Source organism: Blautia sp. HCN-20427, from assembly GCF_037890365.1.
In the GTDB taxonomy this organism is placed as follows: Bacteria; Bacillota; Clostridia; order Lachnospirales; family Lachnospiraceae; genus Blautia.
In genome coordinates, this window is sequence record NZ_JBBKBX010000010.1 from 57,672 (window position 1) to 115,342 (window position 57,671).

Sequence of the window (57,671 nt, forward strand, 5' to 3'; positions counted from 1 at the left end):
AGAACTCAACCTGAAACGACTAATAAGTTGGAATTAACAGGTAAAAAAGATGCAATATATACCGAAACTGAGCGGGAAGTGGCAAATATACTACAAGTACTTATAGGAGTCGATAAAATTGATGTCTCTCAAAATTTCGGAGAGCTAGGGACGGATTCAATACTTCTAACTAAGTTTGTAAGTGAAATAAATAAAAAATTAAACCTAAATTTGAAAGTTTCGGATCTCTTTGCAAATCCTACAATCAAAAGTTTATCAAAATTTATTGATAGTAAAACTCTGTTAATTAGTGTGAACGATGAAACTGAAGAAAAGGCTTCTCAATCGGATGATATTGCAATAGTAGGGGTTTCAGCCAGATTGCCAAGGGCAAATAATATTTTTGAATTTTGGGATAATCTAATACATGGAAGAGATTGCAAAGGATTACTTGAACGAAAAAGAAAGTATGAATGTGAAAAATATCTTAAATTTATTGGGGATTTACACGAAGATGATTTTTTCTCGGAAGGAGGATACATAGACGATTATAATTGCTTTGATTATAAATTCTTTAATATAACACCTAAAGAAGCGGAATTAATGGATCCACATCAAAGAGTAGTTCTGGAAGAAGCATGGAAAGCGATTATTGATGCAGGATACACAGAAGAAAGTATTTATGGAACTAATACTGGTGTTTATATAGGTTACACAAATGATTTTAGATTTAATTATTGGAAAATGGTAAATGATATTGAACCCCTTTCGTATAGTATGGCAGTTGCACCGAATCTTTCTTCTATAATTCCTAGTAGATTATCATATGTGTTCAATTTAAAAGGCCCCAGTATGCTAATTGATACAGCCTGTTCGTCCTCTTTGGTTGCAATACACACGGCTTGTGAAGAATTAAAAAATAATATATGTGACATGGCTATTACTGGGGGTGCTAGGATAAATTTGATGCCTGTTTCTAATAAAAATAGAAATATAGGAATAGAATCACCTGATTTTTCGTTATATGCATTTGATGAAAATGCCAATGGTACTGTATGGGGAGAAGGCGTTGTTATATTCGTTTTAAGAAGATTGAAAGATGCACAGAAAAATAATGAGCACATATATGGAATAATTAAGGGAAGTGCAACTAATCAAGACGGTATGTCAGCAGGAATTACTGCTCCGAATCCCCAAGCTCAGATTGATGTTCTTAGGAAGGCATGGGAAAATGCGAAGATTAGGCCGGAAGATATGGCATATATTGAGTGTCATGGGACTGGAACCAACATGGGTGATCCTATTGAAGTTGACTCTATAGATAAAGCATTTCAGAAATATACTAATAAAAAACAGTTTTGCGGTATAGGCAGCGTAAAATCTATGATCGGTCATTTAGATGCTGTTTCTGGTGCTGCTGGCTTATTGAAAATATTGCTTTCGATGCAATACGGACAATTACCGGGAAATATCAATTTAAGAATACCTAATAATGCTATAACGTTCGAAGACTCACCTGTCTATTATTTAAAAGAAAATCAAAAATGGGAAAAAGAGGGACGAAAGAGAATAGCAGGAGTTAGCGCATTCGGTTTTAGCGGTACAAATTGTCATATGGTTATAGAAGCAAAAGATAATGATTTTCATTCAAATATCAACTACAGGGAACAAGAATATTTATTTGTTTTATCTGCAAAAACCAAAAATGCATTATGGAATTTATTATATGAGTATAACAATTTTTTGCAATTTAACATAACTCCTCCCCTGATAAATATTTGCTATACACTATGCAAGGCAAGACCACACTATGATGAGCGAATAGCATTTGTTGTGAAAAATCTTTCCGAGCTAAAACAGGAAATTAGTTGCTTTATAAGAAATGGAAAGAACTTGTTTGAAAGCGAGTGTGAAAAATTAAAGAATATATATAAAAATACATTTTCATATATGCATAATATGGCAGTGAGCTTTATGGATGGACAAATTCCAAACTGGGATGAATTGTATATAGACAAATTTGAAATAGTATCTCTGCCTACATATTCTTTTGAAAAGACTCCATGCTGGCTTACTATACCTAGAGAATCTAATGAAAAAGAAAATGTTCAACGTTGTGTCAATCATAATACTTCAGGCGGAGATATCGAAAATATAATTTTGCTTGGACGTGATGGGAATAGCTTTTCAAATATTGAGAAGGAAGTTGCCTTGGTATGGAAGAAGGTAATGGGATTTACAGAGATAAACGTTAATAGCGATTTTTATGAAATGGGTGGACACTCAATTGCTATGATGGAAATAGTGAATAGTCTACAAGATAAATATAGTGTCTCGCTAACTTACTCAGAATTTAATGATAATTGCACAATTTCAAAGTTAGCTAAAATAGTTGAGTCCAAAAAGGGAGAGAATGCTATAGGACAATATCCTCAGATCGTGCCGGATAAAAGGACTTTATATGATGAATTTATGTTAACAGATATTCAGATGGCTTATTTACTTGGCAGAAGAGAATCCTTTGAAATGGGAGGTGTGTGTACCCATGTTTACCTTGAAGTAGTTACAAAATTAGATATAGCACGTTTGGAGAGAAGTTTAAATAAAGTGATTGCACGTCATCCTATGTTACGTGCTATTGTCAACAATGATGGAAAACAAAAAATTTTACAGGAAATTCCATATTATCATATTAATATTAGAGATTTATCAATGAGCAACAAAAATCAACAAGAGGATGCTATAAAAAAAGAAAGAAAAGTTATTTCGCATCATGTATTTCAAACTGGGGAATGGCCCATGATAGGTGTATCAGCATTAAAGCTTGAAGAAAATAGTTATTATTTGTTTATCGAATTTGACATGCTGATTGCTGATGGAAGTAGTCTTCAAATCATTGGAAATGACTGGATGACATTTTATGACAATGAAAATATTCAGTTGCCGGAATTGAATTTTACTTTTAAGGACTATATGAAAGGATTAATGGAACTAAAAAGTAGCGATTTATATCGAAAGGACAAAGATTTTTGGTTAAAACGCTTAGATACATTTCCGGATGCTCCAAGTATTCCATATGTTTGTGAACCTGAACTTATAACAAAACCACATTTTAACAGATTAACCGCTACTTTTGATAGAAAAAAGTGGGGAATAATTAAAAATACAGCACAGAATCTAAAAGTGTCTACTTCAGCATTACTGTGTGCTGCTTATGCAGAGGTCCTTGCATATTGGAGTAATCAACCTCATATGGCTATTAATTTAACTGTATTTAACAGATACCCTTTCAATGAAGAAGTAAACTTTTTAGTAGGTGATTTTACTTCGGTTATGTTAGTAGAAATAGATTTTACAACCTCTGATATATTTGAAGAAAGAGTTAAAAGTATTCAGAAAGAGATAATGAAAAATTTGGAACATAGGCATTATGACGGAGTAGAGTTCATAAGAGAGTTAGCACGCAAGAAGAATCGTATTGGAGAACCAATAATGCCATTTGTATTTACTAGTATGTTATTCAATGATGCAGATAATCCATGGGATAAATTAGGGAAAACTATTATGGGACTTAGTCAGACACCACAAGTATATTTGGATCATCAGGCAGGAGAAATGGGAGGTGAACTTGTTATTAACTGGGATTATGTAAGTGAAATATTTGATCAGGATATGATTAATAGTATGTTTAAACAATATACAGATGTATTAGAATTTTTCGCAGAAGGGCAGGAATAAAACTATGGGTTATAATTTATTTGATAAAATGAACAGGGAATCTAGTGTAGAAGAAATCTATGCAAAGTATAATGCCACAGACAAAACTTTTGAAAATTATACATTGATTGATCTTTTTAACAAGACCGTAAAAAAATATCCCAATAATATCGCAATCAAAAATGGAAATGAAGAGATTTCATATGAGAAGCTGCACAAAATGGCTGTAAAAGTTGCTGATAGTTTAAACGCTAAAGGTATACGATCAGGAGATAAAATAGGAATTATTGCTTCAAGAAAAATTTCGACATTAATTAATATTATTGGTACCTTAATGGCAGGAGCGGCATATGTTCCTATAGAACCGGAATTCCCTGAAGAAAGAAAAACATTTATTGTAAGTAATAGTAAATGTAAAGCACTGCTGGAAGATAATGCATTACCAAAGATTTATGAAACCACAAGCGAATTGGTAAAAACTGATAAGTTCGAGCCAACGGCATATGTAATCTATACTTCTGGAAGTACAGGGCACCCTAAGGGGGTAGAAATTTCAAATAAGGCAGTAGTTAATACAATTTTGGATGTGATTGAAAAATTCAATATTACTGAAAAAGATAAAATACTAGGAGTATCTTCTATGTGTTTTGACCTGTCTGTTTTTGATATTTTTGTAACCTTCGCAACAGGTGCTACATTAGTGCAGATTGAAGATCCGAGAGATGTGTCAGATATTCTGGCTTTGATTGAAAAAGAAAGTATTACGATTATTAATTCTATTCCTTCTACAATGGAATTATATGTAAATAATAGTAAAGAAAGCTATAAAAACAATTCAGTAAGACTTTCTTTATTAAGTGGAGATTGGATCTCACTAAAGCTACCAGATAAAATAAAAATGAAATTTCCAAACTGTAAAGTAATAAGTCTTGGTGGAGCTACAGAGGCTTCTATATGGTCCATTTACTTTCCAATAGATAAGGTAAATGACACTTGGAACAGTATTCCCTATGGATATCCTTTAGCTAATCAAAAAATTTATATTTTAAATTACGAACAAAAATTATGTTCGTATGGGATAGAAGGAGAAATATATATAGGTGGGCAAGGAGTAGCGAAAGGGTATATTAATGATCAGATTAAAACAGAGAAAGCATTTGTCGAGCATAGTAAATTGGGGAGATTATATAGGACAGGTGATTACGGTGTAATGACACGTGAGAACTACATTCGGTTTTTAGGGCGAAAAGATAGCCAGGTCAAACTTCATGGATATCGAATAGAACTAGGAGAAATAGAATCTGTTATGAAGAAATTTCCTAGCATGACTGACGCTGCCGTTTCAATTATAAAAAATGAAGCTAATAGTGATATCTTGTGTGCCTTTTATGTAATGGAGGAAAAATTTCTGCCTGATTTAAAAAAATATATGCAGACATATTTACCTACCTATATGATACCTACCGAATTTGTAAAAATAGATAGTATACCATTAACTCTAAATGGAAAGGTAGATAGAAATGCACTGAAAACACAAAGGATATCTCAAAATAAATTGGTGACAAATACTGCAGAGAAAAATGTTTCATTAGAAACAAGACTGATTCAATTACTCAAAAATGTATTTCCGACAAAAGTGGATATAAGTGCTAATGATAATTTCTTTGAATTAGGTTTAAATTCAATTTCAATGGTAAATCTTGTCGGGGAAATAGAAAAGGAACTTGGAATTCAGTTGAAATTCAAAGAATTTCTAAAAGCAAACAATATTCATGAATTAGCAGAAATATTAAATGAATCAACTATAAGCACGGTAGAGCATAAAGAGGTGTATAAGGCAAGCGATAAAGAACATTTATACGATCCATTTCCAATTAGTGATGTACAGTTAGCATATTTTATGGGGAGAGATGAAGCATTTGAGCTTGGCGGAACTTCTACACATGCGTATGGAGAAATAGAATCAACATTAAATATAGAACTATTTAATCAAAGTCTGCAAAAAGTTATTGATCGACATCCTGTTCTACGTTCGATTATTTTACCTAATGGTATGCAGAAAATATTAAAAAATACTGAAGAATATCAGATAGAGGTGCTTGATTACTCTGGCATGACGGAAGAGCAGTTTCAAGAGAAAGTTTTGATGGAACGAGAACACTCATCACATCATGTTTTCAAACCGAATGAATGGCCATTATTCTCCTTTAAAGCCTTTAAGACGCCCCATAATACAAACTATTTATTTGTAGAATTAGATTTGCTTATTGGTGATGGTATGAGCATGCGAATCTTGGTAAATGAAATTATGGAATTTTATAATAATCCATCACTAGTATTGCCACAGTTAAACTATACATTTAGAGATTATATGTTAGCACTGGAAGAATTCAAAAAAACTGATGAATATAAGAGTGCGAAAAAATACTGGCTGGATAAAATTGATGAATTTCCAAGTGCACCGGCTCTTAATTATGTAACTAAGGTGAAAGACGTTCATACACCTCATTTTGAGCGAGTCGAAAAAATCTTTAATGAAACAGAGTTAGAAAAATTACGGGTTGCTGCTAGAGCACATAATGTGACGGTTTCATCCGTTCTATGTACAGCGTTTTCAAAAGTATTGGAATTTTGGAGTAATCAATCGCATTTTGCGATTAATCTAACAGTATTTAATAGAAAGAAATTTCACCCAGATGTAAATAAACTAATAGGAGATTTTACATCCACGATGTTACTGGATGTGAATTTTGAAGGGTCTGATGACTTCTGGGAAGAATGTGCAAGAACTCAAGAGGTTTTGATGGAGGCGTTGGAATATAGAGACTACAATGGTGTTGAATTTATTAGAGAAATCGCAAAGCACAGGCATCAAGAAAATATGGCAATCATGCCTATTGTTTTTACAAGTATGATTTTTGATGAAAGTAATCACCAGGAAAACTATGTTGACGCAATTGGAAAAACAAAATATGAAAGAAGCCAGACCTCACAAGTATTCCTCGACTTCCAAGCAAGTGATGATAATAATCAGCTAAAAATGAGCTGGGATTATGTTAAAGAACTATTTGATGCAACCGCAATTGAGGATATGTTTACCTGCTATATAAAACTGCTTTTTGATGTTATCGATGGAAAGAAAAAAATTAAAATGGAAATGCCTAAAGATGACAAGGAATTTATCGAACAGTATAATTCTACAGAAGACTATATTCCTCAAGGGTTATTATATGAATCCTTATATACAAACGCTCGACTGATACCTAATAATATAGCTATTATAAATGGCACTGAATCTATAACTTACGAGCAACTTAACAAATTATCCAATAAAGTTGGACACTATCTATGTACTCAGGGTATTAGAAGAAAAGATGTGGTATGTGTTCTTGTGAAACCAAGAATAGAGACAATTGCCATTATATATGGAGTTTTGAAAGTTGGAGCAACTTATGTGCCTATAGACTCAAGCTACCCAGAAGAGCGTATTAAATACATAACTAATAAATGCAATTCAAAACTTTTGGTAGAGAGCTATCCCGAGAAAAAAATCTGGGAAACGCTTAGTGATGAAGATTTGAAAGTTTCGAGTTTGCCTACAGATCTAGCCTATATTATTTTTACATCAGGAAGTACAGGTATGCCTAAAGGTGTTGAAATCACACACGCAGCAGCTTATAATACCATCTTTGATATTAATAATAGATTTAATATATCAGAAGAAGACAAGATTCTTGGTGTTTCATCACTCTGCTTTGATTTATCAATATATGATTTATTTGGTACACATATGGCAGGCGCTTCACTTGTCCAAGTGGAAGATTCTAAGGATATTAATGAAATTTGTAGCGTGATAAAAAAAGAGAATATAACAGTATATAATTCAGTTCCAGCCATAATGGAATTGGTTGTTTCAAATATGAAGCCAACAAATAACAATCTTAGACTGGTTCTTTTGAGTGGAGATTGGATACCTACAGACTTGCCTGATAAAATTCGCAAGACATTTGGAAAAACTGAGATTATCAGTCTTGGCGGAGCAACAGAAGCAAGTATTTGGTCAATATATTATAAAGTGGATAAAGTAAAGAAAGAGTGGGAGAGTATTCCATATGGTTGTCCACTTAGAAATCAAAAAATGTATATATTGGATAGTAAGAAGAGGATTTGTCCAGTTGGAGTCATCGGAGAAATATATATCGGAGGTCGAGGTGTTGCGGCTGGATACGTGAATGAATCTAAATTAACAGCGGAAGCATTTATTTCACACGAGCTAGGCTATCTGTATAGAACAGGAGATTATGGCGTATTAGTTCGAGATGGTTATATCAAATTTATGGGAAGAAGAGACTCTCAGGTTAAGATTGGAGGATATAGGATAGAACTGGGCGAAATTCAGAGTAAATTAATGCTTATAGATTGCATTAAAAAAGCAGTTGTTTTAGTTAAAGAGGGTAAAGATGGTAGTAAATTTTTAAACGCATATGTCGAAACTTCTGCCGAAGTGCAAGAGAAATATATTAAAGAAAACCTTTCTAAGTATCTTCCTAAATATATGATACCGGATCAAATAATAACTGTAGATAGTATACCTCTTACCGGAAATGGGAAGATTAATACGAAAGTGTTACTAGATCTTTCTAAAAATGGTTGTAGCAAACCACAAGTTTATATCAAGCCTAAAAATGAAACTGAAGAAAAAGTATATGAGTTATGGAAGCAAGCATTAGGGATTGAGGAGTTCTCAGTCGATGAAGACTTCTATATGTTAGGTGGACATTCAATTACTATGATTAAACTTCTTGCATTAATCGAAAAGGAAATGAATGTAAAACTTTCGTATAGTGAATTTATTCAAAATCCTACAGTTTTGCAGAATGCCCTCGTTATTAATTCAAAAAAAACTGGAAGTCTCACGCAATATCCGGAGCTTTGCGTTGATCAGAATAAAGAGTATGAGGAATTTGAATTAACGGATATTCAAATGGCCTATTTAGTAGGTAGGAATACAGCTTTAAAATCCGGCGGTGTTTCAACGCATATGTACACGGAACTTATTACAGAGCTTGATATGAAGAAATTCAATGTTGCTTTAAACAAAACGATCTTACGCCATGGAATGCTTCGAGCAATTGTTTATAAAACAGGTAAACAAATAATTTTAAAAGATGTACCTGAATATAGTATTTTTATTGAGGATATTTCGGATTTGTCAGAAATAGAGCAACAGGATAAAATTGTCAAAAAACGTGAAAACCTATCCTCTCATGTATTTGATACGGAAAAATGGCCGCTATTTAATTTTGAAGCATTTTATTTAGGAAAGGGAAAAAGCTATTTATTTGTTGAGTTCGATCAGCTAATTGCGGATGGGACAAGTATACAGATTATTACAAATGATATTTTAGACTTTTATTTTCATCCAAATGCAACAATTCAGAATACAGAGATTACATTCCGAGACTATATGGAGACATATTCACTGATGAGGACGCAAGATAAATATGATGAAGATAAAAGGTATTGGCAAGAAAAAATAGATATTTTCCCAGAAGCACCAATGCTCCCTATTATAAAAGAAGGACTACAAGAAAAAAAATGGACATTTAAGCGATTAAGTACTGTTATAAGCAAAGAGAAATATGAAAAAATAAAGAATTTTGCTATGAAGAACAGGACGACAGTTTCAGTTGTATTATGCGCTGCGTATTCAAAAGTATTAAGCGACTGGTGCAACCAAAAGAAAATTGCATTAAATTTGACATTGTTTAACAGATATCCATTTCATAGAGATGTTGATAAATTAGTGGGAGATTTTACATCTGTATTATTGTTAGACATTGATTGCAGTGAAACAGATAATTATTCAGAACTGTGTTCTAATATACAAAGAACCTTAGCAGAGGCTATGGAACATAAATTGTATGAAGGAATTCAGGTTATTAGAGATCTCGCAAGAAAAAAGGGAATGGTTAATCAACCTGTGATGCCAATAGTGTTTACAAGTATGCTTTTTGGAGAACACAAGGATTCAAATCACACAATTGGAAAACAAGTATATACATCCACACAAACAACACAGGTATTTTTGGACCATCAGGCAAATGATATGGATGGCAATCTAAATCTCACATGGGATTACGTGTCAGATTTGTTCGATAAGGATGTTATTGAAAAAATGTTTGAGCAATATATAAGCAATGTTAATAACATAATTGATGGTAACGTCCTTTTTGAAGAGCAGCTAAATACCTCTGATATCAACTTACTTAAAAAATATAATATGACTGAAACAACAATATCAGATAAGAGCTTAATTGAATTATTCACTGAATCGGTACGCAAATATCCTGATAATATTGCCGTTATTGATAATGATGACATGATTACATATGGAGGATTAGACCAGATGTCTAATCAGATGGCCAATTACTTAAAAGAAAAAGAAATAGAAAAAGGTGACAAAGTTGCTATTTTAGGATACAGGGATTTTAATACTATTGTAGGTGTTTTAGGTATTCTTAAACTTGGAGCCGCATATGTACCTCTCGATCCTGAAGTTCCTAAAGAAAGAAGGGAATTCATAAGGAAAAATAGTGAATACAAGTATTTATTAGATACAAAAAATGAAAATGAGTGGACAAAGTACGCATGCCAGTATGAAATCGAGAAATTTGATGAAACCTCCCTCGCATATATTATCTATACTTCAGGTAGTACTGGAAAACCCAAAGGAGTAATGATTTCAAATTCTGCCGCAGTTAATACTATTTTGAATATTAATAAAAAATTTGGTATTACTTCAAATGATAGAATAGCAGGAATTTCATCACTATGCTTTGATCTTTCTGTCTATGACATTTTTGGCGCTTTTGAAGCAGGAGCGAGTATGGTTGTAATCAAAGATCAGCGCAATATGCAGGATGTCATTAAAACTGTTGAAAAAAATAAGGTTACCGTGTGGAATTCAGTTCCTGCAATTATGGAAATGGGAATTCGCTATATAAAGACATCTGGAGAAAATGATTATGCTTGGGATATGGAAGCAGAAGATTATGAACTGCATGATAAAAAATTGTACTGGTCTCCAGCAGCAGTTTGGAAAATTAGTAATAACGCTTTATTTATAAATAATAAAGTAGTTGAAGATTCCTTTATGGCGAAATTTTTACCGGAATTATATTTTTATGTGCAGGATGGAAGAAGCAAAGATGAAATTTTAGATCATTTTTCTGATTTGCCGCAAAAAGATCTGCAGAAGTCCATAGAAAATTTGCTGGAAGAGCACATTCTAATAGACTCTATTTTGTCCCCAGAAGAATTATTTGAAACACAGGACAAATTATATCAACATACATTTGGAGAAACCCTCATTTACGATGCAGAGTCATATAAAGAGTTTAAAAAAATGCAGATGCGTCGGCAGTTGGATTACAGAGGAGAGAGAATTAAGCTGCTAAATAATATCAAATATCCGGATGTAATAAATGATAGGGAAAGCTGTAGAGAATTTAATCAAAAGAAAAAGATTCCATTTAGTATATTTTCAGCGGCATTATCAGTATTTGCACAAAGAAATACAGAGGGAAAGGTAAAATATAACTACTCCAGTGCTGGAGGTTTATATCCAATTGATCTATATGTTTATATTAAAAAGGATCGAATTGAAAGTGTAAATCCTGGATTATACTATTACAATCCAGTGAATAATGGATTAATCGTAGTAGAAGATGGTGAAGTTATCTCTTCCGATGCCCATTATTTTACTAATAAATCCATTTTTAATTCATCAGCATTTTCACTATTTTTTGTTTATAATGCTGCAGTTACAATGCCCAGGTATGGTGGAGCGGGGTACGAATATGGATTTATTGATACGGGTATTATGACAGCACTATTCACGCAAATCTGCCAATACTTAAATTTAGGAACTTGTTCAATAGGTGATATGAACTTTTCCAAAATAGCTAAGAAATTTAAAATGAAAAAAAGCCAAATGTGGATACATACAGTTGAATGCGGAATAAAGAAAGATAACAGCGAATTAGCTATGTTACCTGTAAATCAAGATCTAAAAGATAAATCAGATAATAGTCAATTGGTAAATAGCGATTTACGCGTGGTGATGCTTAGTGGTGACTGGATTCCAAAAGATCTCCCATCAAAAATCAAATCATATGCACCAAATGCTAATATAGTAAGCCTAGGTGGTGCAACAGAAGCCAGCATCTGGTCAATATATTATCCTGTAGATGATGTTGATAAAAAGTGGAAAAGTATTCCATATGGATATCCTTTAGCTAATCAAAAAGTTTATATTATGGATACAAAAGGGCATGTGCTCCCAGTTGGAGTGAAAGGTGAAATTTGTATTGGAGGTATGGGTGTAGCAAAGGGATATTGTAACGATGAAGAAAAAACAAATCAAGCGTTTATTACATATCCAAGGTATGGAAGAGTTTATCGCACAGGTGACTTTGGTATTATGCATCAGGAAGGATATATTGAATTTTTAGGTAGAAAAGACTATCAAGTGAAAATAAATGGATATCGGATTGAATTACAAGAAATTGAAAACGCACTAACTTCAAATTATGATATTGAAAACTGTGTTGTAAAAGTGCAGACTGATCAGTTTGGAGATGTTTTAATTGCCTATTATACAGCGAATAGCGAAGTGAATGAGGTGGAACTGAAGACATCGTTAAAAGGAATTCTGCCTGATTACATGATCCCTAAATATTTTATGAAAATAGATTGTTTTTATCTTAATAGTAATGGGAAAATAGATCGAAATAAATTGCCTAAATTCAATATTAAAGTTAATAGAAAAGAAAATGGGGTGATTGCAAAGACTGATACTGAAAGAAAAGTATGCAATATAGTGGAAGATGTATTACAGGTTTCAGGAGTGCAGATTTCAGATGATTTTTTTGAAATTGGAGGTGACTCTCTGAGAGCGACAGAATTTGTCGCAAAAGTAGAAAAAATATTTAAAGTAAAAATTGGGTTTGAGATTTTCGAAAATTCAAAGATTTCAGATGTTGTAGAAACCATTGAAAATAAGAGAAATGAGGTGAAAGAGAAACATGAAATGAACAATAATATTGAGATGATTAAACAAGGATCAAATACGCATAAAAAGTTTTTCCTTTTTAGCGAGGTACAAGGAGCTATTGATCAGTATTATCCTTTAGCTAAATTTGTAAAAGATGAATACTGTTTGTATGGTGTTAAAGATAATTGGTTTAATGGATTAAGTGCAATGAATGTGACGCTTGAAGCATTATCAAAAATATATGTAGATGAAATAGTAGAGTTAACGGATGATAAAGATGAAGTTATATTAGGGGGCTGGAGCTTTGGTGGTCTTTGGGTTCTAGAGGTTTATAAGCAATTGAGAGCTTATCGTAAAGTAAAATACCTAGCTATAATTGATTCTCTTCAACCGGATGCTGTATTTGATATGCCATTGGAGTTTACATTAAATGAAGAAAAAGAAATTGTGAAACAATATATTTCGCCTTCAATTGAAGTAGATTCAGCACCTAATACAGAAGAGCTTTGGAAAATGGTAATTGGCTATTTTAAAAAGAACACGCATTCTTATGAACGATTTATAAATGGTTTTGGCGATTTGAGTTTCGTATTGCAAGAAGCAGACCCTGTAGAATGCATTAAGCATTTTAATCTGTTCCGAACACTTTCGAGTGCACAAAGTAAGTATAAAATGGGAAATGAAAGCTATGACATACCTGTTGTATTAGTCAAAGCTGAAAAGTCTTATATTAATATGGACTTAGAAGTATGGAATACACTTTTCCCGAACAATCAAATGTTAATGTATCCAGTAAATCATAATCAAATTATCCAAGAACCTGTAGCTTCTGAATGGATTAATAACCTCAATCAGGTGATATAGGTGTTTATAAGAATTCTGCCCCCTATTAGTTTAGGGGGCATGAAAGGAGAGACATGAATAAAAATATTGAAATTTCAGGAATAGGTATTGATTATCCAAGTTATGGAAAAGTAGATTACGATAGTTTACGAAAGTATTACCAAGATAAAAAAATAAGAATAAAAAGTTTGATGAAAATATTGGGTAAAAATGGACGGTTTACTGGAAACAATAGTGATGAATATTATAAATTGATGGAAAATGCTTCAAAAGAATCTATAAAAGCAGCTGGGATTAATATTAATGATTTAGATATGATCGTTGTAGCTACGGATACTCCGGAATATTTATCACCAACAAATGCACTTAGAATAACTAATATTTTGCAAGCCAAAAATGTGAAGGTAGCATTTGATATGAATGCCAATTGTGCAGCAGGAATTATTTCGCTAGATCAAGTAAGTAGTTATATGAAAGAAAATACAACCATAAATAATGCTTTAGTAATTTGTGCATTTATGGGAAGCTATGTTTTTACTTCTGAAAATCCAATTTCATATTGCACTTTTTCCGATGGTGTTTCTGCTATCGTTTTGAAAAAGGCAGAAAGTTCATACGGTATTATAGATACTAACTATGTAACAGATAGCTCTTATATGGAGATGGATGTTATTCCGGCTAGTGGATTCTCAGAAATCTTGAGGAATGAAAAAAGACATGATGAAGATTTAAAATTGGGAATGGATCAAGGACTAGATATATCTTTTATACCTGAAATATGGTCCAAACAATTAGAAAATTTATTTGCAAAAAATAAATTGACTCCTGAAGAAATATCGCAATATATTTTTTCACAATTTTCTTTGTATCATATAAAGAGTACTATACAGAAATTACATCTTTCTAGCGAACACTACACATATGTTGGAGATAAATACGGATATACTGGTGAATGTAGTCCAATATTTGCATTATACGATGCAAAAAAATCCAGGAAAATTAAAACAGGAGACTATATTGTTTTGTGCGGTATAGGCGCCGGATATACTAGTGCAGCCATGTTATATAGAGTGGGAAAGGATGATTTAAATATATTATGAAAGTAGGAGATTTTTTACAAGAAAAATTTAGAGATATGGGATTTGAAGAAGAAATGTCGCAAGAAACAATTCTGGATTTGAATCTTACCTCGCTTGAAAAAGTGGATTTGCTTCTATCAATTCAAGAAGAATACGGTATAGAAGTAAAACTATCAGAACTTGATAATATGTCTTTTAAGATCTTAGATGAGTACATATCCAGGAGAATTAAGATTGAAAATGAAAAGTAGAGGTTATCCATTACCTTAATCGCATTACAATAAAGCCATCTTACGGTGGCTGCTTTGAAAATTGAATATGTAGACAAAGTTATAGGTTATTCCGTTGCTGACTTGATGCGGTAACCTTGAAACTGAGCCATTAAAATAGCCTGCTCAACCGTGATTTCACGGGTTGTCGGAAGAATATCAGATTTTTGGTATAAATCTGAATTATAATTCTCACCATTTTTGAGCATGTGGTATAATGCTGTAAGAAGCATTCTTGCAATAGCAATGATTGCCTTCTTATGACCGCGACGCTTTTTGATACGGAGGTAGCGGTCACGAATTTCAGGATGCTTTTTGCTCTTGATCGCAGCGTTTGCACACTGTACAAGAAGAGGTTTGATATAGCATCCGGCCTTGGAAACCCGGACAGATTTTTTCTTCCCTGCACTTTCGTTGTTGGTTGGAGTAAGACCAGCCCATGAACATAAGTGTTTCGCCGAAGGAAAAGCCTCCATGTTTGTTCCGATTTCGGAGATGATACCGATAGCAGTAAAGGTGTTCTTAAAACCTGGAGCGGTTAGGATAATGGAAATTTCCTGCTGATAGGGATTGGCGAGCGCAAGAATGAGTTCTTCTAACTCTGCTTTCCGGGATTCAAGGTTATCAAAATGTTCTTTAATGATCTTTAATTTAGCAGCCTGTTCCGGAGTAATATATCCGTCAATGGCGAGTTCCAGTTCAGGAAGTTTATCTTTCATGGAACCATGGATTAAAGATTCAATATCAAAAGAAGTATTATCAGGATTTTCAAGGATTTTAGCAATAATCTTTTGAGAACTTTTGCCAAAAGTGTCCGAGACAACGCTTGCCAACTGAATGTTGGAAACCGTGAGACAGTTCTGGTATCGGTTCTTTTCACTGGATTTAAAGCAGGTCAGTTTGAAACGGTAACGCATAAGGTCACGGAGCTGTCGAATGTCAGCAGGAGGCATAAAGCTACCGGCAACAAGATCATGCTTAAACAGGTCAGCAATCCATTTCGCATCTTTCTTGTCAGTTTTTTTACCACGGATAGCCTTAACATATTTGGGATGAGCAAGGACGATGGAACAGTCATGTTCTAAGACGTTGTAAACGGGAATCCAATATTTACCTGTAGATTCCATACAGACATCCTTGCAATTACGGTCGAGCAGCCATTTGAGCAACTGTTTCAGCCCTTTCGTGTAGGTTGAAAAGTGATGGCGCTCATAGGTGGTAATGCCTTGCTTATCAGTTTTAGCAATACAAGCCACTACAAAGTTTTTGTGGACATCGATGCCACAACAAATTTTGTACACGATTTTTAAAGCCATAGGGACTCCTTTCAGAACCAAAAGGTTCACTAAAGATTATAGGGAGAGACGGCATTGACTGAACGCCTAAGCCATAAACGAAGTAGTTTATACAAAGATAAGATTACGTGCTTGGTGTCACACTTATTTGTGCTTGAAAAGGCGAACTACACATATAAGTATTCGGTCATTCCCAAAGTGGAACAACCCACTCACCTCCCCGTGATTTGTAGTATACCGAGCTCCCTACAAAAAGAATTATAAAGAAAAAAAGCTGGGCAGAAAACTGTTTTCATAACGTTTTGTGCCTGAGCGAAGCGAAAGGAATGGATATAAGTATGAAAGTAATTGAAAAAAATCTATGTAAATATCTTTTAGAAAACAAAAAGGATTCTAGTAAAGTTGCTTTATATTATGGAAATACAGAATATACATATAGAGAAATATATTACCAAGTGGATACATATGGAGAATATTTAAGAACAAGGTTATCCTTAGGTAGTAAAATAATTATACATATTAAAGATCAGCCCCAAAGTATATTTCTATTTTTAGGGGCAATCAAAGTGGGGATACATCCTATCATTTTGAACAGAAATCATAATATTGAAAATATTATGGACACGCTGGAACGTGAAAAAATAAAGCTAGTTATATGTGATTACAATAAGAATAATGATATAAGATTTATTCATATAGATAATTTAACATTAAACTATGAGAAGACTTCAGCAGAATTCTGGGCATATGAAACAAAAGTCTTTTCGATTTTTTCATCCGGAAGTAGTGGAAAGCCAAAACTAATCTCACATAGCTTTGATGACGTATTAACATGTATTAAAAGGTCTGATGAAAATATAATGCATGTTCAGGAATCAGATGTATTTTATTCGCAATCAAGTTTAGCCTTTGCTTACGGTATTGTAAGTTCGATTTTCATTCCATTTGCTTTTGGCGCTTCTACTATTGTTAATACTAATGGTGATGTTTTTGAAATTGTTAGAACAGTTCAGGAAAAGAAACCGACGCTTTTTTTTGCAGTCCCGATTATATATAAAAATTTAATCAGAATGGCGAAGATCAGTGATTTAGATTTCAGTTCAGTTAGAGTATTTCTATCAGCTGGAGAGCTTATGCCTCCAAAGATAATAACTGAATGGGAATTTATATTTAAGAAAACAATTCTGCAGGGTATAGGCAGTACAGAACTCTTATATTTATATATTTCAAACACTCTATGCGAGAATAAAGCAGGAAGTTTGGGAAAAGTATTAAAAGGATATAACGTAGAAATTAGAGACGAAAATGGCAAAAAAATTTTAGGCCCAGATAAAATTGGGGAGTTAAGTGTTTCGGGCAATAGTTTAAGTACTGATATTATTGATTCGAATGAAGTATTTATTGAAAACGAGCATGTTTGGCTAAAAACAGGAGATTTAGTAAAAATAGATTCGGAGAATTTTTACTGGTATATGGGAAGAGTTTCTGATAGTTTTAAAATAAATGGCAGTTGGGTTGACTCAAATAAAATTGCTAATATTTTAAACAAGCATCCTAAAGTAAAGGAGGCTGTAATTTCTGGAAAGCTTTCTAAAGATGAACCAACAAAAATAGTTGCGTATATTGAGGAAGAAAAATACATTAGTGAATGCGATATAAAAGAACTTAAAGCAATGGTATCAAAATCTTTGGGAAGAGAATTTATTCCATATATGTTCTATATAGTAAATGAACTTCCAAGGAATGCTAATGGAAAAATAGATCGGAAAAAGTTACTGGTAGAAATTAATGATACCAGAGCATATTGAGAGGACAAAATAATATGGAAAAAAAGGTTGCAATTATCGGGATGGGAAATGTAGGATCTACTATTGCATATACTGTGCTTTTAAAGAATGTTTGTAGCAGGTTGATTGTTACTGATAAGAATGAAAAACTTTCACATGCTCAATTGCTAGACTTGCAGCATGCTGCTGTTTTAATGAATCGAGATATTCTTATAGAAGAAAAGAAATATTCAGAATTTGGAGATGTTGATTTGGTCGTTTTTACAGCAGCAGCACCTTTAAAGTTAGGACAAACCAGATTGGATATGTTTGAGACATCGAAAAACATAGTGCAGGATGTTATTCCCCAAATTATGTCATCTGGATTTAATGGCATCGTATTGGTTGTTACAAACCCTGTCGATCTTGTATCATATCTGGTATACAAGTACTCTGGACTACCATGTGAACGAGTAATAGGAACCGGCACATTTTTAGACACACTACGATTAAAAAAAGAATTGGCAGAGACATTTAAGGTGAGCATAGCTGATGTATCAACGTATGTAGTTGGTGAACATGGTGACTCCCAAGTGATTAGTTGGAGCAACACAAAGATTAGAGGTAAATTAGTTGATGAAATAGCAGTAGAAAACCAGGAGATTGAAAAGCTAAAAATTCGAATAGAGGATACTGTAAAACAAGTTGGGTGGGATATTGCCAATTATAAAAAGGCTACAACGTTTGGAATTGCCAATGTTACTGCTGAAATTATAGAAAGCATTTTCAATAATACAAATAAAGAAATTACCTTATCAGTATTAAATGGTAATACATATAGTAGTGTACCTGTTTTAGTTGGAGGAACGGGAATTCAAAGACAGTTAGAGATGGAGTATTCTCAACATGAATTATATAAAATTAAAAAATCAAAAGAGACAATAAAAAGGCATTTGCTAATCGAATGAAGATTATTCATTGACAATTCTCATAAATTGGAGTATGATATTTGTAATTGTTAATACCTATGCGTATTTTAAATCTATCAATGTTTTATAAATTCCAACAACATAATGATAAAACATTGATAGATTTCTAAGTATACGCATCAAAAGAGAAAAATATCTATTAAAGAAAGGAAAGAGGGGATGTTTAATTGAGCTGATAACATAGATTAATGTAAGTGTATATACTGAAATGTATAATCTTTGCAATTAATGGTGAAAATGGAGACTATATTACTATGAAGGATCAATTAATAAAAGAGAACTCTAAAGAGGCCTTTAATGAGCAGGCATATTCATATGATTATGATATAAAAGGCAGACATGCACGCACAATGTATCCAGAGATACTAAATTATTTAAGTTCAATTACATATAGTAATTTTTTGGATTTGGGATGTGGTACTGGTGAAATGATTAAAATTATTCTAGCTAGTGATAAGAAAAAAAAGGCGTCTGGAATTGATATTTCTCCGAAAATGATTGAAGTCGCAAAGAAGAAACTGCCACAAGCTGTAGATTTAAGAATTGGTGACAGCGAAAATCTACCATATCCAAATGAGTTTTTTGATGTGGTGTATTGTAATGATTCATTTCATCACTATCCTAATCCGGATAATGTAATATCAGAAGTTTTCCGAGTTTTAAAAAAAGAAGGAATCTTCATTATTTGCGACTGCTGGCAACCATATTTGGGACGTATAATAATGAACATTTACATGAAGCACAGTAAAGAGGGAGATGTAAAAATATATTCTAAAAAAGAAATGGAGACAATGCTAAGAACAAAATTTAAAATAGTAACATGGAAAAAATTGAATAATACATCATGCTTTTGTATAGCTCAAAAGGAGAGGAGGAAAAATGGCTAAAATTAGGATAACAAAAGAACCAGAAGAAAGGAGAAAAGAAATATTAAATGCCGCTATAAAAGTATTTTCTGAAAAAGGTTATGAAAAAACTTCTATAACAGATATTGCGAAGTCTATAGATATAGCGCAAGGTCTATGTTATAGGTATTTTTCTTCTAAAGAGGAATTGTTTGACGCTGCACTTGAAGAATATTCGGACATTCTTATAGGAAATATGATGAAGGAATTTACTGGACAAGAACAAAATTTATCCGAAGTAATCAATAAAATAGCAACTTCTTATGAATGTGACACAGATGTACATTATAGTCTTTTTCATGGTGAACATAATAGAAAGCTTCATGATCAGCTTTTACTACGCGTTTGTGAAAAGTTATCTCCTGTAGTCAAGAAGTATTTGCAAGATGCAGTTGCCACTAATCAAATAGAAATACCAGACGTAGCTGCAGCTACTTCATTTTGTGTTTATGGTCAGCTGGGAATTCTTTTAGATAGAAATATTTTAGAAACGGAAAAAACGGAAAAAATAAAATCATTTTTAAAATTTATTTTAAAAATTTAAACTTTTATTTAAATAATGATTTATAGTTATAAAATGAATGAGTTTCATTCATTACAGGAGAGGCAGTATGAATACAAAAATTGATTTTATAAATGGAGATACAAAAAAAAGTTTTGCAGCTATGGCTATCCCTATGATCTTGGCTATGTACTTAAATATGGCATATAACATTGTAGATAGTTTATGGATCGGAAATTTACTAGGAGAGTCTGCATATGCTGCATTAACGAATTCTACTCCCGTTATTTTACTTTTAACATCAATAGGGATGGGAGCTACGAATGCAATTACGATTTCAATTTCACAGGCGTTGGGAAAAAAAGATTTAAAGAAAGTAAATACTGTAATTTCAACTTCTTTAGTTATTTCAATACTATTTGCAATTTGTATAACTATTATTTTGGAAATTTTTTTGAAAAAAATACTTATATCTTTAAATACACCTAGAGAAATATTGGAAATGGCATATCAGTACTTAAGTATTTATATAGTGGGATACTTAGCTGTGTATTTATTTTTATATTTTACAGCTGTTTTAAGGAGCTTTGGAAATTCTATGTTTCAAGCGATAGCTATTTTAGTATCAACTGGATTAAATGCTATTCTAGATCCAATATTTATTAATTTATTAGGATTTCGTGGGGCTGCTATAGCGACAGTATTGTCACAAACTATTTGTTTGTTCTTTATGATTATATATATTTCTAGAAAAAAATATTTTAAAGTATATATAAAATTATGTGATAAAGAAGTACTATTAGACATCGTGAAAAAAGCTATTCCCTCAATCATCCAGCAGAGTATTCCCGCAATAAGTACAACTTTTTTGACCGCTTTAGTAAGTTCATATAGCATTGCAGCCATCGCAGGATATGGAATTATAGGCAAGTTAGAAACTGTTCTTTTATACCCAGCAATGGGGTTAAATATGGTGCTCACAGCAATTATAGGTCAATGTATAGGTGGGAAGAGAGTTGACAGAGCAAGAAATTATCTAAAATGTTCTATTATTTATGGCGTTTTGGGATTGGCAGTTTTATCAATTATATTTGTGGTTTCTGCAAGGCCGTTATCCAGATTGTTTCTTGATAGTGCAAATGCATCAAAACTTGTTTCCCAGTATTTTATGATTGTTGGATTTGGATATGTATTAAACACAATTACAAATATTTATTTAGGGGCTTTAAATGGAATGGGAAAACCATCTATAAGCATGCTACTTATGATAATTTATTATATAGCTGTTAGAATGCCACTAGCATTTATTTTATCATCATTCACTCCGTTAGGATTAAGCGGAATCTGGCTGGCAGTATTAATTAGCCATATTATTGCATGTTTGGTAGCAACAATAACAGGAATCCATCGCATAAGATTTCTATCCATATAACTATAGAATTATCGAGGAACAAACTTATGTTTAATCAACAAAAAAAATGTATTTCTAGGAGTAACACATATTATGTTATAAAGTATAGCCTGATAGGTATAATACTAAATATATGTTTGTTCTCCATAAAATTTGTTGCTGGATTGTATGCTAATTCTATTACAATAATAGGTGATGGAATAAATAACCTATCGGATATAGGAACTACTATAGTTTCCTGCGTCGGAATACTATTGGCAGGTTTTGGTGCAGGAGAGCATCATCCATTTGGACATGGACGAATTGAATGGATATGTGGCTTGTTTTCATCGTTTTGTATAATGTATATAGGGATAGAATTATTTAAAGTGTCATGGAGTTTTTTGTTTCAACCAAAAGATTTAAAATATTCTAATTTAATAGTTTTATTACTAATAATTTCAATATTAACAAAAATATATATTTTTTTGTTTAATTCAAAGATTAGTAAAAAGTATGAATTAGTATCATTGAAAGCTGTTGCTGTTGATTCATTAAGTGATGCTGCGTCAACAGGGGCAGTTTTAGTTGCTTATCTAACACAAAATTATTTTAAATGGAATATTGATGGATTTTTAGGAATAATTGTGGCTGTTCTAGTTATAAAAAGTGGAGCAAAGATTTGCATTGATATTTTGGGAAGAATACTTGGTCGAAAAGCGGATAAAAGAAGGTATGAGGTAATTAGGCAGATTGTATTCAAATATCCAATAGTAATTAATTGTTATGATATTATGATTCACGATTATGGACTAAATAATATGATTATTAATTTAAGTATATTAGTAAAAGAATATGACGATGTTACAAATACGTTATCACAGCAGATTCAATATGATATATATACTAAATTAGGATTTTTTAGTACTGTCCATGAAGAAAAAGCAACTGAAGATATTACTCGGTCAGATCAACTTTATGAATTGATTATTGAAAGAATAAAAACATATGGCATTGAACTAAAGATAAATAATTATAGAATGTTAACTGGGAAATATGTAGTATTTGATTTGATTTTACCCACAACCAATTTGGCGCATAAAGACGAAATTATAAATTCGATAAGAAATGATATAGAAAAATTTGATCCAGAGATTAAAGCAATTGTATATTGTAAAATTTCTAACAATTATAGGACACTTTTTTATAAAATACAGAAACAATAGTTAAGATATATCATAGAAGATAAATTATGTTCGTCAACTAGAAAGTGAGCCATTCGCTGACTTGATTTTGAGCCACCCAGTGATGGCCAGAAAGTGAGTCACCTTTACTTCCTGGCTTCTTTGGTTTTGGTCAGCCGATACGATTCTCCGTTCATATCTAGCACATAGGACTGAAAAGTCAGACGGTCGATCATAGCGGCTACCATGGCTGTGTTCTCAAAAAAGGTTATCCATTCAGAGAATGGCAGATTTGTTGTTACTATAATGCTGTCGCGCTCGCTCCTGTCAGCAATGATCTTAAACAGGAGTTCTGGCTAGTAGCGGTCAAAACTGACATACCCCATTTCGTCCAGTATCAGAAGATCTGCCTTCTGGATTCGTTTTTCCAGTTTGCCAAGGGAATAGTTATCCCGAGCTTCGGAAAGTTCCGTTGACAGGGAGTATGCATTTTTGAACAGAAAGGACATTCCCATGGAGCACGCTTTCAGCTCCAGACCGATTGCCATATGCGTTTTTCACCGGCCTGGATTCCCCAACATTGTGATATTTCTGCGGTCCTTGATAAACTTACAGCTTGAGAGTTCGTTTAAGAAGAGTTCATTTATGGAACCACTGTAGAGTTACAGATCCAGTTCTTCCAATGTTTTGGTAAATGGAAATCCCGCTCTCTTGAGGCGGCGCAGGTTTTGATTTTCCTGCCTTTGCTCATACTCTGTTTCCATTAATGAAAGCAGGATCTCACTGATATCAGAATCAGGAGAAAGCTGACGGAGTGCTTCTTTATAGGTGGTAAAGGTTGGGATCTTAAGCAGCTTCGCATACATCCGGATTTGATCTTCAATTACTGTTGTGCTCATTTGCTGTTCACCTCCTCTCTGAGACTCAGTTGGTCGTATTGTCGGAGGTCAACCGAAAGGATCTTTACCGGATCCTGGATCTGGGGCTTTGTGATGTCAACGAAATCGTGAAAAATGCTCATCATTCTGGAATAATTGCTGTTGTTTTTTCGAAGTTCCTCCAGAACTTCCGGCGGAACATTCTGCTTCACAGGCGCTGCGTCAGGGATCGCCCGCCGCCGTTCTTCAAGAAGCGGCATATAGTGTTCCAGATGGTAAATACTCTGATGTTTCCCGTAACACCGGGTATGTACTGCAATCAATACTCCTTTATAGTAGATTTCTACTGTTTCGGGATATCCTTTGATCCCTACCATTCTGCCAGTATATTGAACCGGAACGGAATAACTGTTCGTCCGAAACCTGGCAGTGGAAAAAGCATTCACTCTGACGTTTGCGCTTTTGGCAGTTTCAAATCTGTACCCGGGGAGAGGATGGAATTCAGCCATCATTACTCCAACTTTATCGGGTTTGCCCTTAATCTGATGTGCTTCATATTTCATGCAGCGTTCCAAAAGTAGTGTATTCAGTTCGGAAATATCAGGAGCGTAGGGAACAGGAACAAGAATGTTTCTGCGGGCCCATCCCACTGATCCTTCTACAAGTCCTTTTTCATGTCCTTCAGCAGGATTACAGAAAAGGGCGGAAAAACTGTAGTGAGCCGCAAGAGCAGTATATCCTTTCTGCGCCTGTGCATGTTTCCCAAATCCCTCTTTTACAGCAACTTTACAATTGTCGAAGATAACCTTATGAGGAACGCCTCTCAGGATATCAAAAGTACGAACGAATGCATCCAGAAAACTTTCTTCATTCTGATGACGATAGGCAAGTACAACTGGTCTGCAGCTGTAACAAAGCCGCGCACAGAAAAGATCGATCACAGTTTTCTGACCGTTGAGATAAACTGTAGCTTCACCCCAGTCCACCTGCATTGCCTTGCCAGGTTCAAACTGAAGAGGAATAAATGCTTTAGGCTTGCATTCCTTTAGTTCATGGACTTTTGCACGGACTGTAGATTCCCCACCTGTAAATCCGGTTTCTTCAACAAGCCGGTCATAGATACGTTTTGCGGTATGCTTTTGCTTTTTAAGACCTTGACGGGAATCTTCCTCAAGGCAGTTTTGTATAAATCGGACTACGTCTGGTGTAAGAATCGTCGATTCACGGTCAGGCGTTTTCCGTTCCCAGGGGACAGTATTCCCTTCACAGTATTTTTAACGGTATTCCTGGACATGCCCATCGTTTTTGCGATATGTCTCTGACTTTCAACAGCAAGGAAACGTCTGCGAATTTCATCGTAATCTTGCATTGTGATAACCACCTTATTTCCCTCCGAATAAAAAGACTTTTATTCAGAGTACTTTTTAAGTGGCTCACTTTTAGATTAGCATTTATAGACAAATAGATTTAGAAGAAAATGGATGATACAAAGTATGACTGAAAATTATAGAAGGTTAGAATTAAATCTTAAAAGTAATACAAAAGAATTTATAAAAATTATTAATTATGTAAAAGGGAGACTGCCAAACGAAAAAGCAGAAACAAAGGAAGACAAAATTGATTTAGATGAGTTTAGTTTTGAAGTAGTCAATATGGCATCTAAAGTATTTGAAAACAAGGAGTTGGTTCTACATGTTACAATCACCAGAAAAGTTCTCCCTACAATATACAGTGATTACATCACTTTAAAGTATATTTTTTCAAAGATTTTGATGATGTGTGTGAAAGGTGCAAAGAATGGAACCATAGTAACTTTATCAATTAGAAAAAAAAGAAATTACTGCATTTATGAATTTATATATCGGAATGGAGAAAAAAACAGTATAAATGATAAATGGAAGGAATGGCTATACTCGATTGTAGAAGATAACAAAGGCACTCTTACAATAAAAGAAAAAAAGAACACATATACATTTATCTGTTTAATCTTATGAACAATAATACCGGAGGAGTAGGTGATAAATCTGTACCTCCGGTATTTTTATTCATCATATGACTCAATAATTTTGCCTATTATTTCTGCTAAAACTTCCAGTTTAGCTTGTGGACAGCTTTCTAAAATGTTATTAAACACTTGTTTACTAGCTTTCGAACCATTTCCAAAAAGAAGATAGTCGGTTGATATTTCCAGAATTTGAGATAAAAGTACCAGATTCTTTAAGGATACTCCACGTGCGCCACTTTCTATATCATCCATGAATTTTGAAGTAATACCTAATTTTTCTGCAAGCTCCTTTTTGGAAATAAGCAGTTCTTCTCTACGTTTCCGAATCCTTGAGCCAAATGACAATAAATCTAATGTATGCATATAACTCCTCCAACTTGTTTAATTATATTTTACGTAGAGATATTCTGAAATAAACTATTAGCGTTGAATATTAGAACTAAAAGTTGTATAGTTAAAGAAATAGCTAAAAGGAGCATACATATAATGCAAAATTACATGGACATGATAATAGAAGAGCTTTCTGATTACGAAATAGAACTATTTTACGACCGAACAAATATGGAACTATATGGCAAAAAAGTAAACCAAAACTATGAGTTGATTACAAATTTGATCAAAGAATTATATGGAGAAAAGGCTAGAGAGCGGATATATATTAGGATGCACGGATACAAAAATTGGATTATAATAAGAATCGTTGGGGAATGGAATTTGCCAGAGGTAAAGATTGCTGATATACAAAAGAAGTGTTTGAAAATTAATAAGGAAACAATAATTACATTCTCAAGAAACGATAAAAATTTTTCTATTATTGTGACTTGCTAATCGTCATTTATACAATAATCTCGTAGTTTGTCCATTCTTATTGAAATTAAATGACTAATTAAATATAATTAACATGTAACAACTTATATGGATAGAGACGGAGGTTATCGTATGAATATGAAAGAAAAAGTTGCAAAAGTTATTGCAAAAACATCATATAAGGTTGCTGAAAAGAATGCCAACACAGCTTGTGTTTTTCTGCATGGACAACCCCAAATGCCAGAAAGCGTAAAGAAATTAAACAAAACAGAGAAAGAGAAATGTGAATAACAGAGTTACCAAGTTTCTATTAGAAACAAATGTAATTACTTCTGATGAGATCGAGATTTATCAATATGGCTTTGATCTTATTGTAAAAATAATAATTCATACGTTTCTAATTTTAATAATTGGTTTCCTTTTCGGACATTTCTTAGAAATGGTTTCTTTCCTAGTCACATATGCTTGGCTACGTGAGTATGCAGGAGGATATCATGCAAGGACGTCAAAAGGATGTTACTATTGTACCATACTCGTTACTATATTTGTGCTTGTGATGTTCTTTATATTTCGGCAGCTAAATGTTGGATTGATCTGTATATGTATGCTGATCAGTGGAATTGTTATATGGAGAGGATCTCCGCAAGAAGCGCCTACTAAACCACTATCAGAAAAAGAAAAAGTAATTTATAGAAAAAAAACACGATCCATTTTGCTCTGCTTAGCAGTTATCTTTGGAATTGGATGCGTCTTAAGCAGAGAGGTTGCGGTTGGAATTGTCTGTTCCTGGATAGTTCAGATGGCAATGTTGTTTTTTGGAAGATACTTTGCAAAAAAATATACGGTATAGTTAAAAAAGAATCTGCTGAAAGGATTCTTTTTTTATTGTATGATTGTAAGTGGAGAATAAAATGATAAAGGAGATAGGAGGCATACAGGATGATAAAGATTGCTGTGTGTGATGATGAAAAACAGGTCCGTCTCAGATTATTGACAATTATCCAACAATACTTCAGTGAAATTAAACGAGAAGTATGGGTTGCCGGATTCAAAAGAGGACAAGAACTTTTAAGTGCAAAAGTAAGATTTGATATCATTTTTCTTGATATAGAAATGCCAGAACTAAATGGCATTGAAACTGCAAAAAAGCTAAGAAAGTGGGATGTTACTAGTAAAATTATTTATGTAACAAATTATGACCACTATCAAAGAAATGCATACGAAGTACATGCTTTTGATTATATAAGTAAACCCATTAAAGACACAGATATTTTTAAAACATTGGGCGAAGCAGTACGCTATTTAGATAATGCAATCGAAAAGCAAAAATGTGTATTTGAGACAGAAGAAGGATTAGTAACTATTGAAATAGAGGATATTTATTACTTTGAATATTCGTGTAGAAGAGTTATTATTCATACTACTCAAGGAAATTACTTTGCGTCATATAGTCTGAAAGAACTATATGAAAAGTTTAAAAAATATAACTTTGAATCGCCACATAAAAGCTTTATTGTAAATTTGTTATATTTAAAAAGAATTAAGGGTTTTGATATACTTCTAGAGAATAATGATATAGTGCCCTTGGCACAAAAACGAGCGGTAGACTTTAAAAATAAATTTAATGATTTTTTACAGTCTACATTTGACAGAATTAGGTAATTGCGAAACACATTCCTAAAACTTGCGTAAAAGAGATAAACGTTCTATCTTACAGATATTTTAATGCAGAAAATAAAAAACACTTGATTTTGGGCACAACAAATAAGCCTCATCTAGCTATGAAGTTGGTAAGTCCTATGCAATAAGAGGTTTCAGACTGCGAATATATTCATGATGTTTAATTTTATCTGCAAGCACTACGGTTATCAGTTGCGTAATGCCTGCAAGTATTAAATCGGCGTGCAACGTGTTTTCGTTTTGTGTACGACGACCTGCCAGGCAGAGGTTTGCTTTGATATGATTGATGTCCCGCTCTACGACAGTTCGAATTTTATAGGTGTTATCCCATTCTTTAGTGCCACGGATAGTGCCAGGAAATGCACGCAGATCCTTTTCTGGATAAATGTAAATCATTCTTCCACAAGGGGATGTGGTACAAGGGTTGTCACATTGGCAACGGCGGTGATAGTTTCCATCTTCACATTTTATATATTTCATTTTCGGGCAGACAAACTTGAAAGTTGGAAGTCCACAGCGAAGATGAGAAGTATTTCCTTCAGGTTTCATTGGAAGTGAGGGATCATGTGGACAGCAAGGGATGCCATTGTCATTGATCGTGTAGTCTATGTTCTCTAAATGAGAGCGTGAATTAAGTGGGATATATGCTTTTGAAAAATGCTTATCAATACCAAAGGTATCACCAGAAAGTAATTCTTTGTATAACTGAACAGAGTCGAAAGAGGCATCGCCCAGAAAAACTTTGGGATTGATCAGTGGGTGCTTTGCAAAAAAATCTTTCAAGGTTGGAACAAGAAGTTTTGAGTCATGGACAGATTTATCTTCATCGGGAGAATCCGTTTTCTTTTCTACGACAATATCAGGATGCGATACTATGAAATCCTTGTTGTAAAAGGAAATATGGCGAATAATTCCAAGTCCGTTGGTGACAATGCCAAACTTGAAAACATAACAAAAATGTCCATTGATGTAAAGCTGTTTGATTTCAGGATTAGCAGAAGCATGAGAAGGCATAGCACCATACGCAGCTTTATAAGGATCATATGATTTATCATAGCCCTTGGATTTGGCATAAGCCTTAAGCTGCTTGATAATCCGGTTTGCGTATTTCGGATTATTTTCAGTGACAAAAGCTTCAATTCCAGAAGAATCAAAAATGGTCATATCAGCTTTGGCGGAATCAATAGCCTGACAGATTGGTTCCGTAAGATCCACAAGATGCTCGAACACGGACTGTAGATCATCTAAGAAATCCTGTTTAAATCGAGTGATTTTAGAGGCATCAGGAACTTTATCAAAACCGCAGAAATCACGAAGCGGTTTGGAGTATGCAAGGAAGACCAACAAGAGTTGGTCAGTAGGAATAGAAAAAATACGTTGAATAATCAAGGCCCATAAAAAGGCTTGCAAAGAGTATTTACGGGTTCTGCCCGTTGATGCATAAAAATGGTTTCTAAAGGAAATCGGAATAATTTCATCAATGTCGATATGAGTTTCTAATAGAGAGAGAAACGCAGGTTTGTCATTATCAAGTTTTTCTTGGCAATCTGTAAAAATTTCTGCCAAAGAAAGCTGTTTATATGGTATCATAGGTATCAGAATAACTCCTTTCTTGGGTGATGGTTTTTAGTTTTTAGTCAACTCTATTATACCATATCCAGTGAGGGGTTATTTGTTTTTCATAACAGAAAAATGCCGTATTCATGCGGCTTGTGGCGTTTCGCAAACGCCTATTTGACAGAATTTAAGAAAGGGGACATTTGGTGGTGTATATGCTTCATATTATCGGACTGATATGTTCTTGTTCTGTTACAGATTTTGTTTTTTTTAGGATAATGGATGCTATATATGAGAGAAAATATCCGGAAAAGAAGGGCGTTTATATTTTATCATTCTTTGGATGTTTCCTATTGCATATGATGATATCATATCTAAACATACCTGCATTGAATTTAGGGTATTCAATGGCTGCATTGGGGTTTATATCTTTCATCCTATACAAGCCATGTGGAAAAAATATTTTTATGAATTCAGCAATGGTAATCATATATATGGCTATTGTTGATGTTTGTGTGACCATTGCTTTTTCATTTTTTGTAAATGGCAGTACCTATGCAGTGTTAATGCACCCAAAATCATATTTACTTTCAAGTGTCGGAAATGCGATTGTTGTAATTTGTACAAATAGTTTATTCATACAAATTTTACAGCATTGCCAAGTTAGCGGTATCTCAAAAATATTGCATTTATATATGATGTTTTTAATGATATTTGAATTTGGTATCATCCTTCTTTTTCTCAAAATCGATACAAACCCAAACAGTAACATAGCTCTTTTACATTTATGTATAGGGTTTGTTATTTTGGATGCTGGTATTTTATATTTATACAAAAAGATATCTGAAAAGGCAAAATATGAGCAAAGAAGCGTATTAATAGAACAACAGTTGGAAATGACAGCAAAGTATTATGAAGATCTCCAAGAAAACTATGAGAAGACACAAAAAGCATTGCATGATATGAAGAAACATATCCAGACAATAAATGAACTAGAGCAAGTTGATAAAAAAACTCAAAATGAATACGCAGAAGAATTTATTAACTCTATTGAAAATATCCGACCACAATTTGTTTGTAGTGACAGGATTTTATGTTCAATTATATGGAACAAGATTGAAAGTTGCGAACGCTATGGAATTAAATTTGATATTAGTATGCAGGATATAATATTTGACTTTATGAATAAGCCAGAGGTGACGGCGCTTTTTGCAAATCTGCTTGATAATGGTATCGAAGCATGTCTCGCATCAGACAAAGAAAAAAAGGAAATTTTTCTTAGAATACACAGCTTTAAAGATTATATAGTAATAAAGATGAAAAATACGGTTGGTACCCGCCCGAAATTAAAAAATAAGAAATTAGTTTCGACAAAACTTGGTCATTTAGGATTAGGAATATCTATTATGGAAGAAATTGCGGAAAAGTATTGGGGAAATATAAATTATGAGTATTCTGAGGAATATTTTGAGACTAAAATTATTTTATTAGCTGGAAATAAAGAATAAACAGATTTAGGGCGATAGATGCAAACTCTCTTTTAAAGATGAAACTTATTGGGAAAATATTATATGGATAAACGAATATTAATTTTGACAGGAGAAAAATCGAATACAAAGGGAACTTTTATATGGAAGCATATAGAGAGTCTGAAAAATATAAACGATTTTATTTGGGAAATAGGAGTAGAAAAAGAATATGATTATCTTTTATGCATCCTTGAAGTACCGGCAAGTGTTCAGGAAATAAGGTATTTCGCTTTATCTGTTAAGAAGTTCTATTCTTTACCTATTTGTGTTTTTGAGAAGAATATTATTGAGAGTTACCCTGGAGAAAAATTGAGAATTATAGGAATGATTGACATTCTGATCAAAAGATCATTTGCAAAAAAAGAATTTTTCCTTCTAATTGATCGGGTTCTTGACCTAGAGGATAAAAAAGAAACAATGCCAGCAGAAAAAAAGGTTGAAGCAATTGGAGAAGATGGGGTCATTAAGATATATCCTTATAAAAGGAAACTATATATTAATGAGAATAGAGTCAATCTAACAAGAAAAGAATTCGATATTTTCTATTATCTTTTTCAAAAAAAGGGAGATGTAGTATCGCATAAAGAGTTATATGAAAGAGTTTGGAAACAGGAATATATTCATGATGATATGAACATTATGGCTCATATACACCGTCTTAGAGGAAAAATTGAGAAAGATCCGAAGAATCCACGATACATTTGTAATCAGTATGGTGTTGGATATTATTTCTGTAATATGTTACAAAAATAGTCAAAAAATGTAGTTGTTACTAGAGCGTGTTTGAAAATTGCTGCAAATTAGTCATTTTAACCAAATTAAAACAGAAGCAAGACATATGAATCCTAAATAGGTGAATGCATATTTATCATACCGGGTTGCAATTCTTCGAAATTCTTTTAATTTGAGAAATAATTTCTCAACTAAATGACGTTCCTTATATAGCCACCAGTCACAGTGACGTTCAAATTTTGCATTCTTTTTTGATGGGATTGTTGGTTCTGCACCGTGTGTATAGATATAATCAATCAGCTCATCGCTATTATATCCACGGTCTGCAAGAACATTACAGCCCTCCAAATGAACATGCTTTAATACGGGGATCGCAAGATTACAATCGTTACGCTGTCCTTCGATGAGCATCAGGTAGATCGGATAGCCGTAAGAATCCACTACCGCATGTATTTTGGTGCTTGCACCACCTCGGCTGTGTCCAATTTCACTTGGAGTCCCCCTTTTTTTGCTCCAGCACTATGTTGATGGGCTTGAACGATGGTAGAGTCTATAGATAAATCTCCCAATTCTGCTTCCAGACTTAACACCCGAAAGATATTATCCAAAATTCCATCCTCTATCCATTTGCGAAAACGGCTATATACACTTGTCCAAGGCCCATATCGTTCCGGAAGGTCCCTCCACGCAGCACCCACCGCTGCGTGCAAGCCAGATCATTGCATTAAGCATCAAACGATTGTCTTTCGAAGTGGTTTTCCGGTATTTTCAGGAGGAAGTAGCAAAGCAATCTGTTCCCATTCCTGATCAGTTAATTCATAACGTCTTGACATATGAAAGCCCCCTTTTTCTTTATTCTATCATGAAAATGGGATAGAAACACATGCTTTATAAAATTTTTAATTTTCAAACACGCTCTAGGGAAAAGTAAACATAATAGTGAGCCACTAAAGGGATAGGAGAGTAGAATAGAAGATATTTTAAGATGAAATTGAAGATATAATTTATTATACATTTAATAGAACCAATAAGATTTTTTTGGTTAAGCAAATAGGATAAGAACGGTGCAAAATGCATTGCTCCGTTTTTGAATATAATAATGCGGAATTTGGAACAACACAGCAGATGAGAGATACTTTTCTATAATTGGAAATGTTTATTCGAATTAATAATGACCACTTATTACGAATTTGATGGTTAAAATAAGAAAAGGCAACAATAATTATATCGTCATGACTTAAGAGAAAGAGAATAAGGAGCTATAAAATGAAAAGAAAAAAGTTTATTATTTTGTCTTTAATAGTTGCAATACTTTCACTTTCAAGTTGTGAGCAGAAGCGTGTAGAAGGAGAACCTGATGTTATTAGTAGTATGAAAACAAATCAAGATGAACGACTGATTATTATTGCAAATCGAAATCAAATTAATAATAAAGAGGACTTTGCAGAATATCTCATCAAAAAATGTAAAGAAAATACTTTCAAGACTATTAAATTTTCTATAGATTATGGATATGCTACTAGTCTGTACCTTTCAGTATACTTGTGGGAAGATCAGGTAAATGGTCGGGAACCAGTAATGGTAGTGGAATACTTACCTGATGAATGGGGACAGGAATATGATATTTTTCATGATCCAGAAAAGTTTCAGATGTATATTGATGGAAAATTAACAAATACTTCCTAACATTTTTATGGAAGCAGAGAAAATTCTATCGCAATAGAATAGACGAGGCTGTTATATATATAGAAGAGTAATCATCTAGGAATCTATAGACCATCTTTTATATCCTAAACTTGTATAATTCAAAATAAAATACAAGTCCAATAATTTTGTAATCTGTAATTGTAACGAAAAGATTTATGAAATGGTACTGTCCTATTTGTGTTATCTTTTGGAAAAGGAAGATGTTATATGTGATATGTAGAATCTTATTTGTATTATTCCTCCTTCAAGAGCCACAATATTTGTAAATATTTGGATGGAGAATATCAGGTAATATATAAATCAATATCAAAAATAATGAAAACCAGTCAGATGTTGGAAAATATATATGCTTTATATATTATAGAAATGACAAATTTTACACAAACGAGTGAAACGTTGATTAATAAAATCCGTCAGAACTCTAATTCCCCGATTTTTTTTGTTTCTAAAGCTAATTTAGCAGAAAAGCAAAAGCGCGAGGCGGTTTATGCGTTTGAAAGTGGTGCAGATGATTATCTTGGTTTTCCGTTAGATGTAGAAAAAATAGTGATAAGATTAAGGGCATTAATTAGAATGCAAGAGCGTATTCATGAGCAAATAAATATTTGGCATTTTCAAGGGTTGAAAATTATTTTGGAAAGTAGACAAGTTTTTTATGGGAGGACAGAAATAGTATTAACGAAAATAGAATTTGACATCATATGTTTTCTGGCACAACAAAATGGTCGGGTGGTTACCTATAAAGAACTATACGAAGCTGTTTGGAATAAAGAATATCTTCAGGATGATGGAAATATTATGGCACACATACACCGGATTCGCCAGAAGATAGAAAGAGATATAAAAAAACCGGAATATATACAGAATGTGTATGGTGTCGGATACCGCTTTGGGGAATTTCCTCAATAGGTCTCTTAGAATATTTTTCAAAGATGGTGGATAAATGGCTGACTTTGGCTTATCCATCTATAACATTTTGTACTTTAACAAACACTAAATTGTATGAATACATATTGACTGCCACTATATGTTGTGTTACTATAAAAATGAAATTTGTATTTGTATTCATCAAAAGATGGGTAGTGTATTTTGGTTTCGGAAAAGTCCGGAAGTGAATTATGAGGAATTTAAGATTCCTGTCTGTCACAAGCAATATAAGTGAGGCATTTAGAATGAAGAAATTCTAAGTGCCTTTTTTGTGTTTTGTATGCGGTTAGGATGAAGACAAGTACAGATGAAAGAAAAGGATAAGGAGGTGTAAAGAAAAATTGAAAGAAAGGAGGATACGAATAAAGTGAATACGAATAAAATACGATACCGATGACAAAGCGTTTAGAAAGAAGTTTCTAAGCGTTTTTTTTAACAGGAAATGAAGGAGGATATACATGAACAAATCAATTATGATGGGAAGACTGGTAAGAGATCCGGAGATTAATTACACAACAAAGAAAGATGGGGATGAATTTGTTGTAGCAAACTTCCGTATTGCCGTAGATAGAAAATACAGTGACGAAACCGATTTTTTTCCATGTACGGCATTCGGCTGGCTGGCAGAATTCGTAGAAAAGTATCTGTATCAGGGCATTAAAATCGTAATCACCGGAAGAATGGAAAACAATAATTACACCAACAAGGATGGGGATAAAGTTTACGGTGTAAGACTCTGCTGTGATGAGATTGAATTTGCCGAAAGTAAGAACAGTCAGGACGACGATGAAGATGATTCCAAAAGTAGGAGCAGAAGTAATAAGAGCAGACAGAGTTCATCAAGAGGAAGGAAGAGTTCAGGAAGCCAGCGCTCATCAAAAAGCAGTTCGGGTAGATCAGGCAGAAATTCCAATTATTCTTCCGGAAAGAGCAGCCGCAGTAGTAGCCAAAGAGGTCGGTCATCCAGAAATGATGATGTGGATGAGCAGTTTGATGATATGGATTACGAAGAATTTGATTAAAGCATCCTGGGGGATTTCCCCCGGGAAGAAAGAGGTAGTTTATGGAAAAGCTAAAGAGGTTGGCAGAAAAATATAAATGGCTTTGTATTCTTACAGGTGGGATTGGATTTTTTCTATCCCCTTTTTTATGGCCGTTTTTTCTTATGATTATTTTCCAGTCTTTAAGTCTTGCGGCGCCCATCATAGTAGCAGCGTTTATTATAAAAACTGTACGGGAGGAAAAAAAAGATGAACAGAAGAGTAACAATGGAAGTAACCAGACCGAAAGCACAGATTTTGATACCTCAAAAGATGTATCAGACAGGAGAGATTCAGCGTATCAGAAAGATGAGAAGGCAGATTTATCGGAAAGATACCAAAAAGAAGGAATGCAGCCGCTAAAGGAACCTAGTATACAGCATGAGAAAAGTGAGGAGGAATGCAAGGCGGTTGTCTGGTATCAGATGGAGGGGCAGGAAAGAATCCAGAACCTGAAGGCAAAATTAGAAAAAACAGGTATCTGGAGATTTTCCATCACTCCGGAAGGTGTCTGCTGTGTGCCGGAAGGAAAATATTTTCGAAGAGTGGGGATGTTGCGGGCATTCCCGGCTCACGAGACAAAGATATTAATCCAGTACTTACATAAAGATCATATCCATGCTGTAAAAAAAGGAAAATATCTATGGTTATCGTGGGGAAAGGAGCGTAAGTAAATGATACATGCAAAATCCATTGAACGAATATTTTATAATGCCGGGAATGGTTATACTGTTGCCGCTTACCAAACAGAAGAGGAATTACCGAAAAAAATTGTCCGTTCTCATCCGGGAAACACCGGATATTTTCAGGCAGTTGGGATTGAACTTCCGACCGGTGACGGTGTAGAGGTTGAACTGGACGGTGACTGGAAAGAGACAAAGTATGGCATGCAATTGGACGTTTCATCGTTTCGCATCTGTATTCCCGAAACAACGGAGGGAATCAAAGCTTATCTTGCATCTGACATGATCAAGGGGATTGGCCCGGTAACAGCGGAACGCATTGTTGAGAAATTTGGAAAGAAAACATTGTACATTATGGAAAATGTGCCAGAGAAGCTACTGGAGGTTTCAGGGATTACCGAGAGCAGGCTGGAAACAATCATGGAGGGGTATCAGAAGAGCCGGCAGTTGAGAGAATTGATGGTTTATCTGGCGCCTTTTGGTGTGACCTCGAACAAGTTAATGCGGATACAGGAGCATTTTGGAAACAATGCTTATCCAATTATTAAGAAAAATCCGTTCCGATTGTGTGAAATTAAAGGATTTGGTTTCTTGACGGTAGATCCGATTGCCAGAAAAGCGAAAAACTTTAAAGCAGATAATCCGGAACGCATCAAAGCAGCAATTTTGTATGTGCTTCAGCGTGCCGCTGATGAGGAAGGACATCTGTTTTTGAAAAGTGAAGAAATTGTAGAACGGTCTGCCGAGCTTTTAAATCATGCAAAAGACAGACAGAAAGTTTCGGAACGTATAATTAAGGATATTGGGAATGAAATGATACGTAAGGATCAGACATTGATTGGAAATGGTGGTGGAATCTATACCAAACGAAATTTTGAAGTGGAAATGGGAGCTGCGGCAGAGTTGATGCGGCTTTTAAAGCGAAAGAGGAAGAAAGTGGATATAGAGCCTCTTCTGCAGCAGATTACAGCCGAAGAAGGAATTACATTAAGTAAAACACAGGAGCAGGCAGTACGCCAAGTGTTCCAGTATCCGGTATCTATCATCACCGGAGGGCCGGGAACCGGAAAGACAACTTTGATTCGCATTATCATCCGAATTCAGGAAAAATTAAACAAAGATTCTTTAATTTTGCTTTGTGCGCCGACCGGGCGTGCAAGAAGGCGTATGTATGAAAAAACTGGATTTCCGGCAATGACCATGCAGAAAGCAGTGGGGATTCCTTCAGAGAATGAGGACGAGGAGGAATCGTGGCATGCCGGTAAACTGGAAGATGATTTTATCATAGCAGACGAGTTTGGCATGTGTGATATGTATCTGGCAGACCGATTTTTCTCAGCCATAAAAAAGGATGCAACCCTTGTTATGATAGGAGACAAAGATCAGCTTGGCAGCGTGGGACCAGGAAATGTATTTCATGAGATGATCATTTCAGGGATGATTCCGACTACCATTCTCGATTCCTGTTTTCGTCAAGAGGAAGGAAGTACGATCGTGGAAAATGCAGTACGCATCAATCGGAAGCAGACAAAGCTCATATATGATGATACCTTTGAATTCTATTCAGCGAATGCGCCGGAAGATGCTTCAGAGATCATACGTGATTTGTATGAGGATTACTGGAAAACACATGGGAAACAGACTGATGATATACAGGTACTTTCACCATTGAAAAAGAATACTGCGGCAGGTTCCGACGCACTCAATGAGATGTTGCGGGAAGTGGTTAATCCAAAACGGCGTGGACGGAAAGAAATAAAGAACGGAGGACGTCTTTACCGAGAGGGAGATAAGGTCATGCAGACAGAAAACAGAGATGATATTTCAAACGGTGATCTTGGCGAAGTTGTGAGCATTTTTAAGAAGGAGGGAAAGACGGTGATGCGCGTAGACTTTGGAGATGATCGGCTTGTGGAATTCTCTGATGATGATTACTGGCCGCTGGTTCATGGGTATGCAATGTCGGTGCATAAATCTCAAGGAAATGAGTGCCCTGTTGTTATAATCCCTATGCTGGGGTGCTTTTGGCGCATGTTACAGAGAAATATTTTTTACACTGGAATCACACGTGCAACAAAAAAGGTGATTATTGTAGGAAGTAAACGGGCAGTTGCTCAAGCTATCCGAAATAATACAACGGCTAAACGTAATACACTTTTCGGAATGCGTTTAAAACAGGTAGGAAAAGAATTATTGAATGCATATGAACAGCGTAGTGCATAAATCATAAAAATTATTATAAAATAAAAGTGAGCGGTTCATCATTACGATGAATCGCTTTTCTTAATAATATGGAAGGAGAAGCTTATGTATTTTACAAAAATGAGCGAAGAGTATTTTCCGGCTGTTATTGATTTAGAAAAACAATCTTATCCTGAAGAAATGCGCATGGGAATGGAAGGTTTGAAAGAGGAAGCAACGCAGCCGGAGTTTTTTTATTATTCAGTAGCAGGTTTTTCTAAAGGAGAACTTGTGTGTTACATTGTTGCATATATTCCTCAGATTTATGCCGAGTATCACTCAAAGCAGATTTATATAGCTGATGTAAATTGCCCGAATTTTCAATATTTACCAAGATTATTGTTATTCTTTTTCCAGCAATGCGAAAAATGGAACCGTAATAAGAAGCTTTTTCATGCAGAAATGAGAAGTACATCCTACCATCTTTTGGATAGTCTTTATAAATGCAAAAAAAGGGGGATAAAAATTATAGAAGATCATATTTTGCATAAATATTACGATAATGGAGAAGATGCTCATCATGTGATTTTTAGCGTCGATTTAGAAATATTAGAAGAAAGCAATTGGAAATATGGTTTTTGGAGACAGATTGATGAGATGCCTATTGGAGAAAGCGCTTATATATCGTCAGTGCTGAAATTTTTGAAGAAACCGATACAGGATGGTGTTGATTTTCACAAAAAGAATCATATGAAATTTATAATGCGTAATATGATTGAAAAATGGATAGATTACTATAGTATGTTCGGAGAAACGATCCCTATAACATCTGACTATTTTTTATATAACAGGATCCCGGAAGAAGCGAAGGACATGGATAATCATGAGATTATACATAAGTTTTTTCAAAAAGCATTGGATCGTTATCAGTTATTTGGATACCAAGAAAAGAAAGATATGAGAGATAATGAAAAAGGATATTGTTATGATGACTATAGAAAATGCCTTAAAATATACAATAAAGGCAAAATCTATAACACATCCTATCGAAATTCGTTATCAGGCTATCGCTGGCTGGAACGTACCTCCAGAGAATTTGGCGAACAGTATTTTCGAAAATATAAACGCACATATTATGTAAGTTATTTTAATAAATTTGGTTTATATCATCCCATGTATCCGGTCCCGTATATAACAAAAAATTTATATTTGTTCTATTTGGACAGAATGCTTATTATTAATAAATATTTAAAAGAATTAAATGAATTGTGTGAGAATGAAAATGAACAGTTTATTTCCATGTGTGAGACAATTTATCATATAGTATCAAAAAAATATGCATCCGGGTGTATTGAAAATATCGTCAAACGAAGAAACAAAGAAGAGGGGAATTATTTCCATGACTGGAATCTGATTGTACAAACATTATTTGATGGGAAAATGCTTCTTACAACTGGTGCAATGAAAGCTATTTTAACAAAATCATATAATCAAGCTTTCAATACATCAAAAGTTATAGAAGGCGTATGCCGGTACCTTAGAATAGAAAAGAAATTACAATTGCAGCCTAGTCAAAAAAGAGCACGTAAAAGATTGAGCAGTCTTATTAGAAAAAATAAAGATTGTAATGATTATCTGATGGAATTAAAAGAACATGTAATGGAAGCATATAGTAAAAAACTGAATTTTTCAGAAATGGAAAAAGAGATGGTGACAGATTATATGCAGCGCATACAGACGTATTGTCCAAATGTTGTATTATATGATTTGTTTCGTGAATATGGAGATCATAACTTGTCAAAATTCATACGTGGAAAATATCCCTGTTTGTTTAAAGCGCAGGAAATCCGTCTGTCTTATGAGGGATTATCATCCTTTGTGAAAACATTGTTGAAAAAGCAAACGAGGCAGGCAAAACATATTTATCGCAGGCTGAAAAAGGAAAACCTGTTACATACAGTTTTGGAAGAGAAGATAACGCCGGTTCAGTATCGTGAAGTGCTGGAAATTATGAAATTTCATAATGTAGAAAATCTTCCGGATGAATTAAAGAAACTATGTAACTTTAAGGTGTTAGTAGAAGCAAAAGGTTCCCCGGAATATCTGACAGCGGGTGATGCAACGGTGTGCTGTATGAGCTATGGCAGTATCAAGGCAAAACAGTATGCACTGGAAAGAGGATTTGGAATTGTAAATGTTTATTATAAGAACAGAGTGATTGCCAATTCTGTGATATGGATCAATGAACCTTATAATTGCCTGGTGCTGGACAATATTGAAGTGCATCCAAATTATACGGTTTATAATGAAATTTTAAAAACATGTTTTCGCACTGCTGCAGAACAGCTTATGAAACAATATCAGGTAGGATGGGTTGTACAAGGTACCTGCTATAATGATCTTATATTGTACAATGATGAGCAGATTGAAATTAGATTTCCAATGATGAAGCCGAAAGAAGTACAGTTGAAAACATTTTACTCAGATGCGGTCAAGTGCAAACTCGTTTGTGAAAAAGAACCGAATACGGGGATTAACTCTTTGGTGTCGAATACTTATCTTTCAGCAGCATAAACGTGTTAGACATTAGAAAAAGAGAGTCTCTCTTTTTCTTGACACTAAGAATGGACAATGCTAAGATAAGGTTGTAATTATTATTTTACACATCTATGATGTGTCCTGTAACTTTAGTTCCATCGGCATTTAGGATGGAAGTATTTAATTTCAGAGAATTCTGCATAAATTTCAAATTTAAAATGACAGGCAAAGTATGAAAAGAAAGAATCATGCTTTGCCTTTTTTATTTGCGAAAAAGGAGGATAAAGAAAACGCATGGTCAAGAATGCCGATGCTCATTTGGAATATGCAGAAAAGAACGAAAGGAGGAATATTTTTTATGGCGGCATTATATGAAACATGGACATTTCAGGAGGAATTACCGGATTTATTTCAGAAATTGATTCATGACCTGGGAAGAACCAAAACGAGTACAAAAGTTTCGGACTGCTCACAATATAATTCACTTCGGGCAAAATCTGCCACATTGCATGCGCCCACATTACGTGCAATTTTATGGCTGTCGGGGGTATTTGCAGGTGCAGAGACGGAAGGTGCGCTCGGCAGACAGTTCGGTGAGGGCAATACAACAAATTATTATTGTATGGAATGTAAAAATGGCGAGAGCCATTATGCTCTGATTTATAACTGGAGAAATGGAAAGTTTAAAGGCTGTGTACAAAAAGCGGATACGGTGTCGGTTTTACCATCCATACAGGAGGAACAGAATATAGCAGAACGGTACATTGCACTGCTTGCGTTTGCCAGCACGTGTTATGGCACAGAATTGTATGATATGGAATTCACGCAGCATTTTGAAAAAATAATGCAAATTCTGGATATGAATGAAGAAATAGATGAAGAGGAGTTTCTGTCCAGTGCGTATATTTGTTGTGACAATTTGTACCGGCGGGTGGAATCCTGTCTTCCATTAGAAGATGGCGGAATACCGATAGGGGAGCCACAGTTTACAAATTGTGAGTTTATTGAGTCTTATCGGTTGAAATCCGGTTTATATGGTGCAAACCAGACAGAGGTAGGGGTGTTTCAACTGCTGACAGCAAAAAGACAGCTTACAGAATCAACAATCGGGGAACTGAAAGCGTTTTATTATCAGGGGAAGGAAGTTGAGGAAAAGTATCAGGCCTTGATTCCAAAGTTACCGGATGATTACAAAGTGAATACGGCTACACAAGAAATTCTTTCCATGATTGTAAATACTCCTTCCCGGCTTTTTATGATGGAAGGGGATTCTGGTTCAGGGAAAACAACAGACACAAAGATTATTGCACAGCTGCTTGGGTATCCTCGGTTTGTATTTACATGCGGACCGGGAACGGAAGAGGTGAGCCTTATGGTATCTCTTGTTCCAAACGTAGATACGACTGCAAAGATATCAGAAAGTGAATTGCCGACATATGAAGATTTTCAGATAGATCCCGCTTCTGCTTTGGCAGTGTTGACAGGGAACTACCAGATGGAAATTGATGAAGCAACCGCATTTCGTGAAATATTGAATGCAGCAGTTCAGCAGGGATATAAACAGGCGAAAATGGAAAAGGACTTCGTGAAAACAGAATCTACAATCATTCAGGCCTGCCGGATGCCGGCGGTAATAGAAATTCAGGAAGTTGCTATGATTGAAAAGCCGGGAACCCTTACTCGACTGAATGCTCTATTTGATGACGACGCAAAAACAGACCTACTGAATGGCGAAGTAATAGAAAGACACCCGGATACGGTGGTGATCATGACAACAAACATGGATTATATCGGATGCCAGATGTTCAATGAATCAGTATTGTCAAGAATGCATCTGGTACAGCACCGGAAAGAATTGAGTGTGGAAGAAATGGCGGAACGTGCCATTTTCAAAACAGGCTGCAAGGAAAAAGAGCTGATTTACCAGATGGCAGCAGCCATCAGTAAAATCAAGAAATATCTGAGGGATAAGCAGATACGCGGCGGTGTATGCGGATATCGGGAACTGGAAAACTGGGTGTGGAATTATATGACATCAAAAGATGTTTTGGAAGCAGCAGTAAATGCTGTAATTAGTAAAGTTTCTCCATTTCCAGAAGAAAGGGACACTATTTTAAGTACATTCATTGAGCCGGCTTTTGAAGAGGCGGCATAAAGGAGGACTATGAGAAATCATCAGGAATGGAAACAACGTGTGCAGGAAGAAAAAGAAAACCTGGAGGATTATGAAGTTTTTGAATCGGCGGATTACAGGACAATGTTACATTCGATTGCCTATGAAATAACGGCGGGGACTTTGAAAACGGTGAATCTTGTAAAAGAACCAAATGAACCTTATGGAGGAAGATGTTCCAGTTTACGGGTGCTACTCAATATCGCAAATCAGGTAACTATGAGTTTTCCAACGCTTGCATTAAGAAGTGATAGTATCGTTGGTATCTTGGGACATGAGTGCGGACACTGGAACTTATCAGATTTTGAACTCCGAAAAACCTATCTGGATGAAATGAGGCAAGGAAGATGGATGATACAGCTGCCGCTTCCACAAGACTGGACTGGACAGGAACAGATGATGGAAATTCAAGAATTTCTTACTGGAGATCATCCAGCTGCAAAATATATAATGACAGAGACTGCCGCATTTATCCAGAATATGATTGAAGATGTGTATATAGAAGAAATCATGTGCAGAAGGTATCCGGGAAGTATCAGGCGTGGAATTTTACAGAACCGTATGCGGAACATGGAGAGAGTTCCCAGTATGAAAGTCCAATTAAAAGAGGGATACCGAAAGATATCAGTGATGTTAAATCTGATGGCACAATATTCCCTGACAGGAACGGTAAATAACTGGGAGATGGAAACAGATATTTTACTTGATTTGCTGGAAGAGACAAAACCGGTTATTGATTCCGGAGTCAGATGTAAAGAACCATTGGGACGTCTGGAGGCGGTCAACAGACTTCTTCTGTTGATTTGGGAATTGTTGAAAACAGAGATAGAAGAGATGGAGAAAAATATAAAACAGGAAGAACAGCCCTCTGAAAAGAATGGAAACGGGCAAAAGGAAAGTGATGGAAAAGATGCCGTTTCATCTAACACAGAGCAGAAGGTTCAGGAAGAATGGGGAAAAATTAAAAGCGAACTTCCGGATTTTCTTTGTTCCAAAGAGGAAACAGGAATGAATAACACTCCGGCAGAACTCAAGAGGGAGCAGAAGGAGATGGAAATCAAGCCAATTGAAACAAAAGAACAGTTGTTACGGTGTATAGAAAAAATTGCAGAGTCCAAAGCAGAAAAAACATATAATGCAGAAATTTTAAAGGAACTTTCGCAGGAGTTATGCGGTACAGAATTTAATGGCGATCACCAAAAAGTGAAAATGATAGTGGAACGTAAGTCCCAGATAAGCCAACGGGATATCATGCGGTATGAACTATTAGAGCCACAAATCAAACAGACAGTACGGAAAATGAATGCGGTTTTGCTGCCGGCGTTCTGTCAGCAAGGGGAACGTAAGGAAAAACAATTGTTTTTTGGGACTTCCATCAATATGCAGATGCTTTATGATCCATTTCATCGTTTTTATCAGAAAAGAGAGCCTGCAAGGACATTAAATGCAGCGGTTGTAGTTTTGATGGATTTGTCAGCTTCCATGTGGGGAAGGCGCTTGGAAAAGGCAAGATGTTGTTGTCTGTGCCTGTATAAGTTCTGTATCAGCGTGGGAATTCCGATTTTGGTTTATGGACACCATACGAACGGAGAAGGGCGAACTTTACGGAAAGAACTTGTGACTTTCCATTCTCTTGCAGAATTTGAGCCGGACAGAAATGACTGTTATCGTATCGCATCTATAGATGTGGCAGGATCTAATAGAGACGGGGCAGCATTAATCTATGCAGGTGAAAAACTAGCCAGAAGACCGGAACGGACAAAGCTTTTATTTTGTATCAGTGACGGCCGCCCCAATGGTGCATTGTATTGTGGGGAAGAGGCAGAAGCAGATATTCGGAATATCAAAAAGAAACTAGAAGCAAAGGGTATTATCGTGATGGCGGCTGCAATTGGAGATGATAAGGAAACGATTGAAAGAATTTATCAGGAAGGGTATCTGAATATTTCGGATCTAGACACGCTTACGGTTATACTTGCGAGGGAAATATTAAAACGAATACGGAGATAAAAGAATGGCAGCCAAAAACAGGCTGTTTTTATTTTGGAAAGGAGGACACGAATGAATATGGCGGGAAAAATAAGAGATAAAAATGAAACTATGGATATGGATCAGCTGTTTTCCAGTGGATATATCATAGAGCTAGAAACGGGAAAATATCTGAGCGGTTATAACAAAAAAAGTATACGAAGTTCCCCGCTGGAACGGGCAATACGTTTTCGTAGCAAACAGCAGGCGGCAGAGTGTATCAGCCAGCATTTATGCTACGTTGGATTGGAAGCATGGATTTGTGAAATTTTGTGGGTACTGCTTTCGCATAAGTACGAGTTAGAGGGGTTAGCAGAATATTGGACGGGAACTGTTTTTTCAGACCAGTTTCAAAGTGCAGTTACGTTCACTACTTATAGAGAAGCAGAGAGATATCAAAAAGTACATAACCTGGAAAACACAAGCATGATAGAACAGCAGTGTTTCCGTAGAGAGCAGATGGTGATAGCAGCCTGATAAAATTTACGGATGTTTATGGATGGATAGGGGGAACCGTTTTGCGGTTCCCTTAAAAGAAAGAAGGAATGTAATGTTACAAAAATTTTTTGAAAATATTTTTGATGTGGAGCTTTACTGTCAAATGGTAGATTTGATTCTCAGATTTCAGAAAATACGAACAGAGAACAGGCATATCGAGAATTTCAGGACCATGCTCTATTTTTCAGCTGTCCTGAACAGGGCGTGGAAGAGAGATACGGTCTGCATTATCCGGGAGAGGTTTTGGAGCGTCTGGAAGAAAAAATGGAGGTCAAGGTGGAACAATTACGCTCACTTGGTCTTGCGCTTGCAGAAACCAGGAAATTTCAAAATGCCGGTATGTTTGTTGGAAAGCAGAAGGCTTCATTTTGGAAAAAGTTCAGACGAATTCTTGCAAAAAACGATATTTATATGATGGGGATCCTATATCTCTGTGATGACAAGGAAAAATCAAAATTGTATCAGAAAATGTGCAATTGTCCTATTCAGGAGCTGCAGGAACTGCTTTTTATGCTGCATATGTTTGTGTATGATGATGAGTTTTGGGAGACGCGGAAACACGATTTGAACCAGCTGCTTGGAACAGAACGTAATTTCTCAGTTTATGCTTATAAAGAAGTCTATATCTGACTTACGGAAAAATTTTCATGCAAGTTGAAAAATTACCATAAATAAAGATATAGAAGTATTAAAATATCTGTTCCGGCTTCCATGCTGTTATGCAAAAGAAGGCAGTACGGCAAGGAAAAAGCTAATAGAAGCAGGATACTCGAAAAGAGAGATTATGTTTCTTAGTATGACATTGCTTTTTCAGACCGACCTTTACACAAAACTTAAAATAGATGGTATGACTGCAGAACGAATGGCGGTTGAAACATGTCTTTTATTTTTGAGTGGACAGGAAGATTATTCTCAAGAAGCGTATGAACTTTGTAGAAACCTCTTTGAAAAGTATCGTTTTTTTCCAGTGCGATTAGAAGGGGAGAACGGTATCATGGATTACCTTTATTACAGGTTGGAAGTCCAGAATATAAAAACATATCAGCTGCTATACGAATGTGATAATTATAGAGAAAGGCATAGCAATTGGTTTTTGATTGATCTTACAGATACGAAATAGCATGAACTGAAACAGATACTTACACCAGATGCTTTTGAAAACTGGGTATTGGAAACATTGCAGCAAAATACCTACACATCTGAACAGTTCAAACAGTATTTGTCAGCATACTTTTCTTTGACAGGTGAAGAGATTACAGAAATGTTCTGGAAACGAAAAAATTATACGCTTTCCTTATTGTTTCCGCAGTTTGTAGAACTGGGACATCTGGATCTTGCCATGTACGATCTAGGATATCGAAATAATAATTGCATCGGCTGTGTGAAAGGAGGAATGGGATATTGGAATAAGATCAGAATAGATTTTCCAGAAGTTTTTGAGCGTATGGCAAAACTGGAACGAGAGATTGGACATTCTTGTATCAATGGAATATTTTTAGATGAACTGGAACCAGGGAGAGGAAGAATGGAAGATGAAATTATACCAGACTGTAGTGTCATGTGTTACTTAAATGATTTATGAAAAGATATATGATTTAGGAGGAGTTTCGTTAAAATGCAACTTAATAAAATTTTTACAGTAGAAAAAGGAAAAAGAAAGGTCAGATGAAAAGTGATAGAACATCCATATTTCCCAGGGCAGCTTACACTTGTCCGGGACTATGTAGGAATGATGAGCTATTCACAAAAAGAAGACGAAAGACATGTCGAAGGATGTGTGACATTGGAGAATGCTTATTTGGTGGCATACAGATTAACATAAAAATCTTTAGGAGGTGGATTATGACTGAAGAAAAACAAGTGACATATAAACATTTGAAAAAAGGGCAGAAGATCAGCGGTATTAAATATATGAATACTTCTTCTGGTTTTACTGCCTATGTTAAAGAAGTGAATCCGGCATTTGTGGCAGTGGAAATGTGGAATCCCGGAGGAAGAGAAGAAAAAATAAATTCGGATGCAGTATTTTTAATCGAACTAACAGACGAAGAAATTCGTGAAAAATATAATGGAAAAGCGAAAGACGTAGTCCAAGACATTCAAAAGGTCATGCAACGGGATGAAATAGGCTGTCATGAGATGTACAATGCATGGCTGTCAAGTAATCCATGGGAGCTGGCACAGGCATGTGTCCGTCAAAAGTTGTCTATATTAGGACATTGCAGGGATATCATTCCTAAGACGGCAATATTTTCAGGAGATAAATTGGATATAGGAGTTTGCGCTGAAGATGAAAACGGAGAAAGGTTTTGGTGTCATTTCCGGTCTGAGAGTATTAATGCGCTGGTAAGGCGATATGAAAGATATCAGGAATGGAGGTCAAAAAGAGTGGGGAATATGGATGATATCCTAGGTGGTATACCGTTTGAATCCGAAACGGAAAGGTAATACAGATAATTGATGTGAAATAAAATAGATTTCTTTTGTAGTATCTTAAGAATATGGGTAATTAGATGGAAACGTGAAGCTTTGTTACTACAGCCAAAAGAAAAATTCTTCTGGCTGTATAGGTTAAAAGAGGAGATAGAATATGAGCGAATATATTATGAATATGGAAACCCAGAAGTTGGAATTGTATTTTGAGAAAGAGGATTATGTGGCGCTGCCAGATGAATTGAAGAAAGAAATTAAAAGCAACTTTCTTTTCAGCCGTAAGCATGGGGCCTGGGTAAGCCGGGCAAAGTTTCCTAATTTATGGCATGCAGAAGCTGTAGCGAAAAAAATAGGTCTTGTCAAGGGGGAGAACGTTGGTGAAACATTAACCTTTGAGGAGCAGATGGAACGCAAAGCGGAAAGGGCAAAAACGAGGGCAGAAAGATACGATGACAGGTCTCAAAGAGCTTGTGATAAAGGCAAAAGCTTACAAAGACCTATAGAGGATATGAGAGGAGATGTTGCCTTTTTTACACAGCCCAATATAAATAGCAGTGCTGGCCGTGCTTTTTCTAACAGGAGAAATAAGATGTTCGCAGCATGGGAAAAAGGCTTTGATGAGTTTAAGAAATCGGAATATTATGCGGAACGTGCAGAGGCAGCTCGACATACAGCAGCAGGAACGAAGCCTACAGATAAGGGATTTATTGATAGGCGGATTAAGGAAGCAGAAAAGACAATCCGAGCACAGAAAAAGAATTTGGAATCATATTGCAAAATGCTGAAACAGATGGAAGCAGGTAAAATCTATAAGCGTTACAATGGAGAGATTATTACACCAGAGATAGTACAAGAATGGATTGAAAAAGCTGAATTAATTATAGAAAATGCTATCAGTAAATCAGTTTATTATCATAAATGCTTAGAAGAAGTGGGTGGTATAATCTTTTCGAAGGACAATATTAAAGTTGGATATATTGTGGAAATCCGCAGATGGGGAAACTGTAAAGTAATAGGAACCGGAAAAGTTTATTTTACCTTTGAGGTGATGGATGTTCAGGATAGATGCTTTTTAAAAGCAGCATACTCTGAAATTGATAAGATTGTTTCTGCTACAGTACAGGTGGATCCGCATCCTTTTAAAGTGGGAGAGACCTATACGGTTCAAGTATGGAGCAGTACAGAGAATAGGAGAATCGAGAAAGAATATAGGGTCACGAAGGTAACTGAGGAAAAAGTTACTATCAAATCTGGTACAGATAGAGCTATTACCAAGAAACCCAGAAAGTTTAGAGATGGAGAAGGATATAGTTGGGCTATCGGTGTTGTAGATGGTATTGGCGGAACTATTTATAAAAAAGATCCTGAGCAGTGTAAAGAGTGCAAAATAGAGCTAAACAGAATTTGGATTTAAAGGTGGGATATTGAATGAAAGAAAGATGTAGAAATTATGTCGGAGTTGCCTGTGTAGATGGAAGCTGTCCTTCAGCTAACAGAGAAGAGTATGAAGAAAGATACATGCCAGTAATAAAAGGATGCAGCGATTGTTTCTATTACAGGGGATGTGTGGATTGTGCTTTAGCAGATACTCAATATTGTATTATGAAAAGGGAAGGAGATATAGGTATAGAGACATAATAAATAGTCTGTATTTGGAAGTTATAAAATTAGAACATGTACTGTGTCTGGAAATGCTGGATACAGCACATATTTGATTTTTAGGAGGACATTATGTGTGAATTGTATGGAAGAATTATTGGAAGAGAAGAATAAAGAACTGGAACAATTAGAAACTCAACTTCTAACATGCCAGCAGGCGATACGCAGGCTGCGTAGTGTTTGCCGTGATTATGAGCAGGAAAGGGAAATAAACAGCAATTGGAAACTGTCATCTTTGGAAGATATTCTAAAAAGACTAGGGGCTCAAATCCCATATTCAGAAGAGAAAAAATCGAAAAGTCCATTTACAAAAGAAGGGGAAAAAGCATATGACGATTTAAAAAAGATCCTTTCAGCTGTAGGGAATCTTATGGGAACGGATATGAAGAAAATAATAAACCTATTGGAGGATGCTGCGATTCAAAAGCAGAATGATTTGGAACTTTACCAACTGCGTTTGTTATTGAAAACCTTTGAAGAGCATAGCTGGAAAGGAAATTATTCTTTGGGAAAATGGAAAATAAGCAATGGAGGATATGATTTATGATTTGAAGTTTATTACAATGAAACAATGGTGCTTCAATGTGTGGACGGTCTGGTAACAGCCAATGCGGAAATCCCAATAAACCAGAAGGAGGTTTTGCATTGTGTTTTAGAAGAATACAGAAATGTAAAAGCTAGATATAAAAGAATCGTTCTGAAAAAATGAAAAGATCTGTATTCATACGTCATTGATATTAATAAAACTGTAAAATTTTATAAAAACTTCCATAGGAGTACTAGGAGGAACTTTTGTGGAAACGGATGTCGTGTATCTTACTTAGATTTATACACCAGTGGTTGTTGAAACTAAAAGCTTAATCCCATAGATACAAGAAAAATTTTGGGAAGAAAGAGAAGAAGAAATTTTAGTAACACCGTCAGACCGATGCTGCCTATACTTCCTATTTTATGTGAGGGTATGAGACTTTTCTTCATACCCTCAAAATTTGAGCTTTTTCTTTTTAACTCACTAATTTTTTTAATCCCTTCTTTTTTCTCACAGAAACAGGACATGTTTCTCCATTGTTCATATGAACCAGTAGTTCTTTGAAGTCTATATCGGTAATATTATCCTTATTAATTATATACGATGTATGGCATCTATAAAATCGATAGTCTAGTTGTTGCTCAATATCTTTTAGTTGTCCAGTAAATTCGATAACACGTTTTCTTGCATGAAGAATAATTTTATGGATATTGTTGGACGTTTCAAAGAAAATAATATCATTATAATCGATTACAATACGCTTATCATTTTGATTAATTGTAAAGGTTCGAGTAACATTATTGTTCGATGAAGTGTATTTACTATTTACATCTAGTAGACATTCATGAATCTTAGATTTTATGTGTTCAGCAGAATCTTTTACAATGAAATCTAGTGCCTCAGCTTTATATTGAAAAGTGAGAAAACTCATCTCCGAATGAGAAGTAATAAAAACAATGAAACATCGAGGCTGAATTTGTCGGATCCGCTGTGCTAGAGTCAGACCATTCATATCAGACCTTAAATCAATATCAAGAAAGAAAAGCCCGGTGTTTTCGGCAGTTAAAATTTCTTTGAGAAGCTGATGTGGATCAGAAGTAGCTTGAACAATCTTCATATCAAAACCTTCTATAAGAATTAAATTTGATATATATGTTGTAAAGAGATCTAACTGTTTTTTGTTATCTTCACAGATGAAAATGTCAATCATATTCAGTATCCCCTCCTTATTTTTATTATTTTTCATTATCATTATACAATAATCTAAGCCATTGTTAAAGAAAAAAAGAAAGTGTCATTTTTCCACGAATAACTGTTTCTATTTAAACATTTATTCAACGAAATTAAACGTTTATTATTAATTTACAGTTGATATTTTTAATTCTGTTATTATTTTAGCTAGAAAGGAGAGAATCAAGATGGAAACAATTGCAAATCGAATTGTAAAATATCTGGATACAGATAAAACTATTTGGAGTGATGTTGACCGAATGAGAATGAGTTTAGGGTTACAAATTATAATTCATAACATTGTTATGGTTGGAACGATTCTGTTAGTTTCAGGAATTATGGGGATTTTTTTTGAAGCAGTTATCATTTTAGCAGCATATGGAGGACTTAAAATGAGCGCAGGAGGAGTTCATTTTAAAAAAAGTTTGTCATGTCTAATTGGAACAGGAATATTTGTAGTAGTAGGTGTTCAGATTTCTAAACAGCTAAATATAGAGTTGATTCATACTATTTTAGTTTATTTAATTTGTCTTTTTATTCTCTTAGTTATTGGACCGCAGGGTACGGAGAATAATCCTATTTCAGAGGAAAATTATGAAAAATTGAGAAATAGAACTGGATTTTTGGTGTTAATATATTTAACAGTAACCATTATAATGTCAAAAACAATAGGACATATTCCATATCTACTATTTGTGGCTGTAGTATTTGAAACTATTTCACTTTTTCCATCATATATAAAAAATAGGAATGCTTAATGACATGCTCCCTTCTAAATAGACAAGTGAAATAACAAAAGCTTGTTATTCAGGAGGGAGTATATTTTATGGGAAGAAAGGCAACATTCTTTTTAGAATAAAAGTGGATATTGCCCTGTGATGCTTAAAAGGGACAGCTACTGTAAGTACTGAAGGAAAGCGATAGGAAATTAATAATGCAAGAATTTATGAGTTGATCTCATTATATCAATTGTTTAGAGCAGATGCGCTTATAGTTACTTCAAAAAATAAAGATTTTTGTTCAACTCAAGATAAGTGCCGTACCTGATAATTTATATAGATTTTCCTACTCAATACTGGAATTGGATTTGGATAAACAACACCATTGAGTATTTAAGCCGTGAGATTAAATGCCGGACAAAAGCAATCGGTGTTTTCTCGATGGGCAGAATACTTTAATACTTGTATGATACCAGACTGTGTCATGTAGCAGTAATCAACCGGATGCCAAACGCTACATGAATGTGGAGCATCTTTTCGGGGCAGAGGATGCTCTGTCGTCTGATATCATAGCCGGTTGACTGTCAGTTATCAAATAGTAGAATTATACTTTTGCAAAAATCTTGACATGATCTACAAAACTGGAAGCGTCAGATGTAACACAGAGTATATCCAGTGTTGCAAAGCGTATTGATAATGGTTCAATGAAAGGCTTCTGGGCGATTTTAAAAGAGAACGCTACAGTAGGAAACGATTTACAAATAGAGAAACATTTATGAAAATGATAGAAGATTATTATAGATAATCATAACAGTCTGCAATGTTACATCGTAGTTTTGCAATCGATGGAAAATTTGAAATTTATTTGTGGGTAGCATAAAAACTGCCAACAGATTATCTCTGCTGGCAGGAAAACTTTATGTTTTTCGATTGTCTATTTGATGGGGAGTGGTTTATAATAATTTTGCCTTTTTATATAAGTGATTTAGAAAGCTGAAGGCGTTGCACAAAGATTTTATCTTGAATTTCGGTATCCAGAAATGCGTGATTATATCTTGAAATAATTTCATGTGCATTATAAAGACCTATTCCGCGATTTGCCCCTTTAGTAGATACATTGGGTTTTGCTAAAGCAGCATAAGGGATTCCCTTTTCCAAAAAGGTATTGGAAATGACAAATATATATTCTGTTTCCAGGTTAATCAGAGCAAAGCGAATTGATGGTTGATCAGTTTCTAATGTTGCCTCAATTGCATTATCTAGAAAGATTCCAATGACTCTGCATAAATCTAGTGTATCGATTGGAAGAGAAACTATTTCATCTGTTACTTCTATATTGACATTGATATTCAATTCTATTGCATATAATAACTTGGATGATATAATGCTTTTCAGTTCTGTAGTTTTGATATTCATCAGTTGGTTTATATGTGCAGTATTCTTAGTGATTTTTTTACTTAATGGAAGGATTTCTTTATCAAAATATTCTTTTAAACCATCCATATCGTTTGCTTCAATGTACCCGGACATAGAAAGCATTATATTGGAATAATCATGTTTGAATGATCTTAAAGATGAATACATATTTTCAATCTGATTGGTATATTCTTGCAATCGATTATAAGAGTCTTGGCGTATATCCAGATTTACTTTCTCCATATGGGATTTTATTATGTTAACAATTAAAATAGTGCTGATTATAAAGTAACAGGCAAATAAAATACAGTTAAAGGTTATAACGCTACGACTATATCCAATATAATCTCCGATTGCTATGTTAAATAAAAAAATAAACAAACAGGTGAGTAGATTTGTAGTTATAAGTAATAACAGCTGTTTCGAAAGGCCAGTGTGTATTCTATGAATTACTAGATAGAGCAATCGGCCTAATATTGGACAAATACAGGCTAAAAGTAAGATATATGAAATTATATAAACAATGTAATAGGTTAAGTGAGACTGTAAATCAGCAACTGGATAGATGAATATATCCCATACTAAAGAAAATAAATTATCCCACAGCACACAAAAAAGATAAGTTGCAATAAAGACACAAATATTTATTATACGATTAGGATTAAGTGAGGCAATATATACACATGTGCTTATAATTAAAAGAATAACACCCATGTTGCCCAAGACAAAACCAATAAGAAGTATATTAATCAGCAATATAGTAGATAAAACAATTATCTGCTTTAATTTCAACTTAAAAGGTAGAAAGCAGTAAATGGGAAGTAAGTAGGAAAAAACACATAAAACATATGGTAGTATTTGTATTACTTTCATTGTAACAACCAAACCCTTTCACATTTTTCTAGTAGACATTTATATTATATTACTTATAGTTTTTGAAATCAACTGTTATTCGGCAAATTAAACGCTGCCCTCTCCGTCAGATTAAAACAGATCTTTTGGAGTGTCTGATCATGGTATGAAGCATATAGTTTTGGGGATTTTCGGCGCACTATTTTATGAGTAAAAACCATCATGCAGATTATTTTACATGATGGTTTCTAAAGCTATCCGAGTTCGAAGTCATTGATTGCCTGCATAACGGCATCGGCGGTTATGATATTTAAATTTGAGCTGTTTCCAACCAACAGACTTGCATTGCACAGTTTGTTGATCATACGTGGAGTCCCATTCGCAGCATTGAGGATCGCTTCAAGTGCGTTATCTTCGAATACCGTTTGGGTGCATCCAGCACCATTCAGTTTGGCAGTAACATAAGAATGCCCTTCTGCTGTTTTTTGTCATGCCTTCCAGGTTATAATTCATGACAATTCTCTGGCGGAAAGGTTCGTGGATGCTTAGGCGCAGGGTACTGTACTGTTCTGCCAGTATGTTCCGGAATCCGGTGTCATGTCCATAGCCTGGATCAGACGGACGTGCAGAACCAGAGGAATCTGTGAATAAGGGATCATAGATGAAAGGAACAGTGCGTGGGTATGCCTACAGACTTTGCAGTACACTCGAACGACTGAAAGAGAGAGGAGCCTGTCAGTAAGCTGGGTCTTGCGTCTGTAAGAGCCATAACGGATGAGACAGCCGGAGTGGACACAGATACAGGAAACAAGGTTAAGATCAAGAGAATCTATCGTTTTATTGTAAAAATCCTGAGAAATAAGGTTGTAGTTTTATGTTTTAATTGTTATCATAGGTATGTATCAATGTAGCATAAGCTATATTTGGGTGAAAGCAGGAATCAAACTTTGGACGGGGAGATTTCTGCTTTTTTATTTCATGGTTACAAAACTATATGATAACACAAGAGGTCTCAGGGTAAAACAATCTCATGGAAAATATGTCAGATTCCCTTATGCCAAGACCTCTTTTATTATGTCTTAAAAGCGAAAAAATAGTTTGTTATAATGTGCCTGATAATAATCAACGATTATTACTGAATAAACGTTGAACTCCACTGCAAATATTACATTTTTTCTATAAAAAAGATATTTTATTCGAAACTTAATAATATAACAAAGCTATAGTTTATACTTAAATCATCAAATATGAAAGGAAGAACAAAAATGAAAAATAGTTTAAAAAAGAATCTTGGTAATTTAGCAATCAATATGGGAAAACATGCTGTTGGTAAATGTATGATTCCAGGAATGTTTGATCCTAAAATCCCAAATGCACTTAAGACAGAAATGAAGAAAGATACAAAAGAATGATATAAATTTTTAAATAGTGTGTAAATACTATAATCCTAAATATAAGCAATATATAACGGTAATATTTCATAAACAATATATTGACTCATATCAGTAGCTGAAAAATCAAAATTCCAATAAGCCCTGTTCAGTTGTGATTGCACCTAGAATCTTGGACACATTAATTTATGGCAGAGGTCCAACATATGGATGTTTCTCTGTACTTAGCAGAGAGCATCCATTTTGTTTGTTAGGGCAAAGCCCTGTTTGCCATTGTGGAGTTTTTCGCTGATCCGAAAAACGGAGCTTTGGAAAACAAATAAACCACCTGCTATGCAGGTGAGTCAGCATTGCTTCAGCTTACAGAAAAAAACCTCCGGTGGTATAATTAATGTAGGTTCGCCAACCGCACTAATATACACAGGAGGTATCCATATGGATAATAATAGTTTATCACATACAAAGTGGAATTGTAAGTATCATATTGTTTTTGCACCAAAATATAGAAGAAAAGTAGCATATGGAAAAATTAAACAGGATATAGCAGATATTTTGAGTATGTTATGCAAAAGAAAAGGTGTAAAAATTGTTGAAGCAGAGATATGTCCAGATCATGTACACATGTTAGTAGAAATTCCGCCAAGCATAAGTGTATTGTATTTTGTAGGGTACTTAAAAGGAAAGAGTACATTAATGATATTCGAAAGACATGCAAATCTGAAGTACAAATATGGAAACAGACATTTCTGGTGTCGCGGATATTATGTAGATACGGTAGGGAAAAATGCAAAGAAAATACAGGAATATATAGCAAATCAGTTACAGGATGATCTGGAATATGATCAAATGACACTGAAAGAGTATATTGACCCGTTTACGGGTGAGCCAGTAAAACGTAACAAATAAAGATAAGCCCGAAAGGGCTTTGTAGGTAAATGATGTTGCGCTTGGCGAACCTATTTCGATGAGTCTTTAGACTCCAGTGCCGGTAATAGACCCTTATAGGGTCAAAGCAAACCACCGGCTAAGCCGGTGGTCGTGATTTAGTCTGGTTTTTCTCATGCTTGTAATAATCTGTATATTTTTTCAGCACCCTTTAAAATTTATCAAATATCTGTAGTGTTTTGTTTTCCATAGCACATCTCATTCTTCATCATTTCAAAGAAGGTCTTTATGATACAGTTATTGTAGAGGTTCTCTTTCGTTGACATGGCCTGGATGATTCCATAATCTTTAAGAGTATTTCTAAAGTAAGCATGCTGATACTGAGCCTTGGCTCGAGCTATACCGAGTTCGCTATAATAAGTATTGTTCTGAAGAAAATATTGAACTAAGGGTGTAATATTGATGCTTGTTTCGTGGGGAAACTAAAAGAAGAGAAGAAAGATTATTCTTCTTAGGTTTCTCTTCCTTTAATCTCATTTTGTGCATTAGGTGTTGAATTCTCTTTTGATTTACTCTATAGACACGATTATAAATTTTCTATGTTTCCTTTGTATTCCG

General features: G+C 34.7%; 44 protein-coding genes and 2 pseudogenes (1 of these 46 only partly in view). 36 read left to right on the forward strand and 10 right to left on the reverse strand.

Going from position 1 to position 57,671, the window contains the following annotated elements:
- The 4 genes in view from WKT17_RS08005 to WKT17_RS08020 are tightly spaced (at most 53 nt apart) and all read left to right on the forward strand, a layout consistent with a single transcriptional unit that may run on beyond the window.
- Positions 1-3,717 carry the 3' portion of a beta-ketoacyl synthase N-terminal-like domain-containing protein gene (locus tag WKT17_RS08005; protein WP_340272308.1) on the forward strand. The gene continues 1,764 nt to the left of window position 1, outside the view, so 3,717 of the gene's 5,481 nt are visible here — the last part of the coding sequence; the start codon falls outside the window, past its left edge; its stop codon occupies positions 3,715-3,717.
- 4 nt (positions 3,718-3,721) lie between these two features.
- Entirely contained in the window at positions 3,722-13,618 is a 9,897-nt protein-coding gene (locus WKT17_RS08010) for an amino acid adenylation domain-containing protein (protein ID WP_340272310.1), read from the forward strand.
- Positions 13,619-13,671: 53 nt separating this feature from the next.
- Complete coding sequence (locus WKT17_RS08015; RefSeq protein ID WP_270475789.1) at positions 13,672-14,697, forward strand: 3-oxoacyl-[acyl-carrier-protein] synthase III C-terminal domain-containing protein; 1,026 nt, start codon at positions 13,672-13,674, stop codon at positions 14,695-14,697.
- A complete protein-coding gene (locus WKT17_RS08020; protein ID WP_340272312.1) occupies positions 14,694-14,927 on the forward strand; it encodes an acyl carrier protein in 234 nt (77 codons plus the stop codon). Before WKT17_RS08015 ends, WKT17_RS08020 begins: the two co-directional genes overlap by 4 nt.
- Before the next feature lie 86 nt (positions 14,928-15,013).
- On the opposite strand, the gene WKT17_RS08025 is transcribed toward WKT17_RS08020, so the two are convergent.
- Positions 15,014-16,261, reverse strand: coding sequence for an IS110 family transposase (locus WKT17_RS08025; RefSeq protein WP_118623116.1), 1,248 nt, complete (start codon positions 16,259-16,261; stop codon positions 15,014-15,016).
- A gap of 317 nt (positions 16,262-16,578) precedes the next feature.
- On the opposite strand from WKT17_RS08025, the gene WKT17_RS08030 reads away from it, so the two are divergent.
- The 6 genes from WKT17_RS08030 to WKT17_RS08055 all read left to right on the forward strand — a co-directional run bounded on the left by WKT17_RS08030 (position 16,579) and on the right by WKT17_RS08055 (position 23,018).
- Positions 16,579-18,048, forward strand: coding sequence for an AMP-binding protein (locus WKT17_RS08030; RefSeq protein WP_340272315.1), 1,470 nt, complete (start codon positions 16,579-16,581; stop codon positions 18,046-18,048).
- A gap of 14 nt (positions 18,049-18,062) precedes the next feature.
- Positions 18,063-18,974 carry a lactate/malate family dehydrogenase gene (locus WKT17_RS08035; protein ID WP_340272317.1) on the forward strand — a complete coding sequence of 304 codons (912 nt, stop codon included), beginning with the start codon at positions 18,063-18,065 and terminating at the stop codon, positions 18,972-18,974.
- Positions 18,975-19,249: 275 nt separating this feature from the next.
- A complete protein-coding gene (locus WKT17_RS08040) occupies positions 19,250-19,882 on the forward strand; it encodes a class I SAM-dependent methyltransferase (RefSeq protein WP_270475785.1) in 633 nt (210 codons plus the stop codon).
- Positions 19,875-20,444, forward strand: coding sequence for a TetR/AcrR family transcriptional regulator (locus WKT17_RS08045; protein ID WP_270475784.1), 570 nt, complete (start codon positions 19,875-19,877; stop codon positions 20,442-20,444). Before WKT17_RS08040 ends, WKT17_RS08045 begins: the two co-directional genes overlap by 8 nt.
- Before the next feature lie 67 nt (positions 20,445-20,511).
- Positions 20,512-21,834, forward strand: coding sequence for an MATE family efflux transporter (locus tag WKT17_RS08050; protein ID WP_270475783.1), 1,323 nt, complete (start codon positions 20,512-20,514; stop codon positions 21,832-21,834).
- A gap of 26 nt (positions 21,835-21,860) precedes the next feature.
- Positions 21,861-23,018, forward strand: coding sequence for a cation diffusion facilitator family transporter (locus WKT17_RS08055; protein WP_270475782.1), 1,158 nt, complete (start codon positions 21,861-21,863; stop codon positions 23,016-23,018).
- Positions 23,019-23,122: 104 nt separating this feature from the next.
- On the opposite strand, the pseudogene WKT17_RS08060 reads toward WKT17_RS08055, so the two are convergent.
- The 3 genes and pseudogenes from WKT17_RS08060 to istA form a co-directional block, all read right to left on the reverse strand.
- A pseudogene (locus tag WKT17_RS08060) lies at positions 23,123-23,524 on the reverse strand (ATP-binding protein).
- A gap of 114 nt (positions 23,525-23,638) precedes the next feature.
- Positions 23,639-23,875 carry a hypothetical protein gene (locus tag WKT17_RS08065; RefSeq protein ID WP_270475781.1) on the reverse strand — a complete coding sequence of 79 codons (237 nt, stop codon included), beginning with the start codon at positions 23,873-23,875 and terminating at the stop codon, positions 23,639-23,641.
- Positions 23,872-25,068 carry an IS21 family transposase gene (gene istA, locus WKT17_RS08070; protein ID WP_270475844.1) on the reverse strand — a complete coding sequence of 399 codons (1,197 nt, stop codon included), beginning with the start codon at positions 25,066-25,068 and terminating at the stop codon, positions 23,872-23,874. Before istA ends, WKT17_RS08065 begins: the two co-directional genes overlap by 4 nt.
- 279 nt (positions 25,069-25,347) lie before the next feature.
- On the opposite strand from istA, the gene WKT17_RS08075 reads away from it, so the two are divergent.
- The gene (locus WKT17_RS08075; RefSeq protein WP_281853944.1) at positions 25,348-25,848 is read left to right on the forward strand and encodes a hypothetical protein; all 501 of its coding nucleotides are present in this window, start codon (positions 25,348-25,350) and stop codon (positions 25,846-25,848) included.
- Positions 25,849-25,895: 47 nt separating this feature from the next.
- On the opposite strand, the gene WKT17_RS08080 is transcribed toward WKT17_RS08075, so the two are convergent.
- Positions 25,896-26,222 carry a helix-turn-helix domain-containing protein gene (locus WKT17_RS08080; protein ID WP_270475779.1) on the reverse strand — a complete coding sequence of 109 codons (327 nt, stop codon included), beginning with the start codon at positions 26,220-26,222 and terminating at the stop codon, positions 25,896-25,898.
- 123 nt (positions 26,223-26,345) lie between these two features.
- On the opposite strand from WKT17_RS08080, the gene WKT17_RS08085 reads away from it, so the two are divergent.
- The 4 genes from WKT17_RS08085 (at position 26,346) to WKT17_RS08100 (ending at position 28,328) form a co-directional block, all read left to right on the forward strand.
- Positions 26,346-26,687 carry a hypothetical protein gene (locus WKT17_RS08085; RefSeq protein ID WP_340272327.1) on the forward strand — a complete coding sequence of 114 codons (342 nt, stop codon included), beginning with the start codon at positions 26,346-26,348 and terminating at the stop codon, positions 26,685-26,687.
- A 111-nt stretch (positions 26,688-26,798) separates the two neighbouring features.
- Complete coding sequence (locus WKT17_RS08090) at positions 26,799-26,957, forward strand: cyclic lactone autoinducer peptide (protein ID WP_270475777.1); 159 nt, start codon at positions 26,799-26,801, stop codon at positions 26,955-26,957.
- Positions 26,950-27,516 carry an accessory gene regulator ArgB-like protein gene (locus WKT17_RS08095; protein ID WP_270475776.1) on the forward strand — a complete coding sequence of 189 codons (567 nt, stop codon included), beginning with the start codon at positions 26,950-26,952 and terminating at the stop codon, positions 27,514-27,516. Before WKT17_RS08090 ends, WKT17_RS08095 begins: the two co-directional genes overlap by 8 nt.
- 89 nt (positions 27,517-27,605) lie before the next feature.
- Positions 27,606-28,328 carry a LytR/AlgR family response regulator transcription factor gene (locus tag WKT17_RS08100; RefSeq protein ID WP_340272331.1) on the forward strand — a complete coding sequence of 241 codons (723 nt, stop codon included), beginning with the start codon at positions 27,606-27,608 and terminating at the stop codon, positions 28,326-28,328.
- 135 nt (positions 28,329-28,463) lie between these two features.
- On the opposite strand, the gene WKT17_RS08105 is transcribed toward WKT17_RS08100, so the two are convergent.
- Positions 28,464-29,936 (reverse strand): transposase, encoded by a 1,473-nt coding sequence (locus tag WKT17_RS08105; RefSeq protein ID WP_118623106.1) that lies wholly within the window; start codon positions 29,934-29,936, stop codon positions 28,464-28,466.
- A 182-nt stretch (positions 29,937-30,118) separates the two neighbouring features.
- Here WKT17_RS08105 and WKT17_RS08110 point away from each other — a divergent pair, with 182 nt between their 5' ends.
- Both WKT17_RS08110 and WKT17_RS08115 read left to right on the forward strand, forming a co-directional pair.
- Positions 30,119-31,411 carry a sensor histidine kinase gene (locus WKT17_RS08110; protein ID WP_270475774.1) on the forward strand — a complete coding sequence of 431 codons (1,293 nt, stop codon included), beginning with the start codon at positions 30,119-30,121 and terminating at the stop codon, positions 31,409-31,411.
- Positions 31,412-31,474: 63 nt separating this feature from the next.
- Entirely contained in the window at positions 31,475-32,185 is a 711-nt protein-coding gene (locus WKT17_RS08115) for a winged helix-turn-helix domain-containing protein (protein WP_270475773.1), read from the forward strand.
- A gap of 51 nt (positions 32,186-32,236) precedes the next feature.
- Here the strand turns inward: WKT17_RS08115 and WKT17_RS16320 are convergent.
- A pseudogene (locus WKT17_RS16320) lies at positions 32,237-32,659 on the reverse strand (IS5 family transposase); the annotation flags it as partial.
- On the reverse strand, positions 32,605-32,862 hold the full coding sequence (locus tag WKT17_RS16325; RefSeq protein WP_270475840.1) for a transposase: 258 nt from the start codon (positions 32,860-32,862) through the stop codon (positions 32,605-32,607). The pseudogene WKT17_RS16320 and the gene WKT17_RS16325, both read right to left, overlap by 55 nt.
- Before the next feature lie 568 nt (positions 32,863-33,430).
- Here WKT17_RS16325 and WKT17_RS08120 point away from each other — a divergent pair.
- The 15 genes from WKT17_RS08120 (at position 33,431) to WKT17_RS08190 (ending at position 50,578) form a co-directional block, all read left to right on the forward strand.
- Positions 33,431-33,850 carry a hypothetical protein gene (locus tag WKT17_RS08120; protein ID WP_270475772.1) on the forward strand — a complete coding sequence of 140 codons (420 nt, stop codon included), beginning with the start codon at positions 33,431-33,433 and terminating at the stop codon, positions 33,848-33,850.
- Positions 33,851-34,201: 351 nt separating this feature from the next.
- Complete coding sequence (locus WKT17_RS08125) at positions 34,202-34,780, forward strand: response regulator transcription factor (RefSeq protein ID WP_281853945.1); 579 nt, start codon at positions 34,202-34,204, stop codon at positions 34,778-34,780.
- Between the two features lie 476 nt (positions 34,781-35,256).
- On the forward strand, positions 35,257-35,820 hold the full coding sequence (locus tag WKT17_RS08130; RefSeq protein WP_117989119.1) for a single-stranded DNA-binding protein: 564 nt from the start codon (positions 35,257-35,259) through the stop codon (positions 35,818-35,820).
- Between the two features lie 41 nt (positions 35,821-35,861).
- Positions 35,862-36,512: a hypothetical protein gene (locus WKT17_RS08135; RefSeq protein ID WP_117500919.1), complete on the forward strand. Its 651-nt coding sequence runs from the start codon at positions 35,862-35,864 to the stop codon at positions 36,510-36,512.
- The gene (gene recD2 / locus WKT17_RS08140; protein WP_117500920.1) at positions 36,513-38,744 is read left to right on the forward strand and encodes an SF1B family DNA helicase RecD2; all 2,232 of its coding nucleotides are present in this window, start codon (positions 36,513-36,515) and stop codon (positions 38,742-38,744) included.
- An 84-nt stretch (positions 38,745-38,828) separates the two neighbouring features.
- Positions 38,829-41,276 (forward strand): hypothetical protein, encoded by a 2,448-nt coding sequence (locus WKT17_RS08145; protein ID WP_340272341.1) that lies wholly within the window; start codon positions 38,829-38,831, stop codon positions 41,274-41,276.
- Between the two features lie 322 nt (positions 41,277-41,598).
- On the forward strand, positions 41,599-43,395 hold the full coding sequence (locus WKT17_RS08150) for a hypothetical protein (RefSeq protein WP_117501008.1): 1,797 nt from the start codon (positions 41,599-41,601) through the stop codon (positions 43,393-43,395).
- A gap of 9 nt (positions 43,396-43,404) precedes the next feature.
- Positions 43,405-45,423, forward strand: a complete 2,019-nt coding sequence (locus WKT17_RS08155; RefSeq protein ID WP_117500922.1) for a cobaltochelatase CobT-related protein — start codon at positions 43,405-43,407, stop codon at positions 45,421-45,423.
- A gap of 51 nt (positions 45,424-45,474) precedes the next feature.
- On the forward strand, positions 45,475-45,918 hold the full coding sequence (locus WKT17_RS08160) for a hypothetical protein (RefSeq protein WP_117500923.1): 444 nt from the start codon (positions 45,475-45,477) through the stop codon (positions 45,916-45,918).
- A gap of 225 nt (positions 45,919-46,143) precedes the next feature.
- Positions 46,144-46,569 carry a hypothetical protein gene (locus WKT17_RS08165; protein WP_117500924.1) on the forward strand — a complete coding sequence of 142 codons (426 nt, stop codon included), beginning with the start codon at positions 46,144-46,146 and terminating at the stop codon, positions 46,567-46,569.
- Positions 46,570-47,107: 538 nt separating this feature from the next.
- Positions 47,108-47,521, forward strand: a complete 414-nt coding sequence (locus tag WKT17_RS08170) for a hypothetical protein (RefSeq protein ID WP_340272346.1) — start codon at positions 47,108-47,110, stop codon at positions 47,519-47,521.
- 260 nt (positions 47,522-47,781) lie between these two features.
- Entirely contained in the window at positions 47,782-48,387 is a 606-nt protein-coding gene (locus tag WKT17_RS08175; protein WP_055303595.1) for a hypothetical protein, read from the forward strand.
- 157 nt (positions 48,388-48,544) lie between these two features.
- Complete coding sequence (locus WKT17_RS08180) at positions 48,545-49,786, forward strand: DUF3560 domain-containing protein (protein WP_340272351.1); 1,242 nt, start codon at positions 48,545-48,547, stop codon at positions 49,784-49,786.
- A gap of 14 nt (positions 49,787-49,800) precedes the next feature.
- Complete coding sequence (locus WKT17_RS08185) at positions 49,801-50,010, forward strand: hypothetical protein (protein WP_117500927.1); 210 nt, start codon at positions 49,801-49,803, stop codon at positions 50,008-50,010.
- A gap of 97 nt (positions 50,011-50,107) precedes the next feature.
- Entirely contained in the window at positions 50,108-50,578 is a 471-nt protein-coding gene (locus WKT17_RS08190) for a hypothetical protein (protein WP_133300848.1), read from the forward strand.
- 457 nt (positions 50,579-51,035) lie between these two features.
- Here WKT17_RS08190 and WKT17_RS08195 read toward each other — a convergent pair whose 3' ends face one another.
- Positions 51,036-51,770, reverse strand: a complete 735-nt coding sequence (locus tag WKT17_RS08195; protein ID WP_117500929.1) for a LytR/AlgR family response regulator transcription factor — start codon at positions 51,768-51,770, stop codon at positions 51,036-51,038.
- A gap of 208 nt (positions 51,771-51,978) precedes the next feature.
- Here WKT17_RS08195 and WKT17_RS08200 point away from each other — a divergent pair, with 208 nt between their 5' ends.
- Positions 51,979-52,548: an accessory gene regulator ArgB-like protein gene (locus WKT17_RS08200; protein WP_117500930.1), complete on the forward strand. Its 570-nt coding sequence runs from the start codon at positions 51,979-51,981 to the stop codon at positions 52,546-52,548.
- Between the two features lie 276 nt (positions 52,549-52,824).
- Complete coding sequence (locus tag WKT17_RS16330) at positions 52,825-52,968, forward strand: transposase (RefSeq protein WP_117500931.1); 144 nt, start codon at positions 52,825-52,827, stop codon at positions 52,966-52,968.
- Positions 52,969-53,481: 513 nt separating this feature from the next.
- Here WKT17_RS16330 and WKT17_RS08205 read toward each other — a convergent pair.
- On the reverse strand, positions 53,482-54,168 hold the full coding sequence (locus WKT17_RS08205) for a sensor histidine kinase (protein WP_243246641.1): 687 nt from the start codon (positions 54,166-54,168) through the stop codon (positions 53,482-53,484).
- A gap of 1,874 nt (positions 54,169-56,042) precedes the next feature.
- Between WKT17_RS08205 and WKT17_RS08210 the strand changes: the two genes are divergently transcribed.
- The gene (locus WKT17_RS08210) at positions 56,043-56,189 is read left to right on the forward strand and encodes a hypothetical protein (protein WP_158547686.1); all 147 of its coding nucleotides are present in this window, start codon (positions 56,043-56,045) and stop codon (positions 56,187-56,189) included.
- A 414-nt stretch (positions 56,190-56,603) separates the two neighbouring features.
- Entirely contained in the window at positions 56,604-57,074 is a 471-nt protein-coding gene (tnpA, locus tag WKT17_RS08215; protein ID WP_340272358.1) for an IS200/IS605 family transposase, read from the forward strand.
- Positions 57,075-57,671: the final 597 nt, after the last annotated feature.

Bases quoted from the DNA above. Each gene is read 5' to 3' on its own strand.
- WKT17_RS08010 (WP_340272310.1), top strand. From the start codon at position 3,722: ATGGGTTATAATTTATTTGATAAAATGAACAGGGAATCTAGTGTAGAA.
- WKT17_RS08015 (WP_270475789.1), top strand. From the start codon at position 13,672: ATGAATAAAAATATTGAAATTTCAGGAATAGGTATTGATTATCCAAGT.
- WKT17_RS08020 (WP_340272312.1), top strand. From the start codon at position 14,694: ATGAAAGTAGGAGATTTTTTACAAGAAAAATTTAGAGATATGGGATTT.
- WKT17_RS08025 (WP_118623116.1), bottom strand. From the start codon at position 16,261: ATGGCTTTAAAAATCGTGTACAAAATTTGTTGTGGCATCGATGTCCAC.
- WKT17_RS08030 (WP_340272315.1), top strand. From the start codon at position 16,579: ATGAAAGTAATTGAAAAAAATCTATGTAAATATCTTTTAGAAAACAAA.
- WKT17_RS08035 (WP_340272317.1), top strand. From the start codon at position 18,063: ATGGAAAAAAAGGTTGCAATTATCGGGATGGGAAATGTAGGATCTACT.
- WKT17_RS08040 (WP_270475785.1), top strand. From the start codon at position 19,250: ATGAAGGATCAATTAATAAAAGAGAACTCTAAAGAGGCCTTTAATGAG.
- WKT17_RS08045 (WP_270475784.1), top strand. From the start codon at position 19,875: ATGGCTAAAATTAGGATAACAAAAGAACCAGAAGAAAGGAGAAAAGAA.
- WKT17_RS08050 (WP_270475783.1), top strand. From the start codon at position 20,512: ATGAATACAAAAATTGATTTTATAAATGGAGATACAAAAAAAAGTTTT.
- WKT17_RS08055 (WP_270475782.1), top strand. From the start codon at position 21,861: ATGTTTAATCAACAAAAAAAATGTATTTCTAGGAGTAACACATATTAT.
- WKT17_RS08065 (WP_270475781.1), bottom strand. From the start codon at position 23,875: ATGAGCACAACAGTAATTGAAGATCAAATCCGGATGTATGCGAAGCTG.
- WKT17_RS08075 (WP_281853944.1), top strand. From the start codon at position 25,348: ATGACTGAAAATTATAGAAGGTTAGAATTAAATCTTAAAAGTAATACA.
- WKT17_RS08080 (WP_270475779.1), bottom strand. From the start codon at position 26,222: ATGCATACATTAGATTTATTGTCATTTGGCTCAAGGATTCGGAAACGT.
- WKT17_RS08085 (WP_340272327.1), top strand. From the start codon at position 26,346: ATGCAAAATTACATGGACATGATAATAGAAGAGCTTTCTGATTACGAA.
- WKT17_RS08090 (WP_270475777.1), top strand. From the start codon at position 26,799: ATGAATATGAAAGAAAAAGTTGCAAAAGTTATTGCAAAAACATCATAT.
- WKT17_RS08100 (WP_340272331.1), top strand. From the start codon at position 27,606: ATGATAAAGATTGCTGTGTGTGATGATGAAAAACAGGTCCGTCTCAGA.
- WKT17_RS08105 (WP_118623106.1), bottom strand. From the start codon at position 29,936: ATGATACCATATAAACAGCTTTCTTTGGCAGAAATTTTTACAGATTGC.
- WKT17_RS08110 (WP_270475774.1), top strand. From the start codon at position 30,119: ATGCTTCATATTATCGGACTGATATGTTCTTGTTCTGTTACAGATTTT.
- WKT17_RS08115 (WP_270475773.1), top strand. From the start codon at position 31,475: ATGGATAAACGAATATTAATTTTGACAGGAGAAAAATCGAATACAAAG.
- WKT17_RS08120 (WP_270475772.1), top strand. From the start codon at position 33,431: ATGAAAAGAAAAAAGTTTATTATTTTGTCTTTAATAGTTGCAATACTT.
- WKT17_RS08125 (WP_281853945.1), top strand. From the start codon at position 34,202: ATGTTGGAAAATATATATGCTTTATATATTATAGAAATGACAAATTTT.
- WKT17_RS08130 (WP_117989119.1), top strand. From the start codon at position 35,257: ATGAACAAATCAATTATGATGGGAAGACTGGTAAGAGATCCGGAGATT.
- WKT17_RS08135 (WP_117500919.1), top strand. From the start codon at position 35,862: ATGGAAAAGCTAAAGAGGTTGGCAGAAAAATATAAATGGCTTTGTATT.
- recD2 (WP_117500920.1), top strand. From the start codon at position 36,513: ATGATACATGCAAAATCCATTGAACGAATATTTTATAATGCCGGGAAT.
- WKT17_RS08145 (WP_340272341.1), top strand. From the start codon at position 38,829: ATGTATTTTACAAAAATGAGCGAAGAGTATTTTCCGGCTGTTATTGAT.
- WKT17_RS08150 (WP_117501008.1), top strand. From the start codon at position 41,599: ATGGCGGCATTATATGAAACATGGACATTTCAGGAGGAATTACCGGAT.
- WKT17_RS08155 (WP_117500922.1), top strand. From the start codon at position 43,405: ATGAGAAATCATCAGGAATGGAAACAACGTGTGCAGGAAGAAAAAGAA.
- WKT17_RS08160 (WP_117500923.1), top strand. From the start codon at position 45,475: ATGAATATGGCGGGAAAAATAAGAGATAAAAATGAAACTATGGATATG.
- WKT17_RS08175 (WP_055303595.1), top strand. From the start codon at position 47,782: ATGACTGAAGAAAAACAAGTGACATATAAACATTTGAAAAAAGGGCAG.
- WKT17_RS08180 (WP_340272351.1), top strand. From the start codon at position 48,545: ATGAATATGGAAACCCAGAAGTTGGAATTGTATTTTGAGAAAGAGGAT.
- WKT17_RS08185 (WP_117500927.1), top strand. From the start codon at position 49,801: ATGAAAGAAAGATGTAGAAATTATGTCGGAGTTGCCTGTGTAGATGGA.
- WKT17_RS08195 (WP_117500929.1), bottom strand. From the start codon at position 51,770: ATGATTGACATTTTCATCTGTGAAGATAACAAAAAACAGTTAGATCTC.
- WKT17_RS08200 (WP_117500930.1), top strand. From the start codon at position 51,979: ATGGAAACAATTGCAAATCGAATTGTAAAATATCTGGATACAGATAAA.
- WKT17_RS08205 (WP_243246641.1), bottom strand. From the start codon at position 54,168: ATGGAGAAAGTAAATCTGGATATACGCCAAGACTCTTATAATCGATTG.
- WKT17_RS08210 (WP_158547686.1), top strand. From the start codon at position 56,043: ATGAAAAATAGTTTAAAAAAGAATCTTGGTAATTTAGCAATCAATATG.
- tnpA (WP_340272358.1), top strand. From the start codon at position 56,604: ATGGATAATAATAGTTTATCACATACAAAGTGGAATTGTAAGTATCAT.